The following is a 42035-nucleotide window of genomic DNA, read 5'->3' on the forward strand; positions in this document are numbered from 1 at the left end:
GTACCCGAGCAGGACCCGGATCCCGCTGCCGTACGCCGCTCCGGTGGTGGCGTCGGTCACCGCCCACGTGATCGAGAACCCCGACCCGACCGTCACCACCGGCGGTATCACCTTCGCGGTGAGCTTCGGCGGGTGCAGACCGGTCACCGCCAGCGCCGGCCCGGCTACCGGCGTCGGATCCACCGGCATCGGCTGGAACTGCCGCCCGAAGTACGATCCCGGCGTCACCCCGTAGACCGTCATCGTCCCGTTCGCCGTCGACGGCACGTTGACCGGCCCGATCCACACACCGTTCTGGATCGTGGTTCCCGCCTGCAGCTTCAGGTCCGTCGAGACCAGGTACGGAAGCGTGCCGACCCCGGCCGTCCGCCGGAACCACACGACCACCGGGATATTCGCATCGAGCGGATCGCTGGAGTCGTAGCTACCAGTGACCGTGACCTGCACCTGCACCGTGTTCAGACCGGACACCGCGACCGACGTACGGTTCAGCGTCACCTTGGTCACGTGCAGCAAGGGATCCGGCGCCGCCTGCGCGGGCGTTGCACCGACGAGCAGAACCCCCACCATCGACGCTGTCATCAGCGCCGTCACAACGCGCCTGCCCAACATCTTTGCAGCGTGGCACCAGCTGCCTGCGGTGCCTAGAGCTGGGGGCGGCGTTCTTCGAGGACGGCGATCAAGGTTGTGGACTGGTTCGTGGGGAGGACCCAGTCCTCGCCGTTGGCCTGGAGGATGACTGCTGGGCCTTCGGTGGGGACGGCCTGGACGTGGATGGGGAACTTGAGGCGTTCGGCGCCGGACAGGGTGAACTCGAAGGTGCCGGTCACCGCGGTCAGGGGATAGGTCCGGTACTGGTGCTCCGAGCGTGGCACCGGGTGCGACTGGATCGTGATGGTCTCGGCGCCGATCAGTACGGCGGCCAACGGCATACCGCGCAGCCGGAACACCAGCTCGTACGGCGTACTCGCCAGCTCGGGCCGGAACGGGACCAGCAGCGCGTGGTTGGCGTACCGCGCCAGCGCGAGACCGCCGACCAGCCCGAGGATGAGCCCCGGCAACGCGAGGATCGCCGGCCACCACACCCCGACGACCAGGGGGAACAGCGTGATCATCAGCCCGGTGAGGCCGCCGTACAGGCCGGCGACCCCCATCCACCAGCGCGGTTGGTAGCGGTGGCGGCGGCGCAGCACCCAACCGAGGACCAGCATCGCGAGTGGTACGACGCATCCAGCCCACGCCCACGCCGGACCGGTCGCAGCGATCGCCGCTACTGCTGCCAGCAGTACTACTGGGATCCCCAGGTAGCTCACGGCCACGATCCGCTGGACCAACTTGTCGCTCACGGGAAAACCCAAGCACATCGCCGCCGAACCACCTACTGTGCGGTGAGTGATCGAGATTCCCGCGAAGCTCCTCCGGAACCACAGCAAGACGCGGCCGGAGTGGCTGGCCGGCTTGCCCGCGACGGCCGCGCGGTACCTCGACGAGTGGCGACTGACCGTCGACGGTGAGCCGATGAGCGGCGAGGCATCGCTCATCCTGCCGGTAGCCCGCCACGACGGCACCCCGGCGATGCTCAAGCTCCAGCTGATCGACGAGGAGAGCGCCGACGAGGCGCTCGCCCTGCGCACCTGGAACCGCGATGACGTGGTCGAGGTGTACGACGACGACCCGGAGACCGCCACCCTCCTGCTCGAGCGCCTGGAGCCGCAGACTCTCGAGGACCTCCCGGACCACGTCGAGGCGACCCGCATCCTCGCCGAGATCCTCACCCACCTGATGGTCGTCCCGGCCCCGCCGGGCATCCGCACGCTCGCGGACCTCGCCAATCAGATGGTGGCCGACGCCCGTGGGCTCCTGCCGGCGGCCCTGACCGACCCGGACGAGCGCCGCGTCGCCGAGCGGTGCCTCGCGCTGACCGCAGATGTCCTCGGCGAGCCCGGTGACCGCCTGCTGCACTGGGACCTGCACTACCTGAACGTGATGGCCGGCCACCGGAAGCCTTGGCTGGTCATCGACCCGAAGCCGCTCGCCGGAGACCCGGCCTTCGACCTCTTCCCGGTGCTGTGGAACCGCTGGGACGACCTGGTCGCGACCGGCGACATCCACCAGGCGATCCGCGACCGGTACGACCTGATGCTCGACGTCACCGGTATCGACCGCCACCGCGCGGACCACTGGACTGCGGCCCGCGTCCTTCAGCAAATCATCTGGTCCACCGAGGACGGTGGCACGCGCCTCGATCCTGAGCTGGTGGCGGTCGCCATGACCCTGTTCTCGTGATTACATGATTACGTGAGTACTCCGACGCTGTACGAGTGGGCCGGCGGGCACGAGGCGCTGCGGCGGCTGACCGAAGTCTTCTACGACAAGGTGCTCGAGGACCCGATTCTGGCACCGGTGTTCGCGCACATGAGCGAGAACCACCGCGAGCACGTGGCGATCTGGCTGGGCGAGGTCTTCCGCGGTCCGACCCGGTACACCGACGAGCTCGGCGGCTACCCGGCGATGCTCGGCCACCACGTCAACCTGGGTCTCACGGAGGAGCAGCGGTCCCGGTGGGCCGCGCTGATCGGGCAGAGCGCCGACCCGGCCGGTCTCCCGGACGACCCGGAGTTCCGCTCGGCGTTCGTCGCGTACATCGAGTGGGGCACCCGGATCGCCCTGGCGAACTCGCAACCCGGCGCGACCCCACCCCCCAAAGCGCCGGTCCCGCACTGGGGCTGGGGCGAGGCTCCCCCATACCTGCCCTGACAGGAGTTGTCGCCCTTCCCGTTGGGTAGAGTCCCGGTTCACGTTGTGTTCGACAGCGGGGATGCGAGGGTTTACCGGTGACCGCTCAACTCGAGTACCCCGACATTCAGGACGCGGACGCCCTGCTGTCGGTCCAGGGGCTGTGGAAGGTGTTCGGCCCGAAGGCCCAGCGGGTCCCGCGTCGCCCCGAGCTGGCCGGGCTGGACAAGGCCGCGCTGTACGCGAGGACCGGCTGTACGGCGGCCGTCCGCGACCTCAGCTTCGGTGTCGCGCCCGGTGAGGTGTTCGTCGTCATGGGCTTGTCCGGCTCGGGCAAGTCCACGCTGGTGCGCTGCCTGACCCGGCTGATCGAGCCGACCGCGGGCAGTCTGGTCTTCGAGGGTGAGGATCTGCGTGCGGCCGACGAGAAGCGGTTGCGGGCGTTGCGCCGGAGCAAGTTCTCGATGGTCTTCCAGCACTTCGGCCTGCTGCCGCACCGCAAGGTGATCGACAACGTCTCGTACGGGCTGGAGATCCGCGGCGAGAGCAAGCCGGACCGGCGCCGGCGCGCGCAGGAAGTGATCGACCTGGTCGGTCTGGCCGGCAATGAGCACCTGTACCCCGAGCAGTTGTCCGGCGGCATGCAGCAACGCGTCGGTCTCGCCCGGGCGCTCGCCAACGACCCCGACGTACTGCTGTTCGACGAGCCGTTCTCCGCGCTGGACCCGTTGATCCGTCGGGAGATGCAGACCGAGGTCGTGCGTCTGCACCGCGAGGTCGGCAAGACGATGGTGTTCATCACCCACGACCTGTCCGAGGCGCTGAAGCTCGGCGACCGGATCCTGCTGATGCGCGACGGCGCCGCGGTCCAGCTCGGGACCGGCGACGAACTGGTCGGCGCACCGGCGGACGACTACGTCCGCGAGTTCGTGCGGGACGTGTCGCGGGCCGACGTACTCACGCTGCGCTGGATCGTCCGCGCACCGCGACCGGACGAGCAGCTGGACGGACCCGAGCTCGGCCCGGACGTGCTGGTCCGCGAGGCGACCCGCCTGGTCCTCGAGTCCGACCGCCCGGTGAAGGTCGTCGAAGGTGGCACGTTGCTCGGCGTGATCGGCGACGAGGAAATCCTCGCCGTCGTCGCGGATGTCTGATGGCCTCGATCACAGGCGGGGTGGAGATCGAGGTACGGCGGCCGCGGCGGGGTGTGGTCGTCGGGGTCCTGCTCGTCGTCTGGCTCGCGGCGTACTTCGTGCTGCGCGGGATCGACACGCTCGTCCTCGGCGGGCAGGAGACGACCCCGCTGCACCGGTGGCTGACCGAGCACCGCGACGACGCAGGCCAGGGGAACGTCTTCTTCGACGCGGTCCGGATCGCCGTCGACCACCTCGTCGTGCTGCTGCAGAACATGATCTCGCAGCCGTCGTTCGACCGCCCGGTCCCGGTGATCGGGTGGCTCGGGGTGGTCGCGATCTCGGCGTACTGCGCCTGGGCCTTCGGCAACTGGAAGGTCGCCGTACTGACCGCGGCCGGGCTCGGCTTCGTCGGGCTGCAGGGGTTGTGGCAGGAGAGCATGGACACGCTCGCGCTGACGATCGCCGCGGTCCTGCTGTCGCTGCTGGTCGCGATCCCGCTCGGGATCTGGGCCGGGCTGTCGAACCGGGCCTTCAAGGTCGCCACGCTGGTGCTGGACCTGATGCAGACGCTGCCGACGTTCGTGTATCTCGCGCCGCTGACCTTGTTCTTCGCGATCGGACCGGCCGCGGCCACGATCGCCACGCTGATCTACGCGGCGCCGCCGGCGGTTCGGCTGACCGCGCACGCGATCCGCTCGGTGCCGCCGGAGAGCGTCGAGGCGGCGCGTTCGCTCGGTTCGACGCGCGGACAGACGCTGACCAAGGTGCTGCTGCCGATGTCGCGGTCGACCGTGGTGGTCGGGATCAACCAGACGATCATGGCCGCGCTCTCGATGGTGACCGTGGCCGCGCTGATCGATGCGCCGGGCCTCGGCCAGACCGTCCTGAAGGCATTGCAGACGCTGGACGTCGGTGTCGCGTTCAACGCGGGCCTTGCGATCGTGGTGATCGCGATCGTGCTCGACCGGGTGACGACGGCCGCGGGCGACCGTCCCTGGCGTACGGCGAGCCGCCGCCGGCGTCTCCTCCTCGGCGCCGGAGCCGTGGCCGTGCTGGTCGCGGTGTGGTTCTCGCGGACCTACGTGTGGGCCGCTGAGTTCCCGACCAGCGTCGGTGTTGGCGCCCGGATCGCGACGGTCACCACGGACGTGACCAACTGGATCCAGGACGTCTTCGGCGGATTCACGTACGGCGTGCGGGACGCGGTGACGAAGGCCCTGCTCAACCCGCTCGAGGGGTTGCTGACCGGGTCGCCGTGGTGGCTGGTGGCAGCGGTCGTCGTCGTACTGGCGTTTGTCCTCGGTGGTTGGCGCGGTGCCGTGCCGGCGGCGATCTGCTTGGGTCTGCTCGTCGCGACCGGGGTGTGGCACGACAGCATGATCACGCTGGCGTCGACGCTGCTCGCCACCGTCGTGGTGGTCGCGGTCGGGCTGGCGCTGGGCGTGTGGGCCGGGCGGAACCGCCGGGTCGACGTGTGGATCCGGCCGGTGCTCGACGCCGGGCAGACGATGCCGCCGTTCGTGTACCTGGTGCCGTTCCTCGCGCTGTTCGGCACCAGCCGGTTCACCGCGATCGCGGCCGCCGTCGTGTTCGCGGTCCCGGTCACCACCAAGATCGTTGCTGACGGCATCAAAGCGGTCCCGGTCGCGACCGTCGAGGCGGCGAACTCGGTCGGCTCCAGCGCCTGGCAGGTGATCAGCAAGGTGCAGCTGCCGGTGGCCCGGCGGGCGATCACGCTCGCGGTCAACCAGGGCCTGATCTACGTGCTCTCGATGGTCGTCGTCGGCGGCCTGGTCGGTGCCGGCGCGCTCGGGTACGACGTGGCCGCGGGCTTCGCGCAGAGCGAGCTGTACGGCAAGGGGTTGGCGGCCGGGCTGGCGATCGTGCTGCTGGGCGTGCTGCTCGACCGCGTGACGCAGGCGGCGGCCCGCCGTACCCAGGATTTCCGAACAAGAGGAGAGAAGCGGTGAAGAAGCTCCGGTACGCCGGTGTCTTGACAGCGGTCGCGCTCGCGCTGGCCGGGTGCGGTGGGCAGAAGGTCGGGGAGGACAAGCCGGCCGCCGGGGGCAAGGAGTGCGGGTCGTTCAACCTGACCGTCAGCCCGTGGGTCGGGTACGAGGCGAACGCGGCCGTGGTCGCGTACGTCGCGACCAAGGACCTCGGCTGCAAGGTGGTGAAGAAGGACCTGAAGGAGGAGATCGCCTGGCAGGGCTTCGCCACCGGTGAGATCGACGTGAACCTGGAGAACTGGGGCCACGAGGACCTGAAGAAGAAGTACATCACCACCCAGAAGGTGGCGGTCGAGGCCGGCTCCACCGGGGTCAAGGGCGTGATCGGGTGGTACGTGCCGCCGTGGATGGTGCAGGCGCACCCGGACATCACCGACTGGAAGAACCTGAACAAGTACGCCGCCCTGTTCAAGACGTCGGAGTCCGGCGGCAAGGGGCAGCTGCTCGACGGCGACCCGTCGTACGTCACCAACGACGAGGCGCTGGTGAAGAACCTGGCGCTGAACTACAAGGTCGTGCAGAGCGGCAGCGAGACCGCGCTGATCCAGGCGTTCCGGGACGCGGAGAAGAACAAGAAGCCGCTGCTCGCGTACTTCTACGAGCCGCAGTGGTTCTTCAACGAGGTCAAGCTGGTGAAGATCGACCTACCGGCGTACAAGACCGGGTGCGACGCCGTTCCGGCGAAGGTCGCCTGCGACTACCCGCCGTACGACCTGGACAAGATCGTGTCGAAGAAGTTCGCCGACTCGGGCAGCCCGGCGTACGACCTGGTGAAGAACTTCAAGTGGACCAACGAGGACCAGAACACGGTCGCCCGGATGATCGCGGTGGACAAGCTGACGCCGGACCAGGCCGCCGAGAAGTGGGTCAAGGACAACCAGTCCAAGGTCGACGCCTGGCTGGGGAAGTAACTAGAACATCCCTGGCCCCGGGGTGAGGACGGATGCCGGGTCGTACCTGCGCTTGAGATCGCGCAGGTGCGGCCACCGGTCGCCGTAGTGCCTGCGCCAGTCGACCTGCTTGAACGGCGTGGACTCGATCGGGTAGCGGGTGGCGCCGAGGTCGCGGGCCCGATCGAAGAGGCGCTCGTTGCGCTTGACCATCTTCGCGCCGAACTCGGGGCCGGCTCCGTGCGGCCCCGCAGTCATCAGCGTGAACAGGTAGACCCAGTCGCTGCCGTCGCCGACCGGGAGGCGCAGCGACGGCCGGGTCAGCCGGGAGCGGCGGTGCGCATACATCAGTACGAAGCCGCCGACCCCTACGTCCTCGGGCGTCAGCTGGCTGACGACTTCGGTCACGTACTGCTCGACCGAGACCTCTGGCAACCAGAGGGTCATCCACGGCTTCTGCAGGTGACTCCAGTCGAGCGCCTGGTTGAGCTCGTCGACTGCCTCGTCGATCCGGGTGACGTGCGGGAGGAAGTCGTTCTCGGTGATGACCGCGTCGGTGTTGGTCAGCCCGCGCAGCAGCTGAGCGTCGTCCGGCGGTGTCGCGGCCGGGTGGAACGTGAACGCGTTGAGGTGGTGGACCTCGCCGTGCTCGCCCGGCCGCCACCAGTCGCCGTAGATCTCGCTGATCTCGCCGCGCTTGATCAGCGTCTTGAAGTCGGTGAAGAAGTCCGTCGAGCTGGTGTACGCGAGCTCGTGCCCGCGGACCCGCTCCGGTGCCGGGATCAGCCGGACGGTCGCCTTGGTGATGATCGCGTACTGACCGAGCCCGGCAAGCACCGCCTCGAACAGGTCGCGGTCGTGCGTCGCCGAGCACGTCCGCAGCTCGCCGGTCCCGGTGACGACCTCGAGCTCGATCACACTGTCGACCTGGCTACCGGACTGGATCGCCGGCGGGATCCCGCCGAGCGACAGGGTGCCGCCGAAGCTCAGACCGAGGAATCCGGTCAAGGCCGGAGGTGTCAGGCCGTGCTCGTGCGCCGCGTTCGTCAGCTCCAGCCAGTCGGCGCCGGCATCGACGACCGCGTGGTCCGGTCCAATCCGGTGGATCGTCTTCAGCGCGCGCATCTCGATCAGCAGGCCGCTGACGAGACCTTGTCCGTCGGTGGTGTTCGCGAGTCCGCGCGGTGCGACCCGGATGCGGTGGCGAGCGCAGTACCGGACCATGGCCTGGATGTCCGCGACCGATCCCGGGACAAGGACGGCCTGCGGTACGACGTGACGGTACTGACCGCCGTCCTTGGAATCCTTCTCGCGGCTGGGCACGTCCAGCAGCAGTTGGCCGTCGAGTGGTGGGACGGGGTCGAAGTCACCGCCTCCCGCGGTGGCCCAGGCGCCTCGCGCCGGGCTGAACCCAGCGACCAGCACTCCTAGCCCGAGAGCTCCCAGCACCGCGCGACGACTGCTCATCCCGACCTCCCCGGCTGCCTGTGACCGGCACGTTATCCCGCTGCGGGCTCATCGTGACAGGTTGAAGTCGGGTTGAGCTTGTTCACACGGGCCGGGGGCAACTATCACGATGTGGATCGGCAACGCCGACGACACGCCGGTTTTTCGCCGAAACCGGGTAAGTTCACTCCATGATCATCGTGACAGCTGCACTGAAGGGCGGGGTCGGCAAGACAACCACGTCGGTGTACTTGGCCGCGCTGGCATCTTCCAACCGCCGAACCTCCACTCTCATCGACGCGGATCCGCAGGGCAGCGCGGCGGACTGGATCGCGGAGTCCGACGACGAGCACCTGAACCGGATCGAGATCGCGGAGGCTCCGACCGAGCGTCTGCTGAGCAAGGCCCTGGACAAGGTTCCGCCGGAGGGGATCGGCATCGTCGACATGCCTCCGTCGCACGAGCGGCTGCTGAACAAGGCGCTCGAGCGGGCCCGGATCGTCATCATCCCGACCCGCGTCGGCGGCGTCGAGACGCCGCGGGTCAAGGCGGTGCTGGAGCTGGTGCCGGACAACATCCCGGCCGGCCTGGTGATCTGCTCCGCGCGGACCTACACCCGCAGCTACCAGGAAGCCATGCAGCAGTACGCCCAGGAGAACATCCCGGTCTGGGGCACGATCCCGGAGCGCGTCTCCATCACCGCCGGACCGACCGGCCCGCTCGCGGGCGACGGCCTCGAGTCGTACAAGAAGGTCTGGCGCAAGATCCTCGCCGCCGCCCGCAGCTGACCCCACCCCCCGGCGCCACCCACTCCCCACCCACCCGGACCGCCGCACCGCGCCCGCCCAGTCCGCGTTCGAGGGGTTATCCCCGCGAGTTGTGGGTTCTCCTCTGGTATGCGAGGGGAGAAGGCTCAACTCGCGGGGATAACCCCTCCGGTGGGATCAGGGTCGGTCGCGGGGATCACCCCTCGAATGGGGTCAGCGTTGGAGGGGTGGTTCGCCGCGGACGTAGGAGCGGATGACGGTGGCGGCTGCGCCGCGGGCCCAGTCGTCGAAGGTGTGGGACCGCAGCATGAGGGTGCAGCCGCCGGCCGCGCCGAACGCGTGCTCGGCGAAGGCCTGGCGCATCCGCTCCTCGTACAGGTCGTACTCCGCCACGCCCTCGCCCGCGATGACGACGAGCTCGGGGCCGACCAGATTCACCATTGCGGCCAGCGCTGCGCCGATCACCTCACCGGCCCGGTCGAACGCCTCGCGCGCGTGGGCGTTGCCCTCGTGCGCCAGCTTGATCGCACCGGCCAGGTCGAGGTCCTTCTTGCCGGTCGTCTCGCGGGTCCGCGCCAGGATCGCGTCCGACGACGCGACGGTCTCCACGCAGCCACGCCGGCCGCAGGTGCAGACCAGGTCGCCAGGAGCCAGCGGGAGATGGCCGAGCTCGCCGGAGACGCCGTACGCGCCGGAGACGACCTCGCCGTTGATGTAGAGACCGCAGCCGATCCCGGAGCCGATGGTCACGACCGCGAACGAGTCCGCGTTCACCCCGACGCCGAACCAGTGCTCGGCGACGGTCAGCGCGCGGACGTCGTTGGTCACCACGATCGGGAGCCGGATCCGCTGCCGCACCAGGTCCGCGACCGGGACCGCACGCCAGCCCATCAGCGGCGAGTCCCGGACCTCGCCGTGCGTCGCATCGACGTCGCCCGACACCGCGATTCCGACCCCGGCCAGCGGTCCGGCGACGGCGTCGCCGTTCTTGAGGTCGCCGATCAACGCCTTCACCAGGTCCACGAGCCGGTCGATCACCGCCTCCGGGTCGGTGCCGGTGAGCTCGTCGTGCCGGACGTTCAGGATCCCCGCGGTGAAATCGGTGGTCACGCCAATGAGGCTGGTCGGCGTGACCTTCACGCCGATCACCGAGACGCTGCTCGGGACGACGGTCAGCGGGCTGACCGGGCGCCCGATACCGAGCTCGGCGCCCGGCGGTGTGGTCGCCTGGTCGGTGACGAACCCAGACTCGATCAGCGGCGCGACCGCCTTCGTCACAGCCGCCTGCGACAGCCCGGTGCGGCGCGCGATCTCCACCCGCGGGATCGGGCCTTGCGTCAGGATCTTGGTCAGCACCTCAACGCCCGCCGGCGTGGCCAGCGGGAGAGGACGATGGGGACGCAGCGGCACGAGAACAACTTACCGGCGCGTCACCCCTCCGCGCGGGTTTCCTGCAGTGTTGGCGCGGTGAGGGCCCACCGCATCGTCTTGGTGAGACCCGTGCCGACCGCTCGGACCACGGTCTGCTCGGCCAGCGGCAGGTACGGCAGCCGTAGCGGCAATCGGGTCCACCACGGGAGCAGACCGACCGCGGCCGCTGTCAGGATGCCGTACGCCGGTCGCACGGCCAGCGGGACCGGCGGGTGGACCAGGACGAACCGGGCTGCCTGGCGCGCCTCCGTCGTACCGCGGAGCTCTGGCCGGTACTCGGCGAGCATCTGGTCCAGCTCGGCCACCGTGGTCGGCGGATCGATCACCCCGAGCTTGCGGGCGACCAGTGCGGCGTCTTCGACGTACAGGTCCTGCTCGGTGGCGTCGAGCGGGTTGGCGCCGTACCGCTGGTGGGCCTTGAGGAAGCTGTCGACCTCGGCGACGTGCACCCACTTGAGCAGATGCGGATCGGATGCCCGGTACTTCACTCCGTCCGGGCTGGTCCCGCGCACGCGTTCATGGATGGACCGGACGTGTTCGATCGCCTCCTCCGCCGCCGGGATGGAGCCGTACGTCGTGATCGCCAGGAAGTAGCTGGTCCGGCGCAGACGGCCCCACGGGTCACCGCGGTAGCCGGAGTGCGCCGAGACGGCAGCCATCGCCAGCGGGTGCAGCGACTGCAGCAGCAGCGCCCGGAGTCCGCCTGCGAACATCGACGCGTCGCCGTGCACCCGCCGGATGGGGCGGTCCGGTGCGAACCAGCGCGGGCCGGGGGTGTCGTGCACCCGGCTGCGCTCAGCCTGTGGGTCCGGTCCCGCAACCTTCGTCAGGATCATCCGGGCAAGGCCGGTCCTCAGCGGGTCCAGCGGGCTGGCAGACATGCCCCCAGTCTCCCCACCACTCCAAGCCCCCGACCGTCAAGACTGTGGGCGGCTGCCGGATGAACGGTCGGAGTACTCGTCGGCGAGGAGCGAGTAGAGGAGGGAGTCGCGCCAGTCGCCGTTGGTGAAGACGTGGTCGCGGAGGTGGCCCTCGTAGGTGAAGCCGAGGCGTTCGACGACGGCAACGGACGCCTCGTTCTCCGGGCCGATCGCGGCGGTCACCCGGTGCTTGCCGAGCGTCTTGAACGCGAACCGCAGCATCACCCGCGCCGCGTCGGTGGCGTAGCCACGGCCCCAGAGGTCCGCGTTGATCGCGTACCCGAGCTTGGCCGCCCACGGCCCGCTGGGAGCGATCCGGGCGAAGCCGATCACCCGGTCGTCCTGCGGCCGGGTGACGGCCTGCATGTAGTCGGGCCGGTCGGCCCGGGCGGACCGCTCGACGATCCCGGCCAGGACCTCGGCGGCCCTGGACCGGTCGTAGCTGTCGAACGCCATCCAGCTGGTGACCCGGTCGTCACCGGCGATGGCCAGGTAGTCGTCGAGATCGGACGGACGGAAATCTCTCAGGCTGGTGAGCTCGCCGGTGAGCGGGTCCATAGGCGCAGGCTACCGGGGGTAGGCCTGCATCGGCGTACGGGTGAAGGACTCGATCTCTTCCTGCAGTTCGCGCGCGTCGTTGGCGTGCGCGGACTGCCGTAGGGCCTGGTGCACGCGGCGGGCCGAGTGCACGACGCCGTTGATCCGGCGCTCGGACGGCAGGCCCAGCACCGGCGCAATCGCGTCGGCCGCGCCGTCCAGCTCGCCGTTGGCGATCCGGGTGATGGCCATCGCGGCCTGGCTGCCGGCGGCGTCGCCGAAGGCCCACTCCGGGTGGTTCTGGTCGGCGTACGCGTCCACGGCCTGGCTGGAGTACCGCTCGGCCTGGTCGACCTCGCCCGGCAGCCACGCCAGCGCGTCGGCGGCGTAGTACAGCTGGCGGTTGCGGCCGAACGTGCAGAGGCCGCCCATGTCGTCCAGGTCGTCGTTGCGGACCGAGTTCCACGCCTGCTCGGCGCGCTCGAGCGCGGCGCGGGTGGCCTCCGGGTTGCCCAGCGCGGCCCAGGCACGGGCCTCGCTGACCGGGAGCCAGACGCTGGTGGTGCTGTTGGCCTGCTCGGCGTAGCCGGCGCCGAGCTGCGCGTACCGCACCGAGTCGTGCGGGTTGCCGGCCCAGTACGAGACCAGGGACTGCAGGCCGCGCACCCAGGCGCGCAGGCCGTGGTGGTCGGCGTTGTCGGCGCACAGGAAGGCCGTGCGGGCCTGGGTCAGGGCGGCGTGCGGGTTGCCGAGGTCGTGGGAAGCCTTGGCGAGCAGGCCGCCGGTCACACCGGCCAGGAAGTACAGCTGCCGGAGGTGCTCCGGGCGCTGCCGGCTCTCCAGCAGGGCGAAGACCAGGTCCTGGGTCTCCACCAGCTGGCCGAGGATCTCCGGCAGTGGGCGCTGCGGGTAGGCAGTCGCGGCGTGGCGCACATCGTCGTACACCTGTTCCATGGCCTCGCTTCCGAGACCGGACTGGGCCGCGAGGGCAAATGCCCTCGCGCGGCTGGCAGCCATGTCGAGAACCTCCATCTCATTACCTGTCGTGATCCGTCCACTCGCGGCAGGTGCCGGCACCACCTGGGCGGCCTGCTCGGGCACGAACGGTGCGAGGAGCTCCTCGACCGGCTTGCCGAACATGCGTTGCAGGGTGCGCCGGGTCTGAGGAGTGGTCCCTGCGCGCTCGCCCGATGCGAGGCGACGCAGGTGCCGCTCGGTGATGGTTCCACCCAGCTCGACGAACTCGGCGACGATCTCGGAGTAGGTCTGGTTCCGGCGCTGGATCAGGTGCGCCAGGACCGTCTTTGGCGCGTACCTACCCGCCATCGTTCCTCCCGTTCACGTCAGTTCAGACGTTGTCTCGACTTTTGCCCCACGACAAGGTGCGGTCCCTCAGATGTCCGCGAGAGGTCCGAAAGAGGTCCGGCAAAGGTCCTCTCCAGGTCCTAGAGCGGTCACGTTGGGCTCGTGCACCATTACTGCCATGACAACCAGTAAGTCCAACTGGTTGCAAGGGCTCAGAGTTACGGGGTGAGAGGTAGTGACCATCGCGGAAATGACGTCGAGGCAGCACCGGCGCAGAGTCCGGGTCTGGTTCGGCGAGCACGTGATCGCGCAGTACGTCGCGGAGGCGCCGTTGGCGGCCCGTTACGAACAGGCGATGCGGCGCCGTTTCGCCGGTCTCAAGGTCACCAACGACCTGCTCGGACCGCTCGACCCCACCGACTGAAACACCTGTAGCACTACCGGCACTGGTAGCACCTTATGCGTCCGGGTCCTCCTCAGACCCGGAGGTGCTACGCCCTGGAGTCTCCTCACGTCCAGGGGTAGCGCTTGGAAGGTCCGTGGCACTCCTCAGCCGCGGACGAAACCCGAGGTGCGGTCCGGAGCACTCCTCAGCTCCGGACCGCACCGTCCAACCAGACCCGGCTGGGCCTGGCGGCTGAGTCCCTGTATCGCCGCCGCCCAGCCGTTCCAACCACCTCCTGGCCGACACCTCGGGCCAGGCAGGGTCGAGTGTCCTGGGCGGTAGGACACCGGAGGCCCCCGACACCTCACCGGGAGCCTCCCCCTGAGGTGGCCGGCTCCGAGTGTGAGCGCCGCGCCTGGGCGGTCACACTCGGAGCCCCTTTGTCATGCCCCAGTTCCCCCGGTCTGCCGGGCAAGGGGTCGCGGCGGCGCTTCCTGAGCGCGCTGGACCGCTAGATGTCCGCTTCCGGTCCGCAGGCGGACTGAAGCCGGGCCAGGAGGTTGTGCGGGTCGTGCAGGACGCGCATCCCGTCGGTCACGACTCGCCGGGTCCCTGGGTCGACCGGATCGATCTCGGCCCACTGCCTGGTCGCGAAGCCGACCTCCACCTCGAGTCCGGACCTCCGCGCGAGGCGTAGCTCGGTCAGGTACGGCCCCCACTGCTGCCGGCGCAGTACCCCGACCGCGTCGAGTGCCTTGAGGACCTCCTCAGACTGCTCGGGTACGTCGGTCAGCACGACGACGTCGACGTCCGACGTCAGCCGAGCGGCGTCACGCGCCCAGGAACCGACCAGACCGACGCCGAGCACGTCGGCATCGCCAGCTGCCCACTGCACGACCGCTGTGAGCACCTCGTCGACCTCTTGCCGGCGTAGGTGCAGCTGAGCCTCCGGATCGGTCACGTAGACGGCGAAGGGTGCGGCTGGCTCGACCCGTCCGGTCTCCTCGACCCAGCCTTCGGACCTGACCTCGCCGGCGTACGTCATGCCAAGCCGCTCCATCACAGCGCGCGAGGCGCGGTTGTGCTGCTCGGTGAACGCGATCACCTTCTTGGCCTGCAGCGTGTCGAACGCGAGCTCCAGCCCGGCCCGACCGAGCTCGGTCGCCAGCCCCCGGCCGCGCGCGGACTCGACCATCGCCCACCCGAGCTCCAACCGGTCGAACGCCCACTCCGGCCCGACCAACTCCGCGATCGCCGCCGCCACCGGCGCATCCACCGGGATCCGCGCCAACCCACCCCGGCCCACCAATCCACCGGTGCGTTCGTAGGCGATCCACTTGCTGACGCCGTCGCGCTCCCAGCTGTCCTGGAAGGCGACGGCTCGCTGGGCAGCCTCCTCGGGCGACCAGGTCGCGTCGTACCAGTGGGACACCAGCGGGTCCGCGAAGATCCGGACCAGGTCCGGTGCGTGTCCGGGCATGACCCCGGTCGGTCCGCTGATCGGTTCGAGCCGGAGGCGGTCGGTGAACCTCGTCCGGACCGTATGCGCCAACAGGTCCCGCAGCCGGCGGTCGCCGTCGGTCCGGTTCACCATGAGTAGCTCTAGGTCGTCCGGTCCGACCCACGCCGACGCGTCGTGCTTGCCGGGTTCCAGCCGCGGCCGGCTCAGGTCCCCGTCGACGGTGATGACGTAGTCGAGCTCACGCCGTACCCGGCCTTCCCACTCCCATTCCCAGTCGGCGGCGGTCCACAGGATGTCGCGGACCTTCCAGCCCGTCTCCTCCTCGACCTCCCGAACCAGCGCCTGCTCCGGCGCCTCCCCCGGCTCCAGATGACCACCGACGATGTCCCAGATGCCCGGCAACAACCGCCGCCCCGCCGTACGTCGCTGCACGTAAACCCGATGCCGCTCGCCCTGAATCAGAGCACCCACACAGTCGACCGCACGCATACCCCCAACCTAGACCGCCCTCGTGACACAGTTCGGCCTCGTGGCAACCACGCAGCGCCAGGTGAGGACGACACTCGGCCTGTTCATTGCCGTATCCCTGGTCAGCGGCGTACTGGGCACCTTCGCAGGCGAGCCCGTGGCGACCGTCCTCGGCAACGCACTCAACCACCACGAGCTGCCGCTCCGCATCGCCGGCTGGTGCTGGGGCGGCCTTCCCTTCGTGCTGCTCGTGCTGCTTCTGCACTTCCGCACCAGCCTGCACCAAGGCCTGCGCCTCGCAACCGGCTACGTGCTGACTACCTGGATCGCCACCGGCTGGTTCCTGATCCCAAGCCGAGCCAGCTCCCTGCAGTCCCGCCTCGGCACAGCTGCCGCCGACATGCGCCCTGTGACCTTCGCGTGGGCCACCGGCGTCCTTCCGGTCATAGCAGTCGCCCTGCTCCTGCTGATCGTCGTCCTGATCCTGAAGAGGTCCCACGGGACCCTTTCAAAACAAGCGCTCCACCGGATGAGCACCTGGCTGCTGGCCGTTTGGATCACCTTCACTGCAGCGGGCCTGCTGGCAGCTCTCGCCGCGCCGCTTCCGTGAGGCGTCAGGCGTTGGCGAGGGGGCGTTCGGTGACTCGGTTGGGCATGAAGGTCACGGCTACTACGAGGAGTACTGCGGCGATTGCCGCGCCGTAGTAGACGTCGTGGATTGCGGGGGCGAGGACGTTGCGGGGGAGCTTTTCGAGGTCCTCGTGGTCCGAGCCGAGCCGGGCGGCGACTACACCGTTGGCGACGGCACCGAAGACCGCTACGCCGACCGCGCTACCTACCGAGCGGGCGAACATGTTGGCGCCGGTGACCACCCCGCGGCTCTGCCACTCGACGGACGACTGCGCCGCGACGACGGACGGCGACGCGGAGAAGCCGAGGCCGATGCCGATCACGAAGCAGGCGGCCGCGAGGTGCAGGACCGAGCTCCCGGATCCGACCGTGAGCAGGAGGATCGCGCCGAGGACGACGATGATCGCGCCCATCAGCATCGTGGTCCGGAACCCGACGCGCAGGTAGATACGGCCGGCGAAGGATGCCGCGATCGGCCAGCCCAGCGTCATCGCGGCCAACGCGAAGCCCGCGACGAGGGCCGACGTACCGAGGATGCTCTGCGCGTACAGCGGCACGTACGTCGACAGTCCGATCATCAGCAGGCCGATCAGCAACGCGGACGAGTTCGCCGAGTTGAGGACCCGCTGGCCGAGCACCCACAGCGGCAGGACCGGCTCCGCGGCGCGCCGCTCGACCAGGACGAAACTGGTCAGCAGTACGACGGCCGCGGCCAGGATCACGATGCTCGTGACCGAGTCCCACTGCCACATCACGCCGCCCTCGAGCAGCCCAAGCAGCAGCAGCGAGCCGCCGACCGCGAGCAGGATCGCGCCGGCGTAGTCGATCTGGTGCCTGGACTTCGCCGCGACCTTCTCCTCGAAGCGGCGGACGAGCACCCACGCGGCGGCCATCCCGAGCGGGATGTTCACGAAGAAGATCCACCGCCAGGAGATGTAGTCCGAGAACACGCCGCCCAGCGTCGGGCCGACGAACGACGAGATGCCCCAGACGCTGGCGATGTAGCCCTGCACCTTGGCCCGCTCGGCGACCGTGTAGATGTCGCCGACGATCGTCATCCCGATCGGCTGGATCGCGCCCGCGCCGAGCCCCTGGATCAGCCGGAACGCGATCAGCGCCGGCATGCTCCAGGCAAACCCGCACAGCACCGAGCCCAGGATGAACAGCCCGACACCGAGCAGCATCATCGGCTTCCGGCCGCGCTGGTCGGCCAGCTTCCCGTAGATCGGCACCGACACCGCCTGCGCCAGCAGGTAGATCGAGAACAACCACGGGAACTGCGTGAACCCGCCGAGATCGTCGACCACGGACGGTACGGCGGTGGCCAGGATCGTCGCGTCGATCGCAACCAGCCCCACGCTCAGCATCACCGCGAGCAGGATCGGACCTCGCTCCGACCGAAGCCCCACACTCGCCCGGTCGACCCGCTGCTCAGTAGTCATATCAGCAACCAATGTATGTGAATCGACAACTATTGCCCTACCCGAGGACCGCCCATCGGACAGCACCGTCCGCGGGTATCTCTCCTGTACGACGAGGCACCCGGCGTGAATGCAAGGCGGCTAGCGCGGCTCGGTGAGCGCGTGGCCGACCAGCGCGCTGCAGAGGACCAGGGCGATCAGGGTGCTCAGAGCCAGGCGGAGTGACGTGTGCTCGGCGATGGTCCCGAGGACCGGGGTTGCGACGCCGCCGATGCTGACTGCCAAGCCGAGGGTCATGCCGCCCGCGGTGCCGACCCGGGTGGGCAGGAAGTCCTGACCGAGGGTTACGTGCAGGGAGAACGGGATCGACATCGCGATCGCGGTCGCCGCCAGGAAGGCGAAGAACATCGGGCCGGGGATGAACACCAGGCAGGCGATGGCCGGTACGGCGACGGCGTACGACGTGCGCAGCGTGCGGACCCGGCCGTAGCGGGTGGCCAGGCGGCCGCCGAGGAGCGTGCCCAGCGCGCCGCACGCGAAGAGGATGAACAGGGTCATGCCGCCAGTGGTGGTGCCGCCGCCGACGCGTTGGCCGGCGTACAGGGCGATGAAGGTGCCGAGGCCGACGAAGACGATCGAGCGGCACACCATGATCGCGGACAGGCGCAGAAACGCCGGCCAGTCGTCGGTGCCATCGAGATGTCGGTGTGCAACGGCTGTGGTGGCCCGGGAGCGGACAGCCCAGGTGGTGATCGCGGCTCCGACCAATGCGGGGACGAGAAGGACCGGGGTCAGGGAGAGACCGCCGGTGGCGATGAGCGGGGTGACCAGGACCGGCGCGAGAGCGAAGCCGCAGTTGCCGCCGACGGAGAACCAGCTCATGCCGACGTGACTGCCGCCGCTGACCAGGCGAGCCATCCGCGCGGCCTCCGGGTGGTACGCCGCTACGCCGAGACCGGAGAGTGCCGCCGTCAGCCAGGTCAGCGGGTAGGCGGTGGTGGTGCCGATCAGTGCGATGCCGAGCCCGGCGGTGGTCATCGCGAGCGGGATCAGCCACGTGAGCGGGCGCCGGTCGGTCAGTACGCCGAACACCGGTTGGACGACCGAGGACAGCAGGGTCGCGGCAAGCGTGATGCCGGACACCGCGACGTACCCGAGACCGCGCTCTGCGACCAGGAACGGGACGAGCGCGGGTACGCAGCCCTGGTAGACGTCCACACACGCATGCCCGACGGCCATCAGCCCGATCGATCGCTTCACGTCTCGATCGTCGTCGGGCCGACGGCTGTCCGGCTTCCGATAAAATGCCAACCTATGCCGGAAATCCGCCAAGACCCTGGTAGCACTGGCCGTCGGCCGATCGAGCCGGGCGGTGAGATCGACCTGCACTGGCACGACCGCCACCAGATTGTGTACGCCGGTCAGGGTGTGCTGTCCGTGAGTACGCCGGCCGGTAGCTGGGTGGCGCCGGCGACCCGAGCCATCTGGGTGCCGGCCCGCATGCCGCACCAGCACCGTGCCTACGGGCAGACGACGCTGCACACCGTCGGTCTGGACGAGAACCCGCTTGGTCTGGAGGCTCCGTCTGCTTTGGTGGTCAGTCCGCTGCTTCGGGAGTTGATCTCCGCCTACACGTCCGGCGCGGGCGAGGTTGGTGAGCGACGGCGGTTGCTGGGCGTACTACTGGATCAGCTGCGGCGGTCGGACGAATCGGCTACTTATCTGCCCGCACCGAGAGACCCAAGACTGACCGAGGTATGTGACGCGCTCAGGGCGGATCCGGCGGAGGGCCGGACGTTGGCTGAGCTGGGTCGTTCCTTCGGTGCGAGCGAGCGGACGCTCAGCAGGTTGTGCAAGGCCGAGCTCGGGATGAGCTTTCCGCAGTGGCGGACTCAGCTGCGGCTGCATGTGGCGTTGGTGTTGCTGGCGGAGGGGGAGAGTGTGACGCGGGTGGCGCACCGGACCGGGTGGGCGTCGACGTCGGCGTTCATCGACACCTTCCGGAGGGCGTTCGGTCACACGCCGGGGGCGCGCAGGGCCTGATCGAGGATGTGGCTCCACTGGCGGACGATGCCGCGGCGGCGGGTGCTGTCGTCGGTCAGTAGGTCGGCCAGTCCGAGGCCGCGTGCCATGTCCAGGACGCCCTGGACGGTCTCGCGGACGCCAGGGGTGCGCTCACTGACCTCTAGTACCTCCAGCAGTGCCCGGTGCGCCTGTCGACCCACATGTGCTTCCAGCCGGACGATCTGCTGTCGCAGAGGCTCCTCGGTCGACGCCGCCACCCACAGGTGCAGTGCGGCTCGGAACAGCGGGCCGCAGTACACGTCCGCCAGCAGCCCGACGATCGCCTCGGTGCGTCCAGGTCCGCTTGGCAGCGCAGCGGCCTGCTCCCGGATCTCTGCGAGCCGGACCGAGGTCATGTACTCGACCGCCGCTGCGAACAGGTCTGCCCGCGTCGGGAAGTGGTGCTGCGCCGCGCCCCGCGACACCCCGGCCCGTGTCGCCACCACGCTCACCGTGGTGGCGGCGTACCCGACCTCGGCCAGCGACTCGACCGCAGCCTCCAGCAACCGCTGCCGCGTCGCCCGCGACCGGTCCTGCTGAGGTGCCTTCAAAGCCTCACTCACGCGCGGCCTCGCGGGCGCGCAGCTCGCGCCGCAGGATCTTCCCCGACGCCGCCTTCGGCACCGCGTCGATGAACTCCACCTGCCGGATCTTCTTGTACGGCGCCACCCGCGCGGCGACGTACTCCATCACGTCCGCCTCGGTCAGCTCCACGCCGGGCATCGGCACGACGTACGCCTTCGGTACTTCGTTGCCGTCGGCATTCACCCCGATCACCGCCGCGTCCGCGACCCGGTCGTCGGTGAGCAACACCGCCTCGAGCTCGGCCGGCGGCACCTGGTACCCGTGGTACTTGATCAGCTCCTTCACCCGGTCGATCACGAACAGGTAGCCGCGGTCGTCCACCCGCCCGATGTCACCCGTGTGCAGCCAGCCGTCCCGGTCGATCGTCGCGTCCGTCTCCGCGGGCCGCCCGAGGTACCCCTTCATCACCTGCGGCCCGCGGATCCAGATCTCGCCCCCGTCCGCATCGTTGCCATCGGCACCGACCAGCCGCATCTCGGTGGACGGGAACAGCTTGCCGACGGCGCCGGGCGGCGGCTCCGGGTCGTCCTGCGGTACGGCGTGCGTCCCCGGCGACAGCTCCGTCATCCCATAGGCCTGCAGTACGGCGTGCAGCCCCAGCCGTTTCGCACATGCCTCAGCCAGCTCACCGTCCAGGGGCGCCGCCGCTGAGGTCACGTACTTCAGGTGCGACAGGTCCACCCCGTCCACCGCCGGGTGCTTGGCCAGCGCGAGCACGACCGGCGGCGCGACGAACGCCCGCGTGATCCGCTGCTCGTCGAGCGTGGTCAGGAACTGCTGCAGCTCGAACTTCGGCAGCACGACCACGGTCGCACCGAGCCGCAGCGGCAGGTTCATCAGCACCGACAGCCCGTAGATGTGGAAGAACGGCAGGATCGCGATGATCCGCTCGTCGTCGGCGACCGTGATCATCACCTCAGCCTGGGAGATGTTCGTCGCGATGTTCCGGTGGGTCAGCATCACGCCCTTGGCCGCGCCGGTGGTCCCGCTCGAGTACGGCAGGACGGCGACGTCCTCGGCCGGGTTGATCGATACGACCGGCTCCGGCGCGGTCGATGCGATCAGCTCCATCACCGACCGGTACCCCTCGGCCTGGTCGCAGACGAAGATCTCGGTCACGTCCGTGCCTTCGACCGCCGCGGTCGCGACCGGCAGGAACAGCGAAATCGTCACCAGCAACTTCGCCTTCGAGTCGATCAGCTGCTTGTGCAGCTCGTCCGCGGTGTAGAGCGCGTTCACCGTGGTCACGGTCGCGCCGGCGCGGGTGGCGCCGTAGAACACGACCGGGTAGAGGATCGTGTTCGGGCTGTAGAGCGCGATCGTGTCGCCCTGCCGGATGCCGAGCTCGGCCAGCCCGGCCGCGACCCGGCGGTGCATGTGGTCGAGCTGCGCGTAGCTGAGCTCCCGGCCGGTGACGCCGTCGACCATCGCGGGCCGGTCGCCGTACGCCTGGGCGTTGCCGAGGACGGCGTCGTGGATCGGTACGTCGAGCACCTCGACGGGCGGGAACTGGCTGGTGATGATCATCGGATCCTCCTGGCCTTCGTGGCGGTGGTCAGACTGTGCAGGACCTCAGTAGGACTTGGGTAGACCCAGCGAGTGCTGGGCGACGAAGTTGAGGATCATCTCCCGGCTGACCGGCGCGATCCGGGTCGCGCGGGCCGCGGCGACCAGCGACGCGACGCCGTACTCGACCGTCATGCCGTTGCCGCCCAGCGACTGGACGGCCTGGTCGGTGGCGCGGACGGCGACCTCACCGGCGGCGTACTTCGCCATGTTCGCGGCCTCGCCCGCGCCCAGGTCGTCGCCGGCGTCGTACAGCGCGGCGGCCTTCTGCATCATCAGCCGGGCCAGCTCGAGCTCGATCTTGAGCTGCGCGAGCGGGTGCGCGAGGCCCTGGTGGGCGCCGATCGGGGTCTTCCAGACCTGACGCTCCTTGACGTACGCCGTGGCCTTGCCGAGAGCGTGCCGGGCGATGCCGATCGCGAACGCGGACGCCATGATCCGCTCGGGGTTGAGGCCGGCGAACAGCTGCATCAGTGCCGCGTCCTCGGCGCCGACAAGCGCTTCGGGCGGGAGCTGTACGTCGTCCAGGAACAGGGCGAACTGCTTGTCCGGACTGATCAGGTCCATCTCGATCGGCCGGAACTCGACGCCGGGCGCGTCGGTCGGGACGATGAAGAGGGCGGGCTTGAGTCTGCCCGTTCGAGCGTCCTCAGTGCGGCCGACGACGAGGATGGCCTTGGCGACGTCGAGGCCGGAGATGAAGACCTTCTGCCCGGTGAGCGACCAGCCGGTCTCGGTCCGGCGGGCTGTCGTGGTGATCTGGTGCGAGTTCGAGCCGGCGTCGGGTTCGGTGATCGCGAACGCCATGATCGTCGTACCGTCGGCCAGGCCGGGGATCCAGCGCTGCTTCTGGTCGTCGGTGCCGAAGCGGGAGATGACCGTGCCGCAGATCGACGGCGAGACGACCAGCATGAGCAGCGGGCAGCCGGCGGCGCCGAGCTCCTCGAGCACGATCGACAGGTCGGCCATGCCGCCGCCTCCGCCGCCGTACTGCTCGGGGAGGTTGACGCCGAGGAAGCCGAGCTTGCCGGCCTCCAGCCACAGCTCGGTGGTCTGGCCGCCCGCTCTGGCCTGCCGGTTGAACCACTCGTAGCCGTACTTCTTGCCCAGCTCGGCGACGACCTTGCGGAGCTCTCTGCGTTCTTCGGACTCGACGAAGCTCATGCTTCCTCCCCAACGACCGCCAGTACGGCGCCGACCTCGACCTGTTGACCTGCCTCGACGTTGAGCTCACTGACGGTCCCGGCAGTTGGCGCCGCGATCGTGTGCTCCATCTTCATCGCCTCCAGCCAGAGCAGCGGCTGGCCTTCCTGTACTTCGTCACCTACGGAGACGCCCACGCGGACGACCGTGCCTGGCATTGGTGCCACCAACGAACCCGCGGTCACCTGCTCAGCCGGATCCGTGAACCGCTCGACCGGCGTCAAACTGACACTCCCGAGCGAGGAGTCCACGCAGGTCAGCCCGTCGTAAACCGCCACCTCGAACACCCTGCGCACACCGCCCACCTCGAGCACCACCTTGGACGGGTCCAGCGAGATCACCGCCACGCCGTCGTCGACATCCCATCCGTCCCGCGTCCGCCGATACTTCACCTCGTACACGGTCTCGCCGCAGCGGAAGCTCTTCCGCTGTCCCTGAGACGCCAGATTCCGCCACCCAGTGGGCACCCGCACCGGCAACTGCGCACCGCTCGCGGCTGCCAATGCGGCCGCCAACGCACTCACCCGCGCCACGTCCTCGCCAACCGGCTGACCCACGCCGTGCGTGTCGAAGAACGCGGTATCGGTCTCGCCGGCCAAGAACGCGGGATGACGAAGGATCCACACCAGCAACTGCCGGTTGGTCCCAGGACCGTGGAGCTTGGCGTGCTCGAGCGTGGCCGCCAACCGGCGGGCGACGGTGGTGCGATCGGACCCGGAGGCGATCACCTTCGCCAGCATGGCGTCGTAGTAAGGCGACACCTCCGACCCGTCCGCAACCCCGGAGTCCACCCGCAACCACCCCGGTTGCGCCACGTCGCCCGGCCGCTCCCCGCCCGGCCCTTCCCCACGGTCCAGCGCGAAGCGGTGGAGCGTGCCGGTTTGGGGTTGCCAGTTGCTGTGCGGGTCCTCGGCGTACAGCCTCACCTCGATCGCATGCCCGACCGTCGGGGGCGGTTCGGGTGGAAGGCGATCGCCGGCTGCGACCGCGAACTGAAGCTCGACGAGGTCCAGCCCGGTGGTTTCCTCGGTGACCGGGTGTTCGACCTGGAGCCGGGTGTTCATCTCCAGGAAGTAGAAGTTGCCGGTGTCGTCGGCGAGGAACTCGACCGTCCCGGCACCGACGTACCCGATGGCCGCGGCGGCTTTGCGCGCTGCGTCGTAGAGGGCTGGGCGGATCGACGGGATTCGCTCCACCAGCGGGCTCGGGGCTTCCTCGACGACCTTCTGGTGCCGGCGCTGGACCGAGCACTCGCGTTCGCCGACCGCCCAGATCGTGCCGTGCTGGTCCGCCATGATCTGGACCTCGACGTGATGTCCGGCGGCCAGGTACCGCTCGCAGAAGACCGTGCCGTCGCCGAACGCCGAGAGCGCCTCTGCCGACGCGGCCTCGATCTCGGCCGGCAGGTCGGCCAGCTGCTGCACGACCCGCATGCCGCGGCCGCCCCCGCCCGCGGATGCTTTGACGAGGACCGGCAGGTCGGAGGCGGAGACTTCGGCGGGGGTCAGTTCGGCGAGCACCGGCACGCCGGCGGCTGCCATCAGCTTCTTCGCCTCGATCTTCGAGCCCATCGACGAGATCGCGTCGACGGCAGGGCCGATCCAGGTCAGTCCGGCGTCGATCACCGCCTGCGCGAAGGCAGCGTTCTCCGACAGGAACCCGTACCCCGGATGGACGGCGTCCGCGCCCGCCCGAAGCGCCGCCTCGACCAGCAGGTCGGGCCGCAGGTAGGTCTCCGCAGGTGTGTTCCCGGGCAGCTGGACCGCGGCATCGGCTTCGTCCACGAACGGCATCCGGGCGTCGGCGGTCGAGTACACCGCGACCGTGGACAGGCCCAAGGACCGAGCCGTCCGGAAGACGCGCCGGGCGATCTCGCCCCGGTTGGCGACCAGGACCGAGGCGAGGGAGCGGGGTGGCGGGGGCGAGATGGGCACCGGGCTCACATCCTGAAGACGCCGAAGGACGACGTGCCTTCGACCGGGGCGGAGTGGATGGCGGACAGACAGATGCCGAGCACGGTGCGGGTATCGCGCGGGTCGATCACGCCGTCGTCGTACAGCCGGCCGGACAGGAACATCGGCAACGACTCGGCCTCGATCTGACCCTCGACGTACGCACGCAGCTGCTGGTCGGCCTGCTCGTCGTACGGCGTCCCCTTCGCCTCCGCGGCCGCGCGGGCGACGATCGACAGCACGCCGGCGAGCTGCTGCGGGCCCATCACCGCCGACTTCGCCGACGGCCACGCGAACAGGAAGCGCGGGTCGAACGCGCGCCCGCACATCCCGTAGTGGCCCGCGCCGTACGACGCGCCCATCAGGATCGTGACGTGCGGGACCTTCGAGTTCGAGACCGCGTTGATCATCTGCGCGCCGTGCTTGATGATCCCGCGCTGCTCGTACTCCTGCCCGACCATGTAGCCGGTCGTGTTGTGCAGGAAGATCAGCGGCGTGTTCGTCTTGTTCGCGAGCTGGATGAACTGCGCCGCCTTCTGCGACTCCTCGCTGAACAGCACCCCGCGCGCGTTGGCCAGGATCCCGACCGGGTACCCGTGCACCGACGCCCATCCGGTCGCGAGCGACGCGCCGTACAGCGGCTTGAACTCGTCGAACACCGACCCGTCCACCACCCGGGCGATCACGTCCCGCGGATCGAACGGGATCTTCAGGTCACCCGGCACGATGTCGAGCAGGTCGTCGGCGTCGTGCAGCGGTTCGTCGTACGTCGGCTTCGGCGACGGGCCCTGTTTGCGCCAGTTCAGCCGCGAGACGATCTGCCGGCCGAGGCGGATCGCGTCCTGCTCGTCGACCGCGAAGTAGTCCGCGAGCCCCGACGTACGGGCGTGCATCGAGGCACCGCCCAGCGACTCGTCGTCGGCTTCCTCACCGGTCGCCATCTTGACCAGCGGCGGGCCGGCCAGGAACACCTTCGCGCCGCCGTCGACCATCACCACGTAGTCGCTCATGCCGGGGATGTACGCGCCGCCCGCGGTCGAGTTGCCGAACACCAGCGCGATCGTCGGGATCCCCGCCGCCGACAACCGGGTCAGGTCGCGGAACATCGCGCCGCCGGGGATGAAGATCTCCTTCTGCGTCGGCAGGTCCGCGCCGCCGGACTCGACCAGGCTGATCACCGGCAGCCGGTTGGTCCGCGCGATCTCGTCGGCGCGCAGGGCCTTGCGCAGCGTCCACGGGTTGCTGGAACCGCCCTTCACGGTCGGGTCGTTCGCGGAGATCAGGCACTCGACGCCTTCGACCACGCCGATCCCGGTCACCAGGCTGGCGCCGACGGTGAAGTCCGAACCCCAGCCGGCCAGCGGGGACAGTTCGAGGAAGTACGAGTCCGGGTCGAGCAGCAGCTCGATCCGCTCCCGCGCGAGGAGCTTGCCCCGCCGGTGATGCCGCTCGACGTACTTCGCCCCGCCGCCGGCCAGCGCCTTGGCATGCTCCGCGTCGAGAGCCTCGAGCTTCTCGAGCATCGCTTCACGATTGGTCATGCAGTGAACCCCAGTCGTTTCGCGGCCAGGCCGGTCAGGATCTCGGTCGCGCCGCCGCCGATGGCGAGGATCCGCTGGTCGCGGTACTGGCGCTCGACCTCGGACTCGCGCAGGTACCCGAGCCCGCCGTGCAACTGCAGCGCCTGGTCACACACCCATTGCCCGGCGTCCACGGCGGTGTTCTTGGCGAAACACGTCTCGGCGATCACGTCCTCACCAGCCTGCGACCTGCGCGCGACGTCGCGGACATAGACCCGGGCTACATCAATCCGCCGAGCCATCTCGGTCAACGTGTGCTGCACAACCTGCCGCGAGATCAACGGCCGCCCGAAGGTGTCCCGGTTGCGGCACCACTCGACGGTCAGGTCAAGCGCTCGTTGCGCGCCCGCGTACGCCTGCACCGCCAAGGTCAGGCGCTCGGCCACGAAGTTGACCGCGAGCTGCACGAATCCTGAGTCCTGGGCCCCCACCAGATTCTCCACCGGCACGCGGACATCCGTGAACGACAGCTCGGCCGTATCGGAACACAGCCATCCCATCTTCTCCAGCTTCCGGGACACCTCGAAGCCGGACTCGATCACCAGCAGGCTGATGCCATGCGGTCCAGGGCCACCGGTGCGGACGGCTGTCGTCACGAAATCCGCCCGGCACCCGGAGGTGATGTAGGTCTTGGCGCCGTTCACCACGAAGACGTCACCCTCGCGGCGCGCCGTCGTACGGATCGACGCCACGTCGGACCCACCGCCAGGCTCGGTGATCGCCAGCGCGCCGATCAGGTCACCGCTCAACGTTGGGCGAACCCACCGTTCGAGATGGCGTTCCTTGCCCGCAGCAATGATGTGTGGGAGGGCGATCCCGCACGTGAGCAGCGAAGCCACCAGACCGCCGGAGCCACCCGCGTAGTGCATCTCCTCGACCACGTCGAGGACGTCGAGGAGGGATCCGCCGCCTCCACCGGCCTGCTCCGGGAAGCCCACCCCCAGCAGGCCGAGCGCGCCCGCCTTCTTGTGCAGCTCGCGCGGTAGTTCGCCGTCGCGTTCCCACTGGTCGAGGTGCGGGAGCACCTCGGCCTTCATGAAGCGCCGGACCGATGCGCGGAAGTCGTTCACAGCAGGACCTCGGGCACGTCCACGTACCGTGACCGCAGCCACTCGCCGACCGCCTTCGCCTGCGGATCAAATCGCGCCTGCGCCGCAACCCCTTCGCCGAGCAACCCCTCGACCACGAAGTTCACTGCCCACAGATTCGGCAGCAGGTACCGCGTGACCTCCAGCTCCCGCGTTTCCGGCAGCAACTCCTGGAAGAGCTCGACCGTCAGCGTGTTCGCAAGCCATCGCCAGGCCTTCTCCTGCCGCACCCACACTCCGACGTTCGCGTCCCCACCCTTGTCACCCGAGCGCGCACCGGCGATCCGGCCGAGCGGGACCTCACGAGTCCGCGGCGGTCCGCTCGACAGCTGCAGCAACGGCAGCGGCGTCTCGATCTCCAGCTCGGCCAGCGGCAGCGTTTCCGCGGCCGGTTCGATCTCGCGGCGGGTGCCGTCGGGGAGTACGACGACGTGCGAGACCTCGTGGATGTCGACGTACCCGGCCCGGAAGACGCCGTACGGCGAACCATCGCCAGGCGGCGCGGTGACGTGGAAGCCGGGGTAGCTGGCGAGGGCGAGCTCGATCGCAGCGCTGGAGAACCCGCGGCCGACGACCTTCGGGTCCGGGTCCTTGGCCGCGCAGCGCAGGAAGACGCTGGCTTCTTCTTCGGTGTCGGCGTTCGGCTTCTCGGTCCAGGCGAGGGTCCATTTCAGCTCGGCCGGACGCTTCGGGAGTGCCTGCTCGAGCTGCTGCTGGACGAGCTCGGCCTTCTGCTCGAGCTGCAGGCCGGTGAGCACGAAGTCGACCTCGTTGCGGAATCCGCCGACGGAGTTGAGCGAGACCTTGTACGTCGGGGGCGGGGCCTCACCGCGGACGCCGGAGATGCGGACGCGGTCGGGGCCGTCGGCTGTGAGCTCGATCGTGTCGAGGCGCGTGGTGACGTCGGGACCGGCGTACCGTGCGCCGGTGATCTCGTAGAGCAGCTGCGCCTTGACGGTATCGATCGTGACTGCGCCACCGGTGCCGTCGTGCTTGGTGATCACGCTGCTGCCGTCGGCGTGGATCTCCGCGATCGGGAAGCCTGGCCGGCCGAGGTCGTGGATCTCGGTGAAGAACGCGTAGTTCCCGCCGGTCGCTTGGCACCCGCACTCGATGACATGCCCCGCGGCGACCGCGCCCGCGAGCTCGTCGTACTGCGTCCGCTTCCAGCCGTGGTGCGCCGCGGCCGGGCCGACGATCACCGAGGCGTCGGTGACGCGCCCGGTCACGACCACATCAGCGCCTGCGGTGATGGCCTCCGCGATGCCCCACGCGCCCAGGTAGGCGTTCGCCGTCATCGGCTTGCCCAGGTGGAGCTCGTCGACCCGGTCGAGCAGGTCGTCGCCCTCGACGTACGCGATCTTCGGATGTAACCCGAGCTTGTCCGCGAGCTCGGCGATCGCCTGCGCCAGGCCGGCGGGGTTGAGGCCGCCCGCGTTGCTGACGATCTTCACCCCGCGGTCGAGCGCCTCGCCCAGCCCTGTCTCCAGTTGCTTGAGGAACGTCTTCGCATAACCCAGCCCTGGGTCTTTGAGCCGATCCCGGCCGAGGATCAGCATCGTCAACTCGGCCAGGTAGTCGCCGGTCAGCACGTCCAAAGGCCCACCGGTCAACATCTCGTGCACCGCGCTGAACCGGTCCCCGTAGAACCCGGAAGCGTTCCCGATCCTGATCATCCGAACTGCCCCGCCGTACGCCCCTTGCCCGGCAACCCGGCGAAGGCCTGGATGATCCCCAGCCACTCCTCGGCCTCCGGTGACGCCTGGATCGCCAGGTCGTCCCGATGCCGCCGCTGCGTCGCCAGCAAGCAGAAGTCCACCGCCGGCGCGGTGACGCGCTGAGTTGCATCCTCCGGCCCCCACACCCACACGTCCCCGTCCGGGCCGGTGAGCTCGACCCGAACCTCGTCAGTCGGTGGCGTCCGGTTGTTGAGCGCGTACGCGAACCCGCGCGTCCGCACCGCCAGATGTGCGATGTGCCGGAGCCGGTTGCTCGGCTGGCGCTCAACTCCCAGCGCGTCGAACACGTCCTGCCCGTGCGCCCACGTCTCCATCAACCGCGCGGTCGCCATCGACACCGGACTCATCGGCGGGCCGTACCAGAGCACCTTCTCGCCCGCCGGCACTTTCTTCAGCGCCTCGGCAAGCTCGGCCCGAGTCTCCCGCCAGTACGCGAGCAATTGATCCGCCGGCAACGCCGCCGTCTCCGCGGCCCCGTCATCGACGTACGTCGCCGCATGCGCAGCCGCGTACTCCAACGACTCCTTGAACGCGTCCGGATCCGTCACCGCCAGCTGAGCCGCCTCATCCGTCCACGCCAGATGCGCGACCTGATGCGCGATCGTCCACCCCTCGGCCGGCGTAAGCCGCCGCCACTCATCAGCCGCCAGCCCACCCACCAGCCGATCCAACTCAGCACTCTCAGCCCAAAGATCAGCCAGCACTTCATCCAGCAGCACGCCAACTCCTGCCCGAGACCGTCCCCCCACCGTCCCACGCCCACCGAAAAGAATCAACCGTGCTTGTTTTTCAATTTCCTCCCCACGCAGTGCCACGTGCGGCTCCTTCGTCGCCGTGCTACGCCCCACTCCCACCCACCCTCCGGCTGTCTGCCAGCTGGCGCTGGCGGACTGCGAGCTCCCGCTCGCGGGCGACTACCCCGGGCGGGCGTGCTACTCGCCGTACTGCTCGCGTGTGGTGCTGCTGGTAGTCCCACCGCGGTGATACGCGCCGCCTCACCGTCCTGCTTGTTCGGGGCGAGTGCTGCAGGGCTGGTGCACCGCCTGGTGCGACCGCTGGCGACATCCCGTTCGATGAGAGGATCCTGGCGTGGCAGTTGCTATCGACCGGGAGACGGCGTACGGCGTCGCCCAAGAGGTTGCCGCGAGGCTTGGGGTAGACCAGTCAGAGCCTGAGTTGCTCGGGCCTGTCGCTGACAACGCGGTCTTTCGGTTGCCCGGACGCATGGTGGCGCGGATTTCCGGTGCGGCGGCGTACGAGCGGGCGCTGCGTGAGGTCCAGACCGGACGGTGGCTAGCGGGTCAAGGGATGCCGGCCGTCCGGCCGCTCGAGTCGACCGAGTTGCCGTGGTTGGTGGACGGCTACGTGGTGACGATCTGGCACGAGGTGCTGGACGCCGCGATGGCGAGTACGGCTGAACTCGCGATGCTTCTCCGCCAACTGCACTCGCTGCCGGTCCCAACCGACTTCGAGATCCCGCGATTGGATCCTTCGGCGCGGCTGCGGGACCACCTGGCAGCCGGCGCACCGGCGCTGTCCGAAGACGACCGCGAGTTCTTGTCCCGCCGACTGGACGAGCTTCTGCAGGACTACGAGGCCTTGGCGGCCGACCTGTCGACGGTCGTGATCCACGGTGACGCCAACCGCAAGAACGCGATCCGCGGCAGCGATGGGAGCGTCGTACTGCTCGACCTCGAGCGTTTCAGCCTCGGACCCCGCGAATGGGATCTTGTCGTACCGGCCGTCTACCAACGGCTCGGTTGGTACGACGATGCCGAGTACGCCGCGTTCGTCGATGGCTACGGCTGGGATGTACGAACCTCGCCCGGCTTCGGCACGCTTGCCGCCCTCCGCGAACTCCGCATGACGCTCTGGCTGATCAGCCGACTGCCCAGAGAACCGCGCCTGACCCCCGAGGCCGACAACCGCATCGCCTCACTCCGCGCCCCGGATGCACCACGATCCTGGACCCCGGGAACCTGATTCTCAGGAAGCGACGGACAAGATCTCCCGGGCACGCTCGTGGAAGTCTGCGATCGCCCGCTGCTTCCCGAAGCGATTCAGGGAACTGTCGAAGGTGCGGATATACGTCTGCACCCTTGCCGACTTGATCCGCCCCGCGGCTGCCAACGCATCTCCAGCGGTCGCGCAGGCTTGCGTGACCTCGCCCGCGTCGAGGTACGACGTCGCGAGCGAGATCCGGCAGAAGGTGCGGCTGCGCGGATGCTCGCTGGTCGACTGCGCGAGTGCGGCGTGCGCATGCCGTTCGGCGTCGCGCGGCGACCGGAGGGCGGTGAAGCAGTGCGCCAACTCGTCGTGCAGCTCGGCTTGATCGAAGTACCCGATCCACGCCGGCTCGCCGTCTCCCGTGCTCTTGGCGAAGCTCGCCTCGGCCTGTCGCATCGCCCGCAGGCAAGCACGTTTGTCGCCGACGCTCGCGAGGCCGCGGGCCTCCATTGCGGCGTACATCGAGCTGACCCTCGGTGTCGCTTCGCTGCCGGCTCCGAGCGCGGCGGCCCGGGCAAGGTCGACTGCCTCGCGATACTCGCCCAAGTAATTGGCTTGATGACTCATCAACGCCAGAACCTTCCCGCCGAGCGGGCGGTCCCCCGAGGCGTGGGCGAGATTCAGGGCCTGGACGAAGTAGCGCCGGGCAAGCCCGTGCAAACCGACGTCGTATGCCATGGCGCCGGTCTTGTAGGTGAACTGGGCCGCGACCCCGAACAGCTCGCGGCCGATCGCGTCGCTGTAGTTCGCGTGCAGCAGTGGGCTGACGGCGTCGCAGAGGTACTGGACCGCGGCGGTGCGGGCATGTCCGCCACCGAACTGGTGGTCGAGGTGCTCGAACATCTGCAGTGTCGTCCGAACCGCGGCGACCTCGTCCGAACCTACGCGGCGGGTGCCGAGCCTGCGGTACGGCGGATCGGCCGGCGGCGACACGAGCCAGCGCGCCATGGGCGTCGACAGCGATCCAGCGGCTATCGCCATCCGAAGGAAGTCTGAGCGTCTCAAGTCCTCTGTCCAGAGCGTCCGAGCGGTGCGGATCGTGGTGTCGCGCGACTCCGAGAAGGTCAGACCCACAGTCAGCGGTTGGCTGACGGTGAATCCGAGGTCGCTCAACGAGAGCGCGCGACCGACCCGTCGTCCGAGTGCCTCCGCGATCAGGGCCGGCTTGGCCCCGCGCGGGACCATTCCATTCAACCAGCGGCCGACATCGACGTGATCACAGCGGACGTCGGACATGCCTCGTGCCGCTGCAAGTTCGCGGATATCGCGTGCGAGAGCGCTCCGCGAGCACTGTGCTTCGTCCAGCAGTGCCGCGAGCAGCTCGTTGGGCGCACTCATCCAAGCCTCTTCGGAGTTCGATTAACCCACGGTAGTCGGCTGCTGGCCCAGCGAACAGGTACCCGGGTGGCGTTTTCGCACCTCAGTGCACGGGTTCTGCACGGGCCGTTGCCGAGTGCACAGTTTTTGCGCCTGCCGGCCGGCCAGCCGACACGCTGAGATGGATTCACCCCCTCGATCAGCGGGCCGGCGTTGTGAATCCCCTGCGACCGACGCCGGCCCGCTCACCATGAAAGGCGTCGCGATGGCCAACCCGACCGCCGAGAGCCTGCAGTGGTGGCAGCTCCAAGCCGGCGATCGCGTCCGGCACTTCGAGTACGGCGCCGGGACTGTCGACGGTTCCGGACCGGTATGGGTCTGCATCACCTGGGACAACCCGGCGGAGGAACTCACCTTTCACACCTCGGCGATCGTTCCGCATCTGCGGCTGGAGCCTCCATCTGCCGGCGGCGGTGGAGAGCCGGACAGCAGGCAAGTGGTCTAGCGCTGATCGCTTCAACGGTGCTGGAAAGGCTTTCGGGGGGTGGGGTGGGGGTGTTACTCAAGACCAATGCAAGGGTCGTTGCCGGGGAAGGCTGCTGAGATTCGGGCGTTGTTGCTGAACTTGATCGACACGTTGCCGGAGGGGGCTGCGTTGCCTCCGGAGCGGGAGTTGGCGGTGCGGTGGAACGTGGCTCGGATGACGTTGCGGCGGGCTGTGGACGAGTTGGTGATCGAGGAGCTGCTGGTACGCCGCCACGGGAGTGGGACGTACACGACCCGGCCGAAGGTCGCTCGCTGGCTGGGGATGATCGGGTTCTCGGAGGACATCCGGCGGCGCGGGATGCGGCCGGGGAGCACGATGCTCGAGTTCCGGCACCAGAAGGCGGAGCGGGCGGCGGCGCGTCGGTTGCGGATCCCGGTCGGCGACCCGATCATCGCGTTCACCCGGCTGCGGCTGGCCGACGACCACCCGATGGTGGTCGAGCGGACCACGATGCCGGCGGCGTACGTCCCGGGCATGCAGGCCGACGACCTCAACGGCTCGCTCTACGACCTGCTCACCACCCGCTACGGCATCGACCTGGTCAGCGGTACGTCGCGCCTCGAGCCGGCGATGCCCGACGCGAAGACGGCCAACTGGCTCGACATCCCGACCACGCAGCCCTGCCTGGCCCTGCACGGCATCAGCTTCGACAACCGCGACCGCGTCTTCGAGTACACCTCCGCCATGTACCGCGGCGACCGCTACGCCTTTACCACCGAGCTCCGCACCACCCCCACCGCACGAGCGCACGCCAAGGGTCTGTAATCCCTGACGCGTCACGGTGATTACTGGCGGCCACCGGAGATCACTAGGGTCGGCCCATGGATCTCAAGGCGCCGATCAGCACGGTCGTACCGTCGCTCGACGGGCCGGTGCTGCTGGTGCTGGCCCACGCCGACGAAGGGCTGTCCGGCCGGCAGATCCACAAGCTGGCCGGGACCGGCAGCGTCGCCGGCGTACGGCTGGTGCTGCAAAGACTCGCCGCGACCGGTCTGGTGCATGTCGACGACAACGGGAACTCGTTGCTTTATCGACTTAATCGCAAGCATCTGGTCGCCCCGATCGTCGCGCTCCTCGCCGACCTCCGGACAACGCTCGTCGACCGGCTCAAGGACAAGGTCGGCGGCTGGGAGCCGGCCCCGGTGCACGCGAGTGTGTACGGCGCGGTCGCGCGCGGCGACGGTGATCTGGACAGCGACGTCGACGTACTGCTGATCCGACCGGACGAGCTGCCACCCGGCGACCCGCAGTGGGAGGCCCAGATCGCGCAGCTGATGCAGACGGTCGTCGACCTGACCGGCAACCCGGCGCACGTCTTCGAACTGAGCCGCACCGAGCTGGTCGGCCACCTCGACACCGAGGACCCGATCCTCAACGACTGGGCCCAACCGAGTCTGCACCTGACCGGCCTTCCGCTCGCCGACGCTGCGAAGCTCGAGGTCTCAGCCGCCCACTAGCGGCGCCATCAATCGCGCGATCCGGCTCTCTCGCCGGGTCACCCGCTCCTCGAGGTCGGCGGCCGTCATCGCCCGCAACCCCGCGTTGATCCCGAGCCATCGCAACGGCTCCGGTTCCCACTGCCGCGACCGGTGCCCGACCCACGGGAGCCGCGTCAACGCCGTGTCTCGCCGCAGGATCAGGTCCCGCAGCGTCCGCCCGGCGAGGTTCGTCGTACTCACACCGTCGCCGACGTACCCACCGGCCCACGCGAGCCCGCCGTCCAGCCCGACTGACGCGGTCCAGTCCCGCGGTACCCCGAGCGGCCCGCCCCACGCATGGGTGAAGACGGGCGAGATGTCGAACAGCTCCCGCAACGTCGCCTGCAGCTTCCCGAACACCCGCGGTACGTCGTCGTACGCAGGCTTGATCCGCGACCGGAAGTGGTACGGCGCCCCGCGCCCGCCGAACGCGAGCCGTCCGTCGGCCGTCCGCTGCCCGTAGATGATCACGTGCCGGTGATCGCTGAACGTCGGCCGATCCGCCAGCCCGATCCGGTCCCACACCGCAGCGCTCAACGGCTCGGTGGCAACCATCAACGAATAGACCGGCGCCAGCACCCGGCCGGCCGTGAACCCTTCCGTCGCCCGAACGACGACCTCACCGCGCACCGTGCCGTACGGCGTCCGCGCGAGCCCAGGCGCCAACGACGTCACTGGTGTGTGCTCGTAAACCGTCACGCCCAACCGCTCGACGGTTGAGGCCAGCCCGCGGACCAGCTTCCCCGGATGGATCGCCGCGCAGTGCGGCGTGAACGTTGCCCCCAGCACCTTCGTGGCCCGCACCTTCGCCGCGACCTCGTCCGGCCCGAGGAACTGCAGATCACCAGGACCCCACTCGTGCGCTTCAGCCACCTCGGCCCGAGCGCGGGCGAGCTGCGCACGGGTCCGCGCCAGCACGACCGTCCCGCCCTTGTGGTAATCGCAGTCGATCCCCTCGGCCGCGCTCACCAGACCGACCTCGTTCACACTCGCCTGCATCGCCCGATGCTGCTCGATCGCCGCCGCGCGACTCGACCCCGGCAGCGCCGCCAGCCGCTGCGACGACACCGGAAACAGCGCCGAGCACCACCCGCCGTTCCGCCCCGAAGCACCGAACCCGGCTGTCTCGGCCTCGAGTACGACGATCCGCAACCCCGGATCCGCGCGAGCCAGGTAGTACGCCGTCCACAGCCCGGTGAACCCGGCACCGACGATCACCACGTCGGCGTCCCGATCCCCTGGCAGCTGCGGGCGCTCCACCGATGCGCCGGCCCAGAGGTTCAGCGGACGCCCCACGAGTACGTCTGCTTGACCAGCTTCAGGTACACGAAGGTCTCGGTCGCCTTGACCCCCGGGATCTGCCGAACCCGCTCGGACAGCACCTGCAACAGGTGCTCGTCGCTCTCGCACAGCACCTCGGCGAGGATGTCGAACGAGCCGGCCGTGATCACGACGTACTCGACCTCGTCCATCTTGGACAGCTCGTCGGCGATCGGTTCGAGGCTTCCCTCGGCCTTGATCCCGATCATCGCCTGCCGGTCGAATCCCAGCTCGAGCGGATCGGTGACCGCGACCACCTGCATCACGCCGGCGTCGGTCAGCCGCTGCACCCGCTGCCGGACGGCCGCCTCGGACAGCCCGACTGCCTTGCCGATCGCGGCGTACGAGCGCCGGCCGTCGAGCTGCAGCTGCTCGATGATCGCCTTGGAGATGTCGTCCAGCAGGGTCTGGTTCTTGTCGGGGTTCCCCGTTCGCACTGCCACGACCGGATCCTTTCACCGCGCCGGGGCGTCAGCAAGTCACGGAAGCGGATTTCGTTGCGAAATGAGCCAAGAGCTTCGGAATCCCTTGTCCATCGCGCTGTGGTTTGACAGTATCGCCCGCGATACCCGGTTCCAAGGGGGTTCGATGAGTCCTGGTCACCACCGCGTCGTGGGGCGCCGCGCGGTCCTGAAGGGCCTGACCCTGTCCGCCCTGGGGGTCGGCGGGGTGCTGACCGGCTGCGGGATCCCGCCGGCCAGGCAGAGCGCCGAGGGTTGCGTCAGTACGGACCTGTCCGCGACGCAGAAGACGCTGTACTTCTCCAACTGGCCGAGCTACATGGACGAGTCGGACGAGAAGGTCAACGGCAAGACCGTGCTGCCGACGCTGGTGGCGTTCGAGAAGCAGAGCGGGATCGCGGTCACCTACACCGCCGACGTCAACGACAACGCCGAGTTCTACGCCAAGGTCCGCGACCAGCTCGGCAGCTGCCAGCCGTGCGGGCGGGACATCTTCGTGCTGACCGACTGGATGGCGGCCCGGATGATCGGACTCGGCTGGGTGCAGAAGCTCGACCACGCCAAGATCCCGAACGTCGGCAAGCAGCTGCTCAAGCAGCTCAAGGCCCCGAGCTGGGACCCGAACCGCGACTACAGCGTCCCGTGGCAGAGCGGTCTGACCGGGATCGCGTACAACGCCAAGGTGACCAAGGAGGTCGGCAGCTTCACCGACCTGCTCACCCGCGACGATCTGAAGGGCCGGGTCACGCTGCTGTCCGAGATGCCGGACACGATGTCGTTCCTGCTCCGGATGGTCGGCGCGGACTCCTCCAAGTTCACGGACGCCGAGTGGAGCAAGGCGCTCGAAAAACTCGAGGACATCGTCGGATCGGGGCAGGTACGGCGGTTCACCGGCAACGACTACGTCCAGGACCTGAACGCAGGGAACATCGCGGCCTGCGAGGCGTGGTCGGGCGACGTGATCGCGATGCAGGCGGACAACCCGGACATCAAGTTCGTCGTACCGGAAGAGGGCCTCAACCTCTGGTCCGACAACATGCTGGTGCCGAACAAGGCCGCCCACAAGGCCAACGCCGAGGCGCTGATGAACTACTACTACGACCCCGAGGTGGCCGCCACGCTGGCGGACTGGGTGAACTACATCTGCCCGGTCACCGGCGCGAAGAAGGCGATGCAGGAGGTCGACCCGGACGTGGTCGACGATCCGCTGATCTTCCCGGACGAGGAGATGCTCGCCAAGACCACCTCGTTCATGCCGTTGGACACGGCCAAGGCAGCCCTCTACGAAACCGACTTCAACCTTGCGATCGGGGGCTGATAGATGAACAGTGACCTAGTCCTGCACGGCATCAGCAAGCAGTTTGCCGGGCACCGGGCGGTCGACCAGCTCGACCTGACCGTCCCGTCCGGCTCGTTCTTCGCGCTGCTCGGCCCGTCCGGGTGCGGCAAGACCACGACCCTGCGGATGATCGCGGGACTGGAGCAGCCGACCGCCGGCAGCATCCGGCTCGGCGAGCAGGAGATCAGCGGGCTGCGCCCGTACAAACGGCCGGTCAACACCGTCTTCCAGAACTACGCGCTGTTCCCGCACCTCGACATCTTCGAGAACGTCGCGTTCGGGCTGAAGCGGCGCGGGGTCAAGGACTTCAAGTCGAAGGTCGACGACATGCTCGGCCTGGTCGAGCTCGGTGGGTACGGCAAACGCCGGCCGTCCCAGCTGTCCGGCGGGCAGCAGCAGCGGGTCGCGCTGGCCCGCGCGCTGATCAACCGGCCGCAGGTGCTGCTGCTGGACGAACCGCTCGGCGCGCTCGACCTGAAGCTGCGCCGGCAGATGCAGCTCGAGCTGAAACGGATCCAGACCGAGGTCGGCATCACGTTCGTACACGTCACCCACGACCAGGAGGAGGCCATGACGATGGCCGACACCATCGCGGTGATGAACGCCGGCGTGATCGAGCAGCTGGGGACGCCGGCCGAGCTCTACGACCTGCCCGCGACGACGTTCGTGGCGAACTTCCTCGGCCAGTCGAACCTGATCCGGGCCGCGATCATCGGGCAGGCCGAGGAGAACCTGATCGTCGACGTGCACGGCCGGAAGGTGACCGTGCCGTTGCCGCGCTGCCGGGTCACCGAGGGCGAGGTCTGGATGGGGATCCGGCCGGAGAAGGTGTTCCTCGCGCAGGCCGGGACCGAGCAGAGCAACGGGTCGAACCAGTTGCGCGGAGCGACGGTGACGGACGTGAGCTACGTCGGCGTGAGTACGCAGTACCTCGCGAAGCTGCCGTGGGGGCAGGAGCTGACCGTGTTCGAGCAGAACACCGGGGCGCGGGGGACGCTCGAGGTCGGCGCCTCGGTGGATCTGCACTGGCTGCCGGAGCACACCTTCGTGCTCGACGCGGAGCAGGACGCGCTGGCGGGGGTCGAGGACCTCGACTCGGGTGGTGCCGGGTGAGCGCGGTCGGTCAGCTCGGCGCGGCGGCTGCGGCCCCGGCTGCGCCGGTAGAGCGGTCTGGTCGGCGGCGGACGGCGTACCTGTTGCTGCTGCCGGGTGGGTTGTGGCTGGTGCTGTTCTTCGTGGTCCCGCTGGTGTCGTTGCTGGCGGCAAGCTTGTACGACCCGAACGGGTCGATCGAGGCCGGGTTCAAGATGACCTGGCACTTCGGCAACTTCGTCGACACGATGTCGGCGTACGCGCGGCCTTTCGGGCGGTCGTTGTGGTACTCGCTGCTGACGACCGTTTTCTGTTTGCTGCTGGGGTATCCGCTGGCCTATGCCATTGCGATGAAGTCCGGGCGGTGGAAGAACCTGATGCTGGCGCTGGTGATCGCGCCGTTCTTCACCAGCTTCCTGATCCGGACGTTGTCGTGGAAGTTGCTGCTGTCGGACAACGGGTTCGTCGTGGACTTCCTGCGCTGGTTACACATTCTGGGACCGGACGGGCGGTTGCTGGCGACAACTACCGCGGTGGTGACCGGGCTGACGTACAACTTCCTGCCGTTCATGGTGCTGCCGCTGTACGCCTCGCTCGAGCGCATCGACCCGCGGTTGATCGAGGCCGGTGGTGACCTGTTTGCCAATCCGTTCACGACCTTCCGGACCGTCACCTTGCCGTTGTCGATGCCGGGGGTGGTGGCGGGGACGCTGCTGACCTTCATTCCGGCGGCGGGGGACTACATCAACGCGCAGCTCCTGGGTACGCCGAAGCAGCGGATGATCGGGAACGACATCCAGCGGTTGTTCTCGGCCGGCGCGTATCCGACGGCGGCGGCGTTGTCGGTGACGTTGATGGCGGCGATCGTGCTGCTGGTCCTGGTGTACGTGTGGCGCGCCGGGACGGAGGAGCTCGTATGAGGTGGATCCGGCAGCGGCTGGTCGTCGGGGTGGCGCTTTTGGTGCTGCTTTACCTGTTCGCGCCGATCGTCGTCGTCATTTTGATGTCGTTCAATGCTCCGAAGAGCAAGCTGTCCTATACGTTCGACGGATTTACGTGGGACAACTGGGCGCATCCCTGCCGGCCTTACGGGTTGTGCGACGCAGTGAGTACGTCGTTGCGGATCGGATTGCTGGCGACGGTGATCGCGACGGCGCTGGGGACGTTGATGGCTTTTGCGATGGTTCGTCATCGCTTCCGGGGTCGTGCTGCCGCGAACTTGTTCATCTTCTTGCCGATGGCTTCGCCCGAGATCGTGCTCGGTTCGTCTTTGCTGGCCTTGTTCGTTTCCAGTGGATTTGGCGGCAAACTCGGGTTCTGGACGGTGCTGATTGCGCACGTGATGTTCTGTCTGTCGTTCGTCGTGGTGACGGTGAAGGCGCGGTTGACCGGGATGGATTCGCGGCTGGAGCAGGCCGCGATGGATCTCTACGCCAACGAGTGGCAGACGTTCTGGCGAATCACGTTCCCGTTGGTCTTCCCCGGCATCCTGGCCGCGGCGCTGCTGAGTTTCTCGCTGTCGTTCGACGATTTCATCATCACGAACCTGAATGCCGGGACGACGGTGACGTTCCCGATGTTCGTGTGGGGGTCGGCGCAGCGCGACATCCCGCCGCAGATCAACGTCGTCGGTACGGCGATGTTCCTGCTGGCCCTGGTGCTGGTCCTGGGCGGTGAGCTGGCGCGGCGCCGGCGTACCCGATGAAGCATCCCGCGCTCGCCGAGGCCGAGCCACGCGTCTTCTGGCTCGAGTCCGCGCCCGAGGCGCTGCCGGCGTTGCTGGGGCCGACGGAGGCGGACCTGGCGGTGGTGGGCGGCGGGTACACGGGATTGTGGACGGCGTTGCGGGCGAAGGAGCGGTACCCGTCGCTGGACGTCGTACTGCTGGAAGGTGACACCTGTGGGTCGGCCGCCAGTGGGCGCAACGGTGGGTTCTGCGATGCGAGCCTGACGCATGGGTACGCCAACGGGGTCGCGCGGTGGCCGGACGAGATCTCCACGCTGGAAGAGCTGGGGATGGAGAACTGGCTGGCGATCGAGTCGACGATCGCGGAGTACGGCATCGACTGCGACTGGCAGCGAACCGGCGAACTGACCGTCGCCACTGCGCCGCATCAGGTTCCGGAGTTGGAGGCCGAGGCGGCTGAGCGACCGGGTGCGGTGTTTCTCGACCAGGACGCGGCTCGGGCCGAGGTCAACTCGCCGACGTACCTGGGTGCGCTCTACGACCCGTCGCGTACTGCGCTGGTTGAGCCGGCACACCTGGCGTGGGGTCTACGGCAGGCATGCATCGATCACGGCGTACGTATCCACGAGCACAGCGCGGTGACGCACCTGCACGGTAACTTGTTGCGCACAGCAACTGGTTCGGTGCAGGCGCAGCGGATCGCGTTGGCGACGAACGCGTTTCCGTCGCTTCTCCGCCGGTTACGGCTCTACACCGTCCCGGTTTACGACCTCGTGCTGATGACCGAGCCGCTGTCTTCTGCGCAGCTGGCGTCGATCGGGTGGCGCCGGCGGCAGGGTGTCGGCGACGCGGCGAACCTGTTCCACTACTACCGCCTCACCCGCGACAACCGGATCCTGTGGGGCGGGTACCTGCCGCTGTACTACTTCGGCAGCCGCATCGACCCCGCGCTCGAGCAACGCGACAAGATCCACACGATGCTCGCCCGGCACTTCTTCGAGACCTTCCCCCAACTGGAGGGCCTCCGCTTCACCCACCGCTGGGGCGGCGTCATCGACACCAGCACCCGCTTCTGCGCCTTCTTCGGCACGGCTCACCGCGGCCACACGGCATACGCCCTCGGCTACACCGGCCTCGGCGTCGCCGCAACCCGCTTCGGCGCCGACGTCATGCTCGACCTCCTGTACGCCGAATCCACCCCGCGCACCGCGCTCCGCATGGTCAAGGAGCGCCCGCTCCCCTTCCCACCCGAACCCATCCGCACCCCCGCCATCCGCCTCACCCGCCACTCCATGCACCACGCCGACACCCACGCCGGCCACCGCAACCTCTGGCTGAGGTCACTCGACCGGATGGGACTGGGCTTCGACTTCTAGTGCCGCGCGTCTGAGGTCTTCTGACGGTTGGCTTTCTTGAGGATCTGGTCGGCGGTTTTGGTCCAGGCGAACGGGTGTGAGCGGTCGTTCC

General features: G+C 68.8%; 39 protein-coding genes (1 of these 39 running past the window's edge). 18 read left to right on the forward strand and 21 right to left on the reverse strand.

What is annotated here, in order from left to right:
* Positions 1–612 carry the 5' portion of a hypothetical protein gene (locus AB0E69_RS32950; protein ID WP_360155167.1) on the reverse strand. The gene continues 453 nt to the left of window position 1, outside the view, so only the first 612 of its 1065 coding nucleotides appear in the window; the start codon lies at positions 610–612; its stop codon lies off the left edge, out of view.
* Between the two features lie 32 nt (positions 613–644).
* Positions 645–1346, reverse strand: coding sequence for a hypothetical protein (locus tag AB0E69_RS32955; protein ID WP_360155170.1), 702 nt, complete (start codon positions 1344–1346; stop codon positions 645–647).
* Between the two features lie 46 nt (positions 1347–1392).
* On the opposite strand from AB0E69_RS32955, the gene AB0E69_RS32960 reads away from it, so the two are divergent.
* The 5 genes from AB0E69_RS32960 (at position 1393) to AB0E69_RS32980 (ending at position 6792) form a co-directional block, all read left to right on the forward strand.
* Positions 1393–2286 (forward strand): aminoglycoside phosphotransferase family protein, encoded by an 894-nt coding sequence (locus AB0E69_RS32960; protein WP_360155172.1) that lies wholly within the window; start codon positions 1393–1395, stop codon positions 2284–2286.
* A gap of 12 nt (positions 2287–2298) precedes the next feature.
* On the forward strand, positions 2299–2757 hold the full coding sequence (locus AB0E69_RS32965; RefSeq protein WP_360155175.1) for a group II truncated hemoglobin: 459 nt from the start codon (positions 2299–2301) through the stop codon (positions 2755–2757).
* A 77-nt stretch (positions 2758–2834) separates the two neighbouring features.
* Positions 2835–3890 carry a glycine betaine/L-proline ABC transporter ATP-binding protein gene (locus AB0E69_RS32970; RefSeq protein ID WP_360155178.1) on the forward strand — a complete coding sequence of 352 codons (1056 nt, stop codon included), beginning with the start codon at positions 2835–2837 and terminating at the stop codon, positions 3888–3890.
* A complete protein-coding gene (locus tag AB0E69_RS32975) occupies positions 3890–5842 on the forward strand; it encodes an ABC transporter permease subunit (RefSeq protein ID WP_360155181.1) in 1953 nt (650 codons plus the stop codon). The genes AB0E69_RS32970 and AB0E69_RS32975 overlap by 1 nt, the downstream gene beginning before the upstream one ends.
* Positions 5839–6792, forward strand: a complete 954-nt coding sequence (locus AB0E69_RS32980) for an ABC transporter substrate-binding protein (RefSeq protein ID WP_360155184.1) — start codon at positions 5839–5841, stop codon at positions 6790–6792. The genes AB0E69_RS32975 and AB0E69_RS32980 overlap by 4 nt, the downstream gene beginning before the upstream one ends.
* Here AB0E69_RS32980 and AB0E69_RS32985 read toward each other — a convergent pair whose 3' ends face one another.
* Entirely contained in the window at positions 6793–8238 is a 1446-nt protein-coding gene (locus tag AB0E69_RS32985; RefSeq protein WP_360155187.1) for an FAD-binding protein, read from the reverse strand.
* A gap of 170 nt (positions 8239–8408) precedes the next feature.
* Between AB0E69_RS32985 and AB0E69_RS32990 the strand changes: the two genes are divergently transcribed.
* Positions 8409–9005 carry a ParA family protein gene (locus AB0E69_RS32990; protein ID WP_360155190.1) on the forward strand — a complete coding sequence of 199 codons (597 nt, stop codon included), beginning with the start codon at positions 8409–8411 and terminating at the stop codon, positions 9003–9005.
* 192 nt (positions 9006–9197) lie between these two features.
* Here AB0E69_RS32990 and AB0E69_RS32995 read toward each other — a convergent pair whose 3' ends face one another.
* The 4 genes from AB0E69_RS32995 to AB0E69_RS33010 are packed head-to-tail and all read right to left on the reverse strand — an operon-like array spanning position 9198 to position 13198.
* Complete coding sequence (locus tag AB0E69_RS32995; RefSeq protein WP_360155193.1) at positions 9198–10394, reverse strand: ROK family transcriptional regulator; 1197 nt, start codon at positions 10392–10394, stop codon at positions 9198–9200.
* A gap of 20 nt (positions 10395–10414) precedes the next feature.
* Complete coding sequence (locus tag AB0E69_RS33000) at positions 10415–11296, reverse strand: oxygenase MpaB family protein (protein WP_360155196.1); 882 nt, start codon at positions 11294–11296, stop codon at positions 10415–10417.
* A 36-nt stretch (positions 11297–11332) separates the two neighbouring features.
* Positions 11333–11893 carry a GNAT family protein gene (locus AB0E69_RS33005; protein WP_360155199.1) on the reverse strand — a complete coding sequence of 187 codons (561 nt, stop codon included), beginning with the start codon at positions 11891–11893 and terminating at the stop codon, positions 11333–11335.
* Positions 11894–11902: 9 nt separating this feature from the next.
* The gene (locus AB0E69_RS33010) at positions 11903–13198 is read right to left on the reverse strand and encodes an XRE family transcriptional regulator (RefSeq protein WP_360155201.1); all 1296 of its coding nucleotides are present in this window, start codon (positions 13196–13198) and stop codon (positions 11903–11905) included.
* A gap of 229 nt (positions 13199–13427) precedes the next feature.
* Between AB0E69_RS33010 and AB0E69_RS33015 the strand changes: the two genes are divergently transcribed.
* A complete protein-coding gene (locus AB0E69_RS33015) occupies positions 13428–13601 on the forward strand; it encodes a hypothetical protein (RefSeq protein WP_165546409.1) in 174 nt (57 codons plus the stop codon).
* A gap of 472 nt (positions 13602–14073) precedes the next feature.
* Here AB0E69_RS33015 and AB0E69_RS33020 read toward each other — a convergent pair whose 3' ends face one another.
* A complete protein-coding gene (locus AB0E69_RS33020; RefSeq protein WP_360155205.1) occupies positions 14074–15513 on the reverse strand; it encodes a GNAT family N-acetyltransferase in 1440 nt (479 codons plus the stop codon).
* Between the two features lie 61 nt (positions 15514–15574).
* On the opposite strand from AB0E69_RS33020, the gene AB0E69_RS33025 reads away from it, so the two are divergent.
* Positions 15575–16102 carry a hypothetical protein gene (locus tag AB0E69_RS33025; protein ID WP_360155208.1) on the forward strand — a complete coding sequence of 176 codons (528 nt, stop codon included), beginning with the start codon at positions 15575–15577 and terminating at the stop codon, positions 16100–16102.
* Positions 16103–16106: 4 nt separating this feature from the next.
* On the opposite strand, the gene AB0E69_RS33030 is transcribed toward AB0E69_RS33025, so the two are convergent.
* Positions 16107–17564 (reverse strand): MDR family MFS transporter, encoded by a 1458-nt coding sequence (locus AB0E69_RS33030; protein WP_360155210.1) that lies wholly within the window; start codon positions 17562–17564, stop codon positions 16107–16109.
* A 120-nt stretch (positions 17565–17684) separates the two neighbouring features.
* Positions 17685–18803, reverse strand: a complete 1119-nt coding sequence (locus AB0E69_RS33035; RefSeq protein ID WP_360155213.1) for an MFS transporter — start codon at positions 18801–18803, stop codon at positions 17685–17687.
* Positions 18804–18857: 54 nt separating this feature from the next.
* Here AB0E69_RS33035 and AB0E69_RS33040 point away from each other — a divergent pair, with 54 nt between their 5' ends.
* Positions 18858–19586, forward strand: a complete 729-nt coding sequence (locus AB0E69_RS33040; RefSeq protein ID WP_360155216.1) for a helix-turn-helix transcriptional regulator — start codon at positions 18858–18860, stop codon at positions 19584–19586.
* On the opposite strand, the gene AB0E69_RS33045 is transcribed toward AB0E69_RS33040, so the two are convergent.
* From AB0E69_RS33045 to AB0E69_RS33080, 8 genes are read right to left on the reverse strand one after another with little or no spacing between them, the layout of a single operon-like run.
* On the reverse strand, positions 19559–20170 hold the full coding sequence (locus tag AB0E69_RS33045; protein WP_360155219.1) for a TetR/AcrR family transcriptional regulator: 612 nt from the start codon (positions 20168–20170) through the stop codon (positions 19559–19561). The genes AB0E69_RS33040 and AB0E69_RS33045 overlap by 28 nt on opposite strands.
* The gene (locus tag AB0E69_RS33050) at positions 20163–21719 is read right to left on the reverse strand and encodes an AMP-binding protein (RefSeq protein WP_360155222.1); all 1557 of its coding nucleotides are present in this window, start codon (positions 21717–21719) and stop codon (positions 20163–20165) included. The genes AB0E69_RS33045 and AB0E69_RS33050 overlap by 8 nt, the downstream gene beginning before the upstream one ends.
* A gap of 45 nt (positions 21720–21764) precedes the next feature.
* Entirely contained in the window at positions 21765–22922 is a 1158-nt protein-coding gene (locus AB0E69_RS33055) for an acyl-CoA dehydrogenase family protein (RefSeq protein ID WP_360155225.1), read from the reverse strand.
* Positions 22919–24895, reverse strand: a complete 1977-nt coding sequence (locus tag AB0E69_RS33060) for a biotin carboxylase N-terminal domain-containing protein (protein WP_360155228.1) — start codon at positions 24893–24895, stop codon at positions 22919–22921. Before AB0E69_RS33060 ends, AB0E69_RS33055 begins: the two co-directional genes overlap by 4 nt.
* Positions 24896–24900: 5 nt before the next feature.
* Positions 24901–26454: a carboxyl transferase domain-containing protein gene (locus AB0E69_RS33065; RefSeq protein WP_360155231.1), complete on the reverse strand. Its 1554-nt coding sequence runs from the start codon at positions 26452–26454 to the stop codon at positions 24901–24903.
* Positions 26451–27563 (reverse strand): acyl-CoA dehydrogenase family protein, encoded by a 1113-nt coding sequence (locus AB0E69_RS33070; protein WP_360155234.1) that lies wholly within the window; start codon positions 27561–27563, stop codon positions 26451–26453. The genes AB0E69_RS33065 and AB0E69_RS33070 overlap by 4 nt, the downstream gene beginning before the upstream one ends.
* Positions 27560–29257: an acyclic terpene utilization AtuA family protein gene (locus AB0E69_RS33075; protein ID WP_360155237.1), complete on the reverse strand. Its 1698-nt coding sequence runs from the start codon at positions 29255–29257 to the stop codon at positions 27560–27562. The genes AB0E69_RS33070 and AB0E69_RS33075 overlap by 4 nt, the downstream gene beginning before the upstream one ends.
* Entirely contained in the window at positions 29254–30039 is a 786-nt protein-coding gene (locus tag AB0E69_RS33080) for a TIGR03084 family metal-binding protein (protein WP_360155240.1), read from the reverse strand. Before AB0E69_RS33080 ends, AB0E69_RS33075 begins: the two co-directional genes overlap by 4 nt.
* A gap of 370 nt (positions 30040–30409) precedes the next feature.
* Between AB0E69_RS33080 and AB0E69_RS33085 the strand changes: the two genes are divergently transcribed.
* The gene (locus AB0E69_RS33085) at positions 30410–31303 is read left to right on the forward strand and encodes an aminoglycoside phosphotransferase family protein (RefSeq protein ID WP_360155243.1); all 894 of its coding nucleotides are present in this window, start codon (positions 30410–30412) and stop codon (positions 31301–31303) included.
* A 3-nt stretch (positions 31304–31306) separates the two neighbouring features.
* Here the strand turns inward: AB0E69_RS33085 and AB0E69_RS33090 are convergent, their stop codons facing one another.
* Positions 31307–32665, reverse strand: a complete 1359-nt coding sequence (locus AB0E69_RS33090) for a hypothetical protein (protein WP_360155246.1) — start codon at positions 32663–32665, stop codon at positions 31307–31309.
* A gap of 244 nt (positions 32666–32909) precedes the next feature.
* On the opposite strand from AB0E69_RS33090, the gene AB0E69_RS33095 reads away from it, so the two are divergent.
* The 3 genes from AB0E69_RS33095 (at position 32910) to AB0E69_RS33105 (ending at position 34648) form a co-directional block, all read left to right on the forward strand.
* Complete coding sequence (locus AB0E69_RS33095; protein ID WP_360155249.1) at positions 32910–33149, forward strand: hypothetical protein; 240 nt, start codon at positions 32910–32912, stop codon at positions 33147–33149.
* A gap of 66 nt (positions 33150–33215) precedes the next feature.
* A complete protein-coding gene (locus AB0E69_RS33100) occupies positions 33216–33956 on the forward strand; it encodes a GntR family transcriptional regulator (protein ID WP_360155252.1) in 741 nt (246 codons plus the stop codon).
* Positions 33957–34012: 56 nt separating this feature from the next.
* Positions 34013–34648 (forward strand): nucleotidyltransferase domain-containing protein, encoded by a 636-nt coding sequence (locus AB0E69_RS33105; RefSeq protein WP_360155255.1) that lies wholly within the window; start codon positions 34013–34015, stop codon positions 34646–34648.
* On the opposite strand, the gene AB0E69_RS33110 is transcribed toward AB0E69_RS33105, so the two are convergent.
* The gene (locus tag AB0E69_RS33110) at positions 34634–35965 is read right to left on the reverse strand and encodes an FAD-binding oxidoreductase (protein WP_360155258.1); all 1332 of its coding nucleotides are present in this window, start codon (positions 35963–35965) and stop codon (positions 34634–34636) included. The two genes, AB0E69_RS33105 and AB0E69_RS33110, sit on opposite strands and share 15 nt — an antisense overlap.
* Complete coding sequence (locus AB0E69_RS33115) at positions 35950–36432, reverse strand: Lrp/AsnC family transcriptional regulator (protein ID WP_360155261.1); 483 nt, start codon at positions 36430–36432, stop codon at positions 35950–35952. Before AB0E69_RS33115 ends, AB0E69_RS33110 begins: the two co-directional genes overlap by 16 nt.
* A gap of 145 nt (positions 36433–36577) precedes the next feature.
* Between AB0E69_RS33115 and AB0E69_RS33120 the strand changes: the two genes are divergently transcribed.
* The 5 genes from AB0E69_RS33120 to AB0E69_RS33140 are packed head-to-tail and all read left to right on the forward strand — an operon-like array spanning position 36578 to position 41944.
* On the forward strand, positions 36578–37768 hold the full coding sequence (locus AB0E69_RS33120; protein ID WP_360155264.1) for a spermidine/putrescine ABC transporter substrate-binding protein: 1191 nt from the start codon (positions 36578–36580) through the stop codon (positions 37766–37768).
* A 3-nt stretch (positions 37769–37771) separates the two neighbouring features.
* Entirely contained in the window at positions 37772–38902 is a 1131-nt protein-coding gene (locus AB0E69_RS33125) for an ABC transporter ATP-binding protein (protein ID WP_360155267.1), read from the forward strand.
* Positions 38899–39801: an ABC transporter permease gene (locus tag AB0E69_RS33130; RefSeq protein WP_360155270.1), complete on the forward strand. Its 903-nt coding sequence runs from the start codon at positions 38899–38901 to the stop codon at positions 39799–39801. Before AB0E69_RS33125 ends, AB0E69_RS33130 begins: the two co-directional genes overlap by 4 nt.
* On the forward strand, positions 39771–40586 hold the full coding sequence (locus AB0E69_RS33135; RefSeq protein ID WP_360155273.1) for an ABC transporter permease: 816 nt from the start codon (positions 39771–39773) through the stop codon (positions 40584–40586). Before AB0E69_RS33130 ends, AB0E69_RS33135 begins: the two co-directional genes overlap by 31 nt.
* Positions 40583–41944, forward strand: coding sequence for an FAD-dependent oxidoreductase (locus AB0E69_RS33140; protein WP_360155276.1), 1362 nt, complete (start codon positions 40583–40585; stop codon positions 41942–41944). The genes AB0E69_RS33135 and AB0E69_RS33140 overlap by 4 nt, the downstream gene beginning before the upstream one ends.
* Positions 41945–42035 lie beyond the last annotated feature (91 nt).

Source organism: Kribbella sp. NPDC026611 (genome assembly GCF_040638345.1).
In the GTDB taxonomy this organism is placed as follows: domain Bacteria; phylum Actinomycetota; class Actinomycetes; order Propionibacteriales; family Kribbellaceae; genus Kribbella.

What these genes read in the sequence shown, in the direction of transcription:
- AB0E69_RS32975 (WP_360155181.1), top strand. Translation starts at nt 3,890, where the DNA reads ATGGCCTCGATCACAGGCGGGGTGGAGATCGAGGTACGGCGGCCGCGG.
- AB0E69_RS32985 (WP_360155187.1), bottom strand. Translation starts at nt 8,238, where the DNA reads ATGAGCAGTCGTCGCGCGGTGCTGGGAGCTCTCGGGCTAGGAGTGCTG.
- AB0E69_RS32990 (WP_360155190.1), top strand. Translation starts at nt 8,409, where the DNA reads ATGATCATCGTGACAGCTGCACTGAAGGGCGGGGTCGGCAAGACAACC.
- AB0E69_RS33000 (WP_360155196.1), bottom strand. Translation starts at nt 11,296, where the DNA reads ATGTCTGCCAGCCCGCTGGACCCGCTGAGGACCGGCCTTGCCCGGATG.
- AB0E69_RS33005 (WP_360155199.1), bottom strand. Translation starts at nt 11,893, where the DNA reads ATGGACCCGCTCACCGGCGAGCTCACCAGCCTGAGAGATTTCCGTCCG.
- AB0E69_RS33010 (WP_360155201.1), bottom strand. Translation starts at nt 13,198, where the DNA reads ATGGCGGGTAGGTACGCGCCAAAGACGGTCCTGGCGCACCTGATCCAG.
- AB0E69_RS33015 (WP_165546409.1), top strand. Translation starts at nt 13,428, where the DNA reads ATGACGTCGAGGCAGCACCGGCGCAGAGTCCGGGTCTGGTTCGGCGAG.
- AB0E69_RS33020 (WP_360155205.1), bottom strand. Translation starts at nt 15,513, where the DNA reads ATGCGTGCGGTCGACTGTGTGGGTGCTCTGATTCAGGGCGAGCGGCAT.
- AB0E69_RS33030 (WP_360155210.1), bottom strand. Translation starts at nt 17,564, where the DNA reads ATGACTACTGAGCAGCGGGTCGACCGGGCGAGTGTGGGGCTTCGGTCG.
- AB0E69_RS33040 (WP_360155216.1), top strand. Translation starts at nt 18,858, where the DNA reads ATGCCGGAAATCCGCCAAGACCCTGGTAGCACTGGCCGTCGGCCGATC.
- AB0E69_RS33050 (WP_360155222.1), bottom strand. Translation starts at nt 21,719, where the DNA reads ATGATCATCACCAGCCAGTTCCCGCCCGTCGAGGTGCTCGACGTACCG.
- AB0E69_RS33055 (WP_360155225.1), bottom strand. Translation starts at nt 22,922, where the DNA reads ATGAGCTTCGTCGAGTCCGAAGAACGCAGAGAGCTCCGCAAGGTCGTC.
- AB0E69_RS33065 (WP_360155231.1), bottom strand. Translation starts at nt 26,454, where the DNA reads ATGACCAATCGTGAAGCGATGCTCGAGAAGCTCGAGGCTCTCGACGCG.
- AB0E69_RS33075 (WP_360155237.1), bottom strand. Translation starts at nt 29,257, where the DNA reads ATGATCAGGATCGGGAACGCTTCCGGGTTCTACGGGGACCGGTTCAGC.
- AB0E69_RS33090 (WP_360155246.1), bottom strand. Translation starts at nt 32,665, where the DNA reads ATGAGTGCGCCCAACGAGCTGCTCGCGGCACTGCTGGACGAAGCACAG.
- AB0E69_RS33095 (WP_360155249.1), top strand. Translation starts at nt 32,910, where the DNA reads ATGGCCAACCCGACCGCCGAGAGCCTGCAGTGGTGGCAGCTCCAAGCC.
- AB0E69_RS33100 (WP_360155252.1), top strand. Translation starts at nt 33,216, where the DNA reads ATGCAAGGGTCGTTGCCGGGGAAGGCTGCTGAGATTCGGGCGTTGTTG.
- AB0E69_RS33105 (WP_360155255.1), top strand. Translation starts at nt 34,013, where the DNA reads ATGGATCTCAAGGCGCCGATCAGCACGGTCGTACCGTCGCTCGACGGG.
- AB0E69_RS33120 (WP_360155264.1), top strand. Translation starts at nt 36,578, where the DNA reads ATGAGTCCTGGTCACCACCGCGTCGTGGGGCGCCGCGCGGTCCTGAAG.
- AB0E69_RS33125 (WP_360155267.1), top strand. Translation starts at nt 37,772, where the DNA reads ATGAACAGTGACCTAGTCCTGCACGGCATCAGCAAGCAGTTTGCCGGG.
- AB0E69_RS33140 (WP_360155276.1), top strand. Translation starts at nt 40,583, where the DNA reads ATGAAGCATCCCGCGCTCGCCGAGGCCGAGCCACGCGTCTTCTGGCTC.